Origin of the sequence: Natronomonas salinimetallica (assembly GCF_013839515.1) — an archaeon.
Lineage (GTDB): Archaea > Halobacteriota > Halobacteria > Halobacteriales > Haloarculaceae > Natronomonas.
In genome coordinates, this window is sequence record NZ_JACDNQ010000002.1 from 1 (window position 1) to 54,871 (window position 54,871).

General features: G+C 64.8%; 59 protein-coding genes (1 of these 59 cut by a window edge). 19 read left to right on the forward strand and 40 right to left on the reverse strand.

What is annotated here, in order from left to right; genetic code table 11:
• Window positions 1-261 precede the first annotated feature (261 nt).
• Complete coding sequence (locus HZR14_RS14705; RefSeq protein WP_489674971.1) at window positions 262-360, reverse strand: DUF7989 family protein; 99 nt, start codon at window positions 358-360, stop codon at window positions 262-264.
• Window positions 361-717: 357 nt separating this feature from the next.
• Here HZR14_RS14705 and HZR14_RS01230 point away from each other — a divergent pair, with 357 nt between their 5' ends.
• Window positions 718-2,172, forward strand: coding sequence for a DUF7289 family protein (locus HZR14_RS01230; protein ID WP_181691055.1), 1,455 nt, complete (start codon window positions 718-720; stop codon window positions 2,170-2,172).
• Between the two features lie 4 nt (window positions 2,173-2,176).
• Here HZR14_RS01230 and HZR14_RS01235 read toward each other — a convergent pair whose 3' ends face one another.
• The 9 genes from HZR14_RS01235 to HZR14_RS01275 form a co-directional block, all read right to left on the reverse strand.
• Window positions 2,177-2,944: a DUF7289 family protein gene (locus tag HZR14_RS01235; RefSeq protein ID WP_181691056.1), complete on the reverse strand. Its 768-nt coding sequence runs from the start codon at window positions 2,942-2,944 to the stop codon at window positions 2,177-2,179.
• Entirely contained in the window at window positions 2,941-3,405 is a 465-nt protein-coding gene (locus HZR14_RS01240) for a DUF7266 family protein (protein WP_181691057.1), read from the reverse strand. Before HZR14_RS01240 ends, HZR14_RS01235 begins: the two co-directional genes overlap by 4 nt.
• A complete protein-coding gene (locus HZR14_RS01245) occupies window positions 3,398-4,303 on the reverse strand; it encodes a DUF7261 family protein (RefSeq protein WP_181691058.1) in 906 nt (301 codons plus the stop codon). The genes HZR14_RS01240 and HZR14_RS01245 overlap by 8 nt, the downstream gene beginning before the upstream one ends.
• Complete coding sequence (locus tag HZR14_RS01250; RefSeq protein ID WP_181691059.1) at window positions 4,291-4,890, reverse strand: DUF7288 family protein; 600 nt, start codon at window positions 4,888-4,890, stop codon at window positions 4,291-4,293. The genes HZR14_RS01245 and HZR14_RS01250 overlap by 13 nt, the downstream gene beginning before the upstream one ends.
• Window position 4,891: 1 nt before the next feature.
• Entirely contained in the window at window positions 4,892-5,398 is a 507-nt protein-coding gene (locus tag HZR14_RS01255) for a DUF7287 family protein (protein WP_181691060.1), read from the reverse strand.
• Complete coding sequence (locus HZR14_RS01260) at window positions 5,395-7,413, reverse strand: type II secretion system F family protein (protein ID WP_181691061.1); 2,019 nt, start codon at window positions 7,411-7,413, stop codon at window positions 5,395-5,397. Before HZR14_RS01260 ends, HZR14_RS01255 begins: the two co-directional genes overlap by 4 nt.
• Window positions 7,410-9,800 carry a type II/IV secretion system ATPase subunit gene (locus tag HZR14_RS01265; RefSeq protein ID WP_181691062.1) on the reverse strand — a complete coding sequence of 797 codons (2,391 nt, stop codon included), beginning with the start codon at window positions 9,798-9,800 and terminating at the stop codon, window positions 7,410-7,412. Before HZR14_RS01265 ends, HZR14_RS01260 begins: the two co-directional genes overlap by 4 nt.
• A 197-nt stretch (window positions 9,801-9,997) precedes the next feature.
• Window positions 9,998-11,140: a pyridoxal phosphate-dependent aminotransferase gene (locus HZR14_RS01270; RefSeq protein ID WP_181691063.1), complete on the reverse strand. Its 1,143-nt coding sequence runs from the start codon at window positions 11,138-11,140 to the stop codon at window positions 9,998-10,000.
• A complete protein-coding gene (locus HZR14_RS01275) occupies window positions 11,137-11,625 on the reverse strand; it encodes an Lrp/AsnC family transcriptional regulator (RefSeq protein WP_181691064.1) in 489 nt (162 codons plus the stop codon). The genes HZR14_RS01270 and HZR14_RS01275 overlap by 4 nt, the downstream gene beginning before the upstream one ends.
• Window positions 11,626-11,797: 172 nt before the next feature.
• On the opposite strand from HZR14_RS01275, the gene HZR14_RS01280 reads away from it, so the two are divergent.
• The gene (locus HZR14_RS01280) at window positions 11,798-11,980 is read left to right on the forward strand and encodes a DUF7317 family protein (protein WP_181691065.1); all 183 of its coding nucleotides are present in this window, start codon (window positions 11,798-11,800) and stop codon (window positions 11,978-11,980) included.
• Between the two features lie 238 nt (window positions 11,981-12,218).
• Window positions 12,219-13,589 carry a geranylgeranyl reductase family protein gene (locus tag HZR14_RS01285; protein ID WP_181691066.1) on the forward strand — a complete coding sequence of 457 codons (1,371 nt, stop codon included), beginning with the start codon at window positions 12,219-12,221 and terminating at the stop codon, window positions 13,587-13,589.
• Window positions 13,590-13,727: 138 nt separating this feature from the next.
• Here HZR14_RS01285 and HZR14_RS01290 read toward each other — a convergent pair whose 3' ends face one another.
• From HZR14_RS01290 to HZR14_RS01335, 10 genes are all read right to left on the reverse strand, one after another.
• Entirely contained in the window at window positions 13,728-14,282 is a 555-nt protein-coding gene (locus HZR14_RS01290) for a high-potential iron-sulfur protein (protein ID WP_181691067.1), read from the reverse strand.
• Window positions 14,283-14,364: 82 nt separating this feature from the next.
• Entirely contained in the window at window positions 14,365-16,353 is a 1,989-nt protein-coding gene (locus HZR14_RS01295) for a SpoVR family protein (protein ID WP_181691068.1), read from the reverse strand.
• Window positions 16,350-17,672 carry a YeaH/YhbH family protein gene (locus tag HZR14_RS01300; protein WP_181691069.1) on the reverse strand — a complete coding sequence of 441 codons (1,323 nt, stop codon included), beginning with the start codon at window positions 17,670-17,672 and terminating at the stop codon, window positions 16,350-16,352. Before HZR14_RS01300 ends, HZR14_RS01295 begins: the two co-directional genes overlap by 4 nt.
• 33 nt (window positions 17,673-17,705) lie before the next feature.
• Complete coding sequence (locus tag HZR14_RS01305; protein WP_181691070.1) at window positions 17,706-19,982, reverse strand: PrkA family serine protein kinase; 2,277 nt, start codon at window positions 19,980-19,982, stop codon at window positions 17,706-17,708.
• Window positions 19,979-22,051, reverse strand: a complete 2,073-nt coding sequence (locus HZR14_RS01310) for a PrkA family serine protein kinase (protein ID WP_220132401.1) — start codon at window positions 22,049-22,051, stop codon at window positions 19,979-19,981. Before HZR14_RS01310 ends, HZR14_RS01305 begins: the two co-directional genes overlap by 4 nt.
• A gap of 401 nt (window positions 22,052-22,452) precedes the next feature.
• Window positions 22,453-23,271, reverse strand: coding sequence for a lipopolysaccharide kinase InaA family protein (locus tag HZR14_RS01315; RefSeq protein WP_181691072.1), 819 nt, complete (start codon window positions 23,269-23,271; stop codon window positions 22,453-22,455).
• 157 nt (window positions 23,272-23,428) lie between these two features.
• Window positions 23,429-24,901: an amidophosphoribosyltransferase gene (gene purF / locus HZR14_RS01320; protein ID WP_181691073.1), complete on the reverse strand. Its 1,473-nt coding sequence runs from the start codon at window positions 24,899-24,901 to the stop codon at window positions 23,429-23,431.
• Between the two features lie 216 nt (window positions 24,902-25,117).
• The gene (locus tag HZR14_RS01325; RefSeq protein ID WP_137274881.1) at window positions 25,118-25,291 is read right to left on the reverse strand and encodes a 50S ribosomal protein L37e; all 174 of its coding nucleotides are present in this window, start codon (window positions 25,289-25,291) and stop codon (window positions 25,118-25,120) included.
• Window positions 25,288-25,473, reverse strand: coding sequence for an LSM domain-containing protein (locus HZR14_RS01330; protein ID WP_181691074.1), 186 nt, complete (start codon window positions 25,471-25,473; stop codon window positions 25,288-25,290). The genes HZR14_RS01325 and HZR14_RS01330 overlap by 4 nt, the downstream gene beginning before the upstream one ends.
• 84 nt (window positions 25,474-25,557) lie before the next feature.
• Window positions 25,558-25,941 (reverse strand): hypothetical protein, encoded by a 384-nt coding sequence (locus HZR14_RS01335; RefSeq protein ID WP_181691075.1) that lies wholly within the window; start codon window positions 25,939-25,941, stop codon window positions 25,558-25,560.
• Window positions 25,942-26,280: 339 nt separating this feature from the next.
• On the opposite strand from HZR14_RS01335, the gene HZR14_RS01340 reads away from it, so the two are divergent.
• The 3 genes from HZR14_RS01340 to HZR14_RS01350 are packed head-to-tail and all read left to right on the forward strand — an operon-like array spanning window position 26,281 to window position 29,367.
• A complete protein-coding gene (locus HZR14_RS01340; RefSeq protein WP_181691076.1) occupies window positions 26,281-26,973 on the forward strand; it encodes an SOS response-associated peptidase in 693 nt (230 codons plus the stop codon).
• A gap of 60 nt (window positions 26,974-27,033) precedes the next feature.
• A complete protein-coding gene (locus HZR14_RS01345; protein ID WP_181691077.1) occupies window positions 27,034-28,602 on the forward strand; it encodes an MmgE/PrpD family protein in 1,569 nt (522 codons plus the stop codon).
• A gap of 60 nt (window positions 28,603-28,662) precedes the next feature.
• Entirely contained in the window at window positions 28,663-29,367 is a 705-nt protein-coding gene (locus HZR14_RS01350; RefSeq protein ID WP_181691078.1) for a fumarylacetoacetate hydrolase family protein, read from the forward strand.
• A gap of 12 nt (window positions 29,368-29,379) precedes the next feature.
• On the opposite strand, the gene HZR14_RS01355 is transcribed toward HZR14_RS01350, so the two are convergent.
• The gene (locus HZR14_RS01355) at window positions 29,380-29,811 is read right to left on the reverse strand and encodes a universal stress protein (RefSeq protein ID WP_181691079.1); all 432 of its coding nucleotides are present in this window, start codon (window positions 29,809-29,811) and stop codon (window positions 29,380-29,382) included.
• Between the two features lie 131 nt (window positions 29,812-29,942).
• Here HZR14_RS01355 and HZR14_RS01360 point away from each other — a divergent pair, with 131 nt between their 5' ends.
• On the forward strand, window positions 29,943-30,089 hold the full coding sequence (locus HZR14_RS01360) for a hypothetical protein (RefSeq protein ID WP_181691080.1): 147 nt from the start codon (window positions 29,943-29,945) through the stop codon (window positions 30,087-30,089).
• A 15-nt stretch (window positions 30,090-30,104) separates the two neighbouring features.
• A complete protein-coding gene (locus HZR14_RS01365) occupies window positions 30,105-30,437 on the forward strand; it encodes a DUF5658 family protein (protein WP_220132402.1) in 333 nt (110 codons plus the stop codon).
• A 296-nt stretch (window positions 30,438-30,733) separates the two neighbouring features.
• Here HZR14_RS01365 and hpt read toward each other — a convergent pair whose 3' ends face one another.
• The 3 genes from hpt to HZR14_RS01380 form a co-directional block, all read right to left on the reverse strand.
• Window positions 30,734-31,303 carry a hypoxanthine/guanine phosphoribosyltransferase gene (gene hpt / locus HZR14_RS01370; protein WP_181691082.1) on the reverse strand — a complete coding sequence of 190 codons (570 nt, stop codon included), beginning with the start codon at window positions 31,301-31,303 and terminating at the stop codon, window positions 30,734-30,736.
• A 114-nt stretch (window positions 31,304-31,417) separates the two neighbouring features.
• Window positions 31,418-32,494 (reverse strand): DHH family phosphoesterase, encoded by a 1,077-nt coding sequence (locus tag HZR14_RS01375; protein ID WP_181691083.1) that lies wholly within the window; start codon window positions 32,492-32,494, stop codon window positions 31,418-31,420.
• An 83-nt stretch (window positions 32,495-32,577) separates the two neighbouring features.
• Complete coding sequence (locus tag HZR14_RS01380) at window positions 32,578-33,015, reverse strand: universal stress protein (RefSeq protein ID WP_181691084.1); 438 nt, start codon at window positions 33,013-33,015, stop codon at window positions 32,578-32,580.
• Between the two features lie 87 nt (window positions 33,016-33,102).
• Between HZR14_RS01380 and HZR14_RS01385 the strand changes: the two genes are divergently transcribed.
• Window positions 33,103-33,537, forward strand: coding sequence for a universal stress protein (locus HZR14_RS01385; RefSeq protein WP_181691085.1), 435 nt, complete (start codon window positions 33,103-33,105; stop codon window positions 33,535-33,537).
• A gap of 257 nt (window positions 33,538-33,794) precedes the next feature.
• Here the strand turns inward: HZR14_RS01385 and HZR14_RS01390 are convergent, their stop codons facing one another.
• Together HZR14_RS01390 and HZR14_RS01395 are read right to left on the reverse strand one after the other, a co-directional pair.
• Window positions 33,795-34,328 (reverse strand): GNAT family N-acetyltransferase, encoded by a 534-nt coding sequence (locus HZR14_RS01390; RefSeq protein ID WP_181691086.1) that lies wholly within the window; start codon window positions 34,326-34,328, stop codon window positions 33,795-33,797.
• Window positions 34,325-34,693, reverse strand: coding sequence for a universal stress protein (locus HZR14_RS01395; RefSeq protein WP_181691087.1), 369 nt, complete (start codon window positions 34,691-34,693; stop codon window positions 34,325-34,327). The genes HZR14_RS01390 and HZR14_RS01395 overlap by 4 nt, the downstream gene beginning before the upstream one ends.
• A 119-nt stretch (window positions 34,694-34,812) precedes the next feature.
• Here HZR14_RS01395 and HZR14_RS01400 point away from each other — a divergent pair, with 119 nt between their 5' ends.
• Entirely contained in the window at window positions 34,813-35,547 is a 735-nt protein-coding gene (locus HZR14_RS01400; RefSeq protein ID WP_255479139.1) for a DUF5806 family protein, read from the forward strand.
• On the opposite strand, the gene HZR14_RS01405 is transcribed toward HZR14_RS01400, so the two are convergent.
• On the reverse strand, window positions 35,544-36,806 hold the full coding sequence (locus tag HZR14_RS01405; protein WP_181691088.1) for a dihydroorotase: 1,263 nt from the start codon (window positions 36,804-36,806) through the stop codon (window positions 35,544-35,546). The two genes, HZR14_RS01400 and HZR14_RS01405, sit on opposite strands and share 4 nt — an antisense overlap.
• 32 nt (window positions 36,807-36,838) lie before the next feature.
• Complete coding sequence (locus HZR14_RS01410) at window positions 36,839-37,546, reverse strand: lipoyl protein ligase domain-containing protein (RefSeq protein ID WP_220132403.1); 708 nt, start codon at window positions 37,544-37,546, stop codon at window positions 36,839-36,841.
• Between the two features lie 52 nt (window positions 37,547-37,598).
• Between HZR14_RS01410 and HZR14_RS01415 the strand changes: the two genes are divergently transcribed.
• Window positions 37,599-38,429 carry a DUF8155 domain-containing protein gene (locus tag HZR14_RS01415; RefSeq protein ID WP_181691089.1) on the forward strand — a complete coding sequence of 277 codons (831 nt, stop codon included), beginning with the start codon at window positions 37,599-37,601 and terminating at the stop codon, window positions 38,427-38,429.
• 206 nt (window positions 38,430-38,635) lie between these two features.
• Here HZR14_RS01415 and HZR14_RS01420 read toward each other — a convergent pair whose 3' ends face one another.
• A complete protein-coding gene (locus tag HZR14_RS01420; RefSeq protein WP_181691090.1) occupies window positions 38,636-39,139 on the reverse strand; it encodes a DUF367 family protein in 504 nt (167 codons plus the stop codon).
• 79 nt (window positions 39,140-39,218) lie between these two features.
• Here HZR14_RS01420 and HZR14_RS01425 point away from each other — a divergent pair, with 79 nt between their 5' ends.
• Window positions 39,219-39,560 carry a nuclear transport factor 2 family protein gene (locus HZR14_RS01425; RefSeq protein ID WP_181691091.1) on the forward strand — a complete coding sequence of 114 codons (342 nt, stop codon included), beginning with the start codon at window positions 39,219-39,221 and terminating at the stop codon, window positions 39,558-39,560.
• Between the two features lie 3 nt (window positions 39,561-39,563).
• Here HZR14_RS01425 and serS read toward each other — a convergent pair whose 3' ends face one another.
• Window positions 39,564-40,940: a serine--tRNA ligase gene (gene serS, locus HZR14_RS01430; protein ID WP_181691092.1), complete on the reverse strand. Its 1,377-nt coding sequence runs from the start codon at window positions 40,938-40,940 to the stop codon at window positions 39,564-39,566.
• A gap of 145 nt (window positions 40,941-41,085) precedes the next feature.
• On the opposite strand from serS, the gene HZR14_RS01435 reads away from it, so the two are divergent.
• Window positions 41,086-41,994 (forward strand): MBL fold metallo-hydrolase, encoded by a 909-nt coding sequence (locus HZR14_RS01435; RefSeq protein WP_181691093.1) that lies wholly within the window; start codon window positions 41,086-41,088, stop codon window positions 41,992-41,994.
• A gap of 124 nt (window positions 41,995-42,118) precedes the next feature.
• Here HZR14_RS01435 and HZR14_RS01440 read toward each other — a convergent pair whose 3' ends face one another.
• Entirely contained in the window at window positions 42,119-43,093 is a 975-nt protein-coding gene (locus tag HZR14_RS01440) for an ArsA family ATPase (RefSeq protein WP_181691291.1), read from the reverse strand.
• Between the two features lie 34 nt (window positions 43,094-43,127).
• Window positions 43,128-43,424 carry a DUF7990 family protein gene (locus HZR14_RS01445; RefSeq protein WP_181691094.1) on the reverse strand — a complete coding sequence of 99 codons (297 nt, stop codon included), beginning with the start codon at window positions 43,422-43,424 and terminating at the stop codon, window positions 43,128-43,130.
• Window positions 43,425-43,574: 150 nt separating this feature from the next.
• Here HZR14_RS01445 and HZR14_RS01450 point away from each other — a divergent pair, with 150 nt between their 5' ends.
• Window positions 43,575-44,759, forward strand: a complete 1,185-nt coding sequence (locus tag HZR14_RS01450; protein WP_181691095.1) for a CobW family GTP-binding protein — start codon at window positions 43,575-43,577, stop codon at window positions 44,757-44,759.
• A 100-nt stretch (window positions 44,760-44,859) separates the two neighbouring features.
• On the opposite strand, the gene HZR14_RS01455 is transcribed toward HZR14_RS01450, so the two are convergent.
• Both HZR14_RS01455 and HZR14_RS01460 read right to left on the reverse strand, forming a co-directional pair.
• Window positions 44,860-45,075: a cupin domain-containing protein gene (locus HZR14_RS01455; RefSeq protein WP_181691096.1), complete on the reverse strand. Its 216-nt coding sequence runs from the start codon at window positions 45,073-45,075 to the stop codon at window positions 44,860-44,862.
• 96 nt (window positions 45,076-45,171) lie between these two features.
• A complete protein-coding gene (locus tag HZR14_RS01460) occupies window positions 45,172-45,483 on the reverse strand; it encodes a hypothetical protein (RefSeq protein ID WP_181691097.1) in 312 nt (103 codons plus the stop codon).
• Window positions 45,484-45,535: 52 nt separating this feature from the next.
• Here HZR14_RS01460 and HZR14_RS01465 point away from each other — a divergent pair, with 52 nt between their 5' ends.
• Entirely contained in the window at window positions 45,536-45,754 is a 219-nt protein-coding gene (locus HZR14_RS01465; RefSeq protein WP_181691098.1) for a DUF8107 family protein, read from the forward strand.
• Between the two features lie 32 nt (window positions 45,755-45,786).
• On the opposite strand, the gene HZR14_RS01470 is transcribed toward HZR14_RS01465, so the two are convergent.
• Entirely contained in the window at window positions 45,787-45,996 is a 210-nt protein-coding gene (locus HZR14_RS01470; RefSeq protein ID WP_181691099.1) for a DUF8007 family protein, read from the reverse strand.
• A 286-nt stretch (window positions 45,997-46,282) separates the two neighbouring features.
• On the opposite strand from HZR14_RS01470, the gene HZR14_RS01475 reads away from it, so the two are divergent.
• A complete protein-coding gene (locus tag HZR14_RS01475) occupies window positions 46,283-46,969 on the forward strand; it encodes a DUF8052 family protein (protein WP_181691100.1) in 687 nt (228 codons plus the stop codon).
• Window positions 46,970-47,078: 109 nt separating this feature from the next.
• Here HZR14_RS01475 and HZR14_RS01480 read toward each other — a convergent pair whose 3' ends face one another.
• Window positions 47,079-48,920: a carbon starvation CstA family protein gene (locus HZR14_RS01480; RefSeq protein ID WP_181691101.1), complete on the reverse strand. Its 1,842-nt coding sequence runs from the start codon at window positions 48,918-48,920 to the stop codon at window positions 47,079-47,081.
• A 215-nt stretch (window positions 48,921-49,135) separates the two neighbouring features.
• Here HZR14_RS01480 and HZR14_RS01485 point away from each other — a divergent pair, with 215 nt between their 5' ends.
• The gene (locus tag HZR14_RS01485; RefSeq protein ID WP_181691102.1) at window positions 49,136-49,789 is read left to right on the forward strand and encodes a CRISPR-associated protein Cas4; all 654 of its coding nucleotides are present in this window, start codon (window positions 49,136-49,138) and stop codon (window positions 49,787-49,789) included.
• Window positions 49,790-49,841: 52 nt separating this feature from the next.
• On the opposite strand, the gene HZR14_RS01490 is transcribed toward HZR14_RS01485, so the two are convergent.
• The 3 genes from HZR14_RS01490 to HZR14_RS01500 are packed head-to-tail and all read right to left on the reverse strand — an operon-like array spanning window position 49,842 to window position 51,270.
• Window positions 49,842-50,441 carry an L-threonylcarbamoyladenylate synthase gene (locus HZR14_RS01490; RefSeq protein ID WP_181691103.1) on the reverse strand — a complete coding sequence of 200 codons (600 nt, stop codon included), beginning with the start codon at window positions 50,439-50,441 and terminating at the stop codon, window positions 49,842-49,844.
• Window positions 50,438-50,953, reverse strand: a complete 516-nt coding sequence (locus HZR14_RS01495) for a redoxin domain-containing protein (protein WP_181691104.1) — start codon at window positions 50,951-50,953, stop codon at window positions 50,438-50,440. The genes HZR14_RS01490 and HZR14_RS01495 overlap by 4 nt, the downstream gene beginning before the upstream one ends.
• On the reverse strand, window positions 50,950-51,270 hold the full coding sequence (locus HZR14_RS01500; RefSeq protein WP_181691105.1) for a glutaredoxin family protein: 321 nt from the start codon (window positions 51,268-51,270) through the stop codon (window positions 50,950-50,952). Before HZR14_RS01500 ends, HZR14_RS01495 begins: the two co-directional genes overlap by 4 nt.
• A 146-nt stretch (window positions 51,271-51,416) precedes the next feature.
• Here HZR14_RS01500 and HZR14_RS01505 point away from each other — a divergent pair, with 146 nt between their 5' ends.
• Window positions 51,417-52,811 (forward strand): hemolysin family protein, encoded by a 1,395-nt coding sequence (locus HZR14_RS01505; RefSeq protein ID WP_181691106.1) that lies wholly within the window; start codon window positions 51,417-51,419, stop codon window positions 52,809-52,811.
• Between the two features lie 249 nt (window positions 52,812-53,060).
• Here HZR14_RS01505 and HZR14_RS01510 read toward each other — a convergent pair whose 3' ends face one another.
• A complete protein-coding gene (locus tag HZR14_RS01510; RefSeq protein ID WP_181691107.1) occupies window positions 53,061-54,230 on the reverse strand; it encodes an inorganic phosphate transporter in 1,170 nt (389 codons plus the stop codon).
• Between the two features lie 107 nt (window positions 54,231-54,337).
• On the opposite strand from HZR14_RS01510, the gene HZR14_RS01515 reads away from it, so the two are divergent.
• A protein-coding gene (locus HZR14_RS01515) for an IMPACT family protein (protein ID WP_181691108.1) crosses the window boundary here: on the forward strand, window positions 54,338-54,871 show its 5' portion. 99 nt of this gene lie beyond the right edge of the window; the window shows 534 of its 633 coding nt (coding positions 1-534); its start codon is at window positions 54,338-54,340; its stop codon lies beyond the right edge, outside the window.

A 54,871-nucleotide genomic window follows, 5' to 3' on the forward strand; every position in this document is an offset into this window, starting at 1 on the left:
TTCATCCAGATGCCGGACAATCTCGATCCGACGATCTCCACTCATTACCTTCCAGTCTCATTCCATGCCCATAACTTCCGTCACTCATTACGCTCTCGTGAACGCCGAACACGCCACACCCCTCGCGGGGCCGACGTATCGCGCACGAACCCGGTATCGCCTCGCCGGACCCCGTTCGGCAGGCGAGAAGTTGCCAGCGGGGACACGGGACTGGCCCGCTGTCCCGCGCTGGAATCCTCGCGCTTCAGCGCGGGGAGGATGTCAATCGTCGCCTTCTGCCCCGCGATCCCAGACGTTCGAGACGGGGTCCCCGGCCGGCGGTGTGTGGTCGATCTCTCCGAGGGTACGTGTGTCCTTCATCGTATCTCGTTGGGAGAGCCTCTCAGTACCTAATTCTTTCGCCCGTCTGAGGTCCAGGGGATATCGCAGTAGACGTTCGACGGCGGCCGCCAACGACCGCTGTACCGTTTGGAACGGGACGGGCAGCGGGCGACGGTCGGAGCCGCCCGGCGGGTCGACGGGGCGAGTGTCTCGGGGCTTGCCCCCGAGGTATTTCACACTGATACTGACGGACAAAAGAATGTACACACGACGCACGAGGATCACGCCGTTCGACGGAGCGAACGGCGAATCACTCGTGAGTCGGTTTCATTTGATTTCGTCCACCAGTATGAATCGGCCGGGGGATTCATACCCGACCGAGGCCTATCGTCGGGAATGGCAGATCGCGCCGTCTCGAACACCGTCGGGATCGTACTCATCCTCGGGATGACGGTCCTCTCCGTCGGGGTGTTGCTCGCCGTCGGCGGTGCCGCGGTCGACGATACGCGCGCGGACGCCGAGCGCTCCCAGATGGAGAACTCGATGTCGGCGTTCTCCTCGAAGGCCAGCCTCGTCGGATTGGGCGAGTCCGGCGACCAGCGGTTCTCGTTGGGACGGGCCACCGAAGGACACGTTACCGTCCGTGAGGACGCCGGGAACGTCAAGATCTGGATCGAAAACGGCACCAGCGACGACGCCGACGAGGGCGGCGACGACGACGATGTCGAGCCCACGGAGGTCGCCAACACCTCAATAGGTGCCCTCGTCTACGAGAACGACGGGCGGGAAATTGCCTATCAGGGCGGCGGCGTCTGGGAGCGACAGGGCGATTTTAGCCGAATGATCTCCCCGCCGGAGTTCCACTACCGCGCAGAGACGCTGACGTTTCCCATTATACGCGTGACCGGGAGCGGATCGGCCTCGGGTGACGTCCGAGGAACAGTCGGTCGGGAAGGCGACTCGCGTGGATTGTATCCGAACGCCACGAGGGAGAACCCCCTCGAGAACCCCCTCGAGAACGGGACGGCGTACGTCGAAATCGAAAGCGAATACTGCCGTGGATGGCAGTCGTTCTTCGAGAGCAGGACGCAGGGTGAGGTCGACGAGGGATGCGACGATGGGGACGAGAACGTCCTTAGATTGAATCTGACCGTCTCGATCGATCCGACGTTCGGGTCCGCCGTAACGTCGAAAAGTGTCTACAGTCCGGGCAACGCGAACGTCTCGAACAACCGAAACGGGGTTTCGGCACCGTCGGCCAGTTCGATGATCGAGGACGCGATCGCGGACTGTGAGGACTGGGGTTCGCTCGGTTCGTCCGTGTCGTCAGGGACACACTGTACGGAAGATCCAGCCGACATCGGGGACCTGACGATCGATACCGGTGGCGGCGACGTGGACGTTGTAATAAACGACGTCGATGACAACGGCGTTACCGACGCGGACGTCACGGTGAACGGCGGCGGAAACGCGACCGTCTACCTGAAAAGCGAGGCGGGGATCGATATCGCCGGTGGTGACGGCCTGAACGTCGATGCTGACCCCGAACAGTTCCTCGTGTACGTCCACTCCGACGCCGACGAGATCGTCTTCTCGGGGAATGTCGAGTACAACGGTGGACTCTACGCGCCCAACGCCCGGCTGACCGGCTCCAGTGGGAAGTGCAAGGGCGGTGGTGGCGGTACGATCACGGTGACCGGCTCCGTCGTCGTCGACGAGTTCTGCTTCCAATCGAAGTCCACCGAGTTCATACACGACGAAAAGATGAACGACATCGATCCGGATCTGGGTGCCGATACGCTCAGTTATTTACACGTAAGCGAGAACACGGTCCGCGTCGAGATCGGCTGACGGCTCACCGCTCGAAACGTACCCCGATCGGCGCGAGAGGGGCCGAAACGCGGTTCGTATCGACCTGGAGGGTTTTTCCGTCATTCAATACCTCGCCGTTTTTCGTCGTCTCGAGGGCGGCCTGTCGCTCGAAGTACCGTCCCCAGGCGTCACTTCGGGGGGAATCAACAGTGATTTTCACCGTATCGGCCGAGGAGACGCCCGGGGACGGTATCGCCGTCGGACGCGCGGCCCGTGTAGTGATCCGTAGCGTACCATCGGTCGATATCCCGGCTCCTCTGTGTTCTCCCCGGGTCGAGATGAGCGGGACCACAACTTGCTCCGAGGTGGTTCGAAACGGCGGCTCTCGGAGCATCACGGCGCTGCCGCCGTCGGTTCGGAGTATCGCGCCGTTCATGTACACGATCTCGGTGTCCCCCTGTTCGTACACGATCGGATCAACGCGTGTCGAGACGTTCGTGTCCGGGGCGTCAGCGTCCTCGATGGTGACGTTCACCGGCTCCCCGTACCGCAACGTCTCCCCGGAGAGCCGCATCTCCGTCGCCCGGCTCGGCGCGCCGTCGCGGTAGACGTCCTTGACGTTGTCGGCGAGGATGTCGAAGGCCCGCTCGACGTTGTTGATCCGCTCGGCGTCCTGTCGGTCTTCGAGCGTCGCGAACCCGACCGTCGTCACGACGCCGACCGAGAGGGCGATGAGCGAGAAGATCAACACGTAGCCGACGACGTCGCTGACCGCACGGCCGTCGGATCCGAACCCGACACCGACCGTCATACCGATTCCACCACCAGTTCCCCGTCGCTCTCGTCGTATCCGATACCGACAGGGCCGCCGCTGACGGTCACCCCCTCCACGTTGGTTTCGCTCCGAAACGCGACCGATACGACTACCTCGGGGTCCGAGGTCCGGAGTTCTACCGTTCCGACACTTTCGGTGCTGTCGTGGCTGATATCGATCGTATACCCGCCCGCGGCGGTTCGATCCTGGAGGTCGGATCGGAGCCCCAGTTCCGATAGGTCTTCGGCCCCTCCGGCCCGGACCAGCCGATCCGCACCCGAGAGTTCCGCGGCGAGTTGCTGGCCGACCACGGAGAGTTCGTCGTGGGTGACGGCCCGCGTCTGGCTCCGGACCATCCCCGACCCGGCGATCAAGAGCGCCGAAAACAACATGGTGGCGATGGCGAGGTTCAACACGTAGCCGACCGCGATCGAGACACCTCGATCGTCGCTATTCATCGGGCTCCCCCGGCGCGATGCGTACCGTTCGTTCGTAACTCAATTTCGGTGTGTCCATTCGGATTCTGATCCCGTCGAGACTGTAGATGACGACGCTCGCATCGGTCCCCGAGAGACTCGAATCGCCTGGATCCGTACCCGATTGGACCACCAGATCGTACGTTCCGTAGGCGTTCGCGCCGTTCGTGAACGAGACCTCGGTGACGGTCACGTTCGGCCAGTCGATCGCGCAGGAGTCGCCGCCGAACCGCTCGCCGGTGACGTTAAAACGGATCGGACCGTCGCCAGCGTCGGCGGTACAGTCCGGGGAGCCGACGCTTTCAGCGACGACGAGATCGCTACTCGCGTTCTCGTCGATATATACGTACCGGCGCTCCCCGCCCAGATCGATCTCGAAGGGTTCATCCTCGGTCAGATTCAGCTCCGGCATGGACCCCGGCTCGAAAACGATCTCGAATGCCCTGACATTGTCCCCGTCGTCGACGGTCCAGTCGGCGAACTCGCCCGAGGCCGTTTCCTCGAGACGGAGGCCCCGCGTCGATCCCCCGGCGTGCTCCGTCGTTGTCGCCGCACCGCGTCTGAGGTGCATCTCGGCGTGGGCGTCGTCGATTTCCCCGATTCCGCTCTCGACTGCGGTTTCGATATCGCTGGCCGTCGAGTGATCCTCGTTAGCGTTCTCGGCCACGAGCAATCCGGTGACCGAATCCACCACCCCGTTCTGGTACTCCAAGGCCTCCCCCGTCGGATCCCCGCCGCGGGTCGCCACGTTGTCGGCGTAGATCGCGGCGTTGAGAAGCACCCCGAGCGTGACGAACATCACGGCGAGGACGATGCCCGTGACGAGGATCATCTGCCCGCGATCACTCACTTGCGCCAGACGGTCGCTCACTTGCGCCACGCGATCACCTCCACCTCGACGACGGCGTATAGCTGGCTGTCGGGGTCGGTGTCGGATACATAAAACGCGGCGGCGGAATCGGCTTCGACCTCGGCCAGCGTCGGGTCGTTATCGTCGACCGACAACTGCGAGCCGTCGTAGAGCCCGACCGTCCGGGTCGCCGAGACCGCGTTGTCGCTCGGCTCGCCCATCCGAACCATCGTCTCGGTGTCGGTGCCGCCACCGTCGGGATAGCGGACGACGACGTTGAACGCGATCTGTCGGCTCGACAGCGTCCCGTTCAGGTCCGCCCCGAAGCCGTTCGGGGGACCTTTGGCATATGTGCCTGAATCGGGCGTCCCGGCGAACGCGCCGTCGCCGTCGTCGGCGCTTTCGTTCCAATACAGCACCGCCCGCGTGAGGTTTCCGTTCTCGGTCGACGCCGCGAGAAGTCCCTCGATCGTCGCCTGATGTTGGTTCTCGACGTGCTGGTTCGAGGTGCTCGCCGACAGCGGCGTGACGGCGGCCGCCTGGGTGGCGAAGACCAGCCCGCTGACTAGCAACACGGCGGCGGCAAACGCCTCGACGGTGTGGGCCTGTCCGCGCACGCTACCACACCCTGACGGTCAGCCGGTATAGTTTTCCGTCGATCGAGACGGTTCGGGTCGCCACGGCCTCGGTACTCGGCTCCGGGCCGCCCATCGGCTGTTGTAAGTCCGCGGAGGCCCACTCGGGTCTCGCGGGGTCGGAGACCGGAGCGTCCAGTTCGTGGATCGTGACGTTGAGGTTTCGGTCCTCGAACGGCGGTGAGCCGTCGAACTCACTGAACCCGGCCGTCTTTTCACACTCCGTCCCTTCGACGACCTCCCCGAAGAACTCCGCAACACAACCGACCGATAGAATCCCCGGTTCGGCCGTCGAGGCGGCCAACACGTCGCCGGATAGCGTCGTCGCGGCCCGGTCTGCGGTCATGGACGCCGACCCCGTCCCGCCGGCGACGGGATCGAAGACGGTCGGCGCATACGCGACGACGAACACCAGCGTCAACAGGAACACCCCCATCCCGACGCCGAAATCGATCGTCGTCTGGCCGCGTACGGTCTCTGTCGTCCTCATACGAACAGGAACACCACCAACGCGAGTGTCGGCAACACGATGACGAATTTCAGGCTCGCCAGTACGCTGACCTCACGGATGTAGCCCGCGACGACGCCGGAGATGATCCCCTGGATGGTGACGGCGTGAAAGAACAACATCGTCAGTTCGTCGACGTCGATTCCGCCGCCGAACCCGCCGCCGGCACCGGGAGCGCCACCCCCCCCTCCTCCCCCCGCCTGGTCGACGAGCCCCGCCATCGTGTCGAGGAACTCGATCTTCAAAAGCACCATCACGCCGAGTAAGGTGACGTAGGTCATGATAATGATGACCGTCTGCATCCGCGTCCTCGCTTTTCGGTCACGCTCGATGTCGTCTTGGTTTTCGGACGCCTGTGCGGCCGTCGAGAGGACCTGCGTGATCTGACTCGACGCCTCCTGGGCCTTGGAAATGAGTTTGACGGTGCGGGCCAGTCGGGGGATGTGGTAGGTGTTGTTGAACTCCAGAAGCGCCGTCCGCAGGCTCGTTCCGTAGTTCACCTTCGCGTACATCGTCTGAAATTCGTTCGCGAGCCGTCCCGACGAAGTGTCCGAGACGACCTTCAGTGACTCGAGAAGCGTCATCCCGGTATCGTTCGCACTGGAGAGCTTCCGGAGAGTGTCCGAGAGGTTGTTGGTGATCGCCTTTCGCGAGCGGACGTTCCATTCATGAAAGACGGTGAGCGGGACGAGTGCGACGTACAGCGGCAAGTAGACCCAAAAGAAGGTGCCGCGTACGGGTGCCCCGATCATTCCATCGAGGGTCATCGGCGTCGCTCCCGATCGGATCGAGACGGCGAGGAGGACGGCCGACGCCGGGAGCGTGATCGCAAGCGTCGCGAGCGGGTACTCCCGAAAGAACAGGTGCGGTTTCTTTACGATCCCGATTGTGACGTGGGTCCCCTCACGGGACTTGATCCGACCGAAGATCCTGCCCCGGTCGCTATAGGACTCGACGAGGCCGAGACCGAACATACCACCGGCGTCGTGGGCCACCTCGCCGTCACTGGATCGGAGATAGCCGTCGCCGACCTCGTCGGAGACGACCGTCGAAACGAGGATCAAAAAGCCGACTCCGATAAGCGGGATCAAGCCGTAGACGGTCCCGTACAACAGCCTGTCCTGTGCGTCACCGAGCATCGACATGATGACCAAAATGATGATGAGAAGCAACGGGAAAAGCGAGAGCGTCATGTACATCTCGCCGAACAGTTCGAGGGTTTCGAGAACCGTCTCCTGTTCCTGTTTCGACGTCCGCATGTGCTTTTCTTTTTGATCTTCGAGAAAACGTTCCATGTCACCTCCGGAGTTGATGATCGAGAGCATATCGGTGAGAAACTGGCTCAGCTCATCGGAGGGCGTCTGCATCGACTGGTTTCGGATAGCGGTCCGGTAGTCGGTATCGAAATATTCGGTTTCGAGGACGATCGACTGGAACTCCTTTGCGACCTCGCCGTACGTGTCGTCCGCCCGGGCCATCGCCTGGAGGATCTCGAGTTGGTTGAGGCCGCCGACCGAGAGCGCGTACATGAACGAGACCGAATCCGAGAGCAGGACGTTGATTTCGCGTTTTCTCGCGTCGGCGTCGAGATACGGCTTTGCGACCATCCCGCCGAAGCCGGATCCGAACCCGATCGATCCGAAGACGAGTCCGGAGAACACGATCAAGAACGGGAGTTTCAGCTCGTTGATCGTCGAGAGGTACGGCTCCGAAACCGGGATGCCGAGCAGGATCGGCGGCTCCGTAATAAAAAACGAGACCAGCACCCATCCGAGTAGCGTCCCGGCAAGCCACATGACCACTCCAGCGAGAACGCCGATAGCGAGCGCCTTCGAGAGGTACAACTCGACCGTCTGTGACATCCGTGCCTCGGCCAGTTTCCGCTCGACGTCCCCGACGAAGTCGCTATCGTCGTCGAAGAGCCGCCGTGAAAGCGGATAGAAGGCGTCGGCGAGGACGTCTATCGTCCCCGCAGTCGGCGCTGATCCGACGCTCATGGTCCGCGTTCGTCGTCCTCGCCTGATCGGCGTTCGTCGCTTTCGGAGCCACTGTCGTCCGTGGTATCGGGGGCGTCGGCCGGTCCGGACTGGAACGTACCCCCGAGGTTGGAGGCCCCGCCCGTCCCGGCATCGGAGTCAGCCCCCTCGCCGCCGAACGATTCCGTGACCTCGACGTTCTCGGCGGCCTCGACGTCCAGGGCTTCGGTGATGTCGACCCCTGTGTCCGGTCCGCGGTACTCATCGAGCATCGGTTCGGCTTCCTCCAGGATCTCACGGCTCCGCTCGAGCATCGCCTCCCCGGCATCGGGACGGGGAACCATCGACTCCTTTTCGGGATCGATGTCGATTTTGACTGACTCCATCTCGCGGAGGTCCTCGAGGGACCGTTCGAGATCGCCCGTCGCGATGAGCGTCAGTATGGTCTCCTCGTCGTTGATGAACGCCTGTAGCGTCGCCGCAACCTGGGTGTAGGTGTTCAGCCCCTCGTGAATGAGGTAGGCGATGACGACTTCGCGGGCGAACAGCTCGCTTTCGAGTCGGTCGCGGCGCCACCCGCGGTCGAAGGCGATGCTGTCTAACGTGTTCGATTGGCCCATCCGAAGGAATCTGTCGGTTTCGGCCTGCCACTGGTAGACGTCCTGAACGTTGATCTCGTCGTTCTCCGGGTCATAGTGGTTGATCTCCGTGATCGATTTGGTCCGCCTGACCTTGGTGCCTTCGACCCGTGTCTGCGTCTGGATGGAGACGAGATCGAGCGCCGTAAACATCGTCTTCGAGACGTTGATCGGGTCCGTGGTGAATCGCTTTATGACTTCGCCGACCGAGTCGGCGTGAAAGGTCGTCAGCGTCGTGTGACCGGTCGACATGACCTGAAACAGCGTCCGGCCCTCCTCGCCGCGGATCTCGCCCATCACGATGTACTCGGGGCGCTGTCTGAGCGCCGCCTCGAGCAGGTCGAACTCGTCGACGTCACCCTTGTCACCCTCGCTGAAGGAGGGGCGGGTGACGCTTGCGATCCAGTTTCGCTGCGGCAACTCGACTTCGCGGGTGTCCTCGATGGAGACGATCTTCGATTTGCTCGGGATGAAAAGGGAGACGGCGTTCAACGAGGTGGTCTTTCCCGACGCCGTCCCGCCGGCGAAGACGACGGACTTTTCGTTTTCGATGCAGAGCCACAGGAACGCCATCTCGTCGAGCGAGAACGTACGCCAGTTGATCAGGTCGATCGGGGTGAACGGGACGTCCTTGAACTGCCGGATGGTGTAGTTCGTCCCGTGGTCGGAGACTTCCCGACCGAGCGTGAGCTGGGCCCGAGAGCCGTCCGGGAGCGTCGCGTCCACCTGCGGGCTCCGCTTCGAGATCCCCTTTCCGGATCGCTGTGCGAGTTTGACGACGAACTCGTCGAGTTCGGTCTCCCCGTGGTGGACGTTAGAGATGATCTGCTCGTGCTCGGAGTGATAGACGAACACCGGCGAGTTGTAGCCGTCACAGGAGATGTCCTCGACGCTTATGTCGTGTTTGATCCCGTCGATCCGCTCGTAGCCGACGAAGTCCCGCCTGAGAAAATATAGCAACTTCTCGATTTGGTGTTCGGTGAGCGTCTCCTCGTCGGCGTCCAACAGCGCGGGTTCGGGCCGAGCCGAGATCCCGCCGAGCTCGCTCACGTCCGCCTCCGAGCCCTCCGCCTCACCGCCGTCCCCGAGGCCGAGGAGGCCCCGAGCCAGATCCGCGAGACCGCCCGAATCGGGGCGGGCGTCCTCCGCATAGAGATCGTACCGTTCGAGAAGCGAGTGGGTCTCCTCCTCGATGACCGTCGCCCGGGCATCCGTATCGCCCTGGACGACGATCTCGTCGTCCGAGTATTTGATCGCGGTTTTGAGCTTTTTCACCAGAAAGTCACGGAGGTCCGATTCGATCCGCGTCAGGTACGGCTCCACGAGGTAGTATTTGTGTTCGTTCTCCTTTTCGGAGTGAAAGATGATCACGAACGCGTACGGCTTGTTCACCCAGTAGCGATCAACCTCCCGGAAGTGACCCTTCTTTTCCTGTGAGACGGCCTTCTCCATGTCGTAGCGGGTGACGACGGTCGTCGTTCCGTCCGCGTTCGAAAAGAACTCGTCCTCGTCGATGTCCGGATCGACGCGGACGGTCCGGTCCGCTTCGAGTTCCGCCAGACGCCTCCCGGCGAGGCCACCGAGTCCCGCCCGCCCGCCGTGGTCACGGGCCTCGCCATCGCCGTCGGCATCGTGCTCGGGGACGGAAGCGGTCGCTTCGGTTTCGCCCGGATCGGGCGACGTGTCGGCATCCGGTTCGAACGTGGGCGTGGGAGCGCTCCCCGGAGCGGGGCTTCCATCGGTCCCCTCATCCGAATCATCGGTCGCCATTGTCCCCTCTTTGGCCGTCTCCTTGAAAAAGGGTTCCGGCCGTATCGGGACACGACTCATACGGATCACCGGCCCCGAGGACACTGCCCGCAGTGTGTGATCGATACCCTCTGACACTGCCGGCCGTCCGTCTCGACCGCCTGTCGAACCCCGTGTCGCAACTCGCTCGACACGGGTACAGCCGGCAGTATGCGTCGTTAGCTGACGAACCGCTCGAGGCGGTCCATCGCCTCCCGGAGTTCGTCGAGCCCGGTCGCGTACGACGCCCGGAGGTGTCCGTCCGCACCGACCCCGAAGGCGTCCCCGGGGACCATCGCCACGGACTCGGCCTCGAGGAGGTCCTCGGCGAACTGCGCCGCGTCTTCGCCGGGACACTCCGGGAAGACGTAAAACGCGCCGGTCGCCTCGAAGCAGTCGATCCCCATCTCCTCGAACCGCGAGAGCACGAAGTTCCGGCGGCGGTCGTACTGCGATCGCATCTCCTCGACGTCCTCCCGGCAGTTCCGTATCGCCTCGATTCCGGCGTTTTGGGCCGTCGTCGGGGCTGACAACATCGTATACTGGTGGATCCGGTTCATCGCGGTGATGACCTCTTTGGGGCCCATCGCGTAGCCGAGACGGAGCCCCGTCATCGCATAGGCCTTCGAGAACCCGTTGAAGACGACGGTCCGCTCGCGCATCCCGTCGAGTTCGGCGATCGAGACGTGCTCGCCCTCGTAGGTGAGGTCGGCGTAGATCTCATCCGAGAGGACGGCGATGTCGTGTTCCCGACAGAACGCCGCGACCTCGGCCAGCTCCGCCCGGTCCATCGTCGCGCCCGTCGGGTTGTTCGGGTAACAGTAGACGAGCAGATCGGCCGCCTCCGCGCCCGCCGCACGGAGGACTTCGGGCGTGAGCGTAAATTCGTCCTCGACGCGTGTCGGTACGTCGAGTACCTCCCCGCCGGAGAACGTAACACCGGGCGTGTAGGAGACGTAACACGGCTGGGCGACGGCGACGGTGTCACCGGGGTCGACGAGCGCCCGGAAGGCGAGATCGATCGCCTCGCTCGCTCCGGCGGTAACGAGGACCTCGTCGTCGGGGTCGTACTCGAGGTTCCACCGGCGGGCGTCCGCGGCGATCTCCTCTCGGAGCTCCCGTTTACCGCGGTTTGCGGTATAGGACGTCTGGCCGCGCTCCAAGGCGGCGATCGCGGCCTCGCGGGCCGACCACGGGGCGGAGAAGTCGGGTTCGCCGACGCCGAGGGAGATGACGTCGTCCATCTCCTCGGCGAGTTCGAAAAACCGCCTGATTCCCGAGGGCGGAACGTGGGCGACACGCTCGGACGGTTCGAGGCTCATGGCGTGACCGAGAGACGATCGTCATCGTCCCCGTCGTCGAAACGGTGGCCGCTCTGTTTGTACGTCTCCATGATGTAGTGGGTGACCGTCTGGGTGATCTCCGGGAGGGGCGCGATCTTGTCGCTTATGAACCGTGATACCTCCCGCATGTTTTGGCCTTCGACCTCGAGGGCGAAGTCGTAATCGCCGGAGACGAGCCGAAGCCCCTGGACCTCCCGAAAGCCCGCGACCCGCTCTGCGACGTCCCGGTAGCTCGTCTCGCGGTCCAGCGTAACGTTGAGTTCGACGTGGGCCTGGATGCGGTCGTCGCTGACGGCGTCCCAGTCGACGACTGCGGTGTATCCCTGGATGATCCCCTCGGCTTCCAGTTCGGCGATCGTCTCCTCGACGGTCGCCTCCGGGAGGCCGCTGAGACGGGCGAGATCCGCCGTCGAGTACCGGGCGTTCTCACACAGGAGCTCCAACAGTTCGTCAGCGTGTTCCATACAGGATAGGACGGTAGCGCGAACTAAAACGTTGCGAGCCAGCGCGGGTGAGCCCCCCGACGTGCTCCGTCGCCTTAATATAATGATTCTTTATGGTGTTTGTAATATAAGGTCATGGGTTGGTATATTATCTCTCGATACTATTATTATGGTTCCTCCCATCGGGACGAACATGAAACAACACGCGTTGCGGACCGCCATGACGCTGTACGAGGGTGACACACTCGATCTGCGGACGGCCGCAAACCAGGCTGGCGTCTCCCCCGACCGGCTCCGCCGCGCCGTCCGGCGCTCCGGCGGATCGATCCCCTCGCCCGGTGCCGACGCCGGTCCGGTCACGGTCGGCGCGGACTGATACTTTCGGCCGTCCGTCGCGACCGCCTGTCGCACCCTGTGGCCACGACTCGCGTGCACTGGGGACGGCCAGCAGCGTGATCGCCCCCTCGTCTTCTCGTTCCCGCCCGTCGGCCGATAGAGCACACACCGCCGGCGGTCTCACGAGCTCCGAGAATCCGGACGAACGACCGCGGGGCGCATCGAACGGGCGGAGTTAACGGTAAAGAGTTTTGCGCCCCCGGGGCTGAAAGACGTGTATGACCACGTTTGAATACGACGTCGCCATCGTCGGAGCCGGGACGTCCGGCTGTTATGCTGCGGCCACCATCGCAGGGGCGGGCTACGACGTCGTCATCGTCGAGCGCAAAGACGAGGCCGAAGCGGGCCACATCGCCTGCGGGGACGCACTGAAGGGTGCCGACAAGTTCCCCGAATCGATCCCGAAATCACAGATCGAGGGCTCCTTTACCAACACCGAGGTCGACCACGGCCAATTCGAGATCCCACAGGAGAACGTGGTACTCGACATCCCGGTTCCGGGCGAACTCGCCGTCATCGACCGCTACGAGTACGGCCGCCGGCTCCTCGAAGGGGCCGAACGCGCCGGGACGACGTTCCACTACGACACCGTCGTTCAGGACGTCCGTCAGGACGGCGACGGCCGGGTACGGGGCTTCGATGCGACGAAGCAAGGCGAACACCGGCGCTACGAGGCCGACGTGGTTCTCGACGGTGCCGGCGCGCTCTCGCTTTTGCAGGACAAAGCCGACTTCGAGGGGACGACGTTCGATACGAACGTCCGGTACTCACAGTTCTCCTCGGCCTACCGGGAGGTCATCGAGGTCGACGAGCCGGTCGAGTGGTCCGACGCTCTCGTATTCAAGCCGACGAAGCGGTCGGCGGGCTATCTGTGGTATTTCCCGCGGACGCCGACGGAGATCAACGTCGGCTTGGGCTTCCAGATGAACGAGGAGCCGATGCGACTGGTCGCCGACCTCCGGGAGGACGTTCGCAACCGACCGGAGCTGAAAAACGCCACCGTCAAGGACAAACTCGGCGCGGCGCTGCCGACGCGGCGGCCCTACGACTCGGCGGTCGCGCCCGGCTACATGGCGATCGGCGACGCCGCGGCCCACGTCAACCCGATCAGCGGCGGCGGGATCGCCGGGGCCGCCTACGCCGGCCAGTACGCGGGCGAGCAGGCCATCGAGGCGCTCGAGGACGGCGACGTGAGCGAGCGAGCGCTGTGGCGCTACAACGAGCGCGTCATGGAGCACTACGGCGGCCGCTATGCGGCCCTCGATATCTACAACATCTTTTCGACGGCCTACGACCTCGACGATCTGATCGCGCTGTTGGCGTCGCTGCCCGCCGAGAAGCTCTCGGACGCGTTGTACTCCGGTTCCGCGAACGTCGGGCTCGGCCTCAAGATCCGGGTGCTCATCCGGAGCTTCGGCCACTGGGACACGCTAAAGAACCTCTACGAGACGAAGGGCCTCGCCGACCGCCTGCTCGATCACTACGAGACGTACCCCTCGTCGCCCGGGGGCTTCCCCGAGTGGCAGCGGAAACGCGACCGGATCATGGACGACATCTACGCGAAGACCGGTGCTGACGCGAAGTACTGATTCCGACACGAAGTACTGACAGCGACGGACACGGGAAACGATCGGGCGACTACCACGCGGACAAACCGAAGCCTTCCGGCTGGCGGTATGAAAGCGGTTCGAAACGGCCGAAGAGCCGGTAGTATACGCGCTCAGACGCTAGTTCGAGAACTTCTGTTCGTCGTCCGTGTCCGGCGCTTTCACCGGCCCCTCCTGATCTAGCGGGTTGGGGCTGGGGAACGATTCGAGGCGCTCTTGTTGTTGATACAGCGCACACCAGTCCTGCGAACGCACCCGACCTTCGACGATCGAGCACGCGCCCGCCCCGTCCTCGTCCTTTTCGTCGGCGTGTTTGCTCGGAATGAAGAATCGGCAGTTCGCACAGAGTTGGTACCCCTGTGGGTAACACTGGTAGGCCGCTTCCTCGCGACTGGACAGCGCGGTGGGATCGCGCTCTATTCCGTCGACGCTCTCCGCGGTCCGGTACTCCTCTGCGACCTCCACGTTGTTCTCCTCGATACACCAGTTGTCGGGCCGTCCGGCTTCGGTATCCGCCTCGGTGTCGGCCCCGGAGTCGCCACCGCCGCCGAACTGGAGACATCCCGCGAGCGCGGCGACTGACGCCCCACCCGCGGCCTGGAGGAACTGTCGCCGTCTCGAACTATCGGTGTCCGTCGATTTCGCTTCCTGCGGCCCGTCTTGATCATTCGACATCTCTAGTGGCACCTTTGGTTTACTGGATGGTAATGTTTAGGGTATCGCGCACCCGGGAGCGGATCGCGACCTCCCGGCCGAATCAAAGCCACTCGTCGGGCTTCGTATCGTAATCGACCTCGGTCGCGCGGATGTCCTCGACCGCCTCGTCGGGCAGGTCCTCCTCCTCGAAGGAGGTGCCGTCGAACCGAATCAATTTAGCGCGTTCGGTCGGTTCGGGCTCCTTGTCGCGTCGTCTCGCGACCTCGATGTCGTGTTCGTCGAACTCCTTTCGGATCGTTTTCAGCGCGACCGGCCGCCCCCACAGCTCGAAGACCCGTTCGAGCGTCTGTTTGGCCTCCCGACGGTCGAGTTGCACCCCGTTGTAGTGGTGAGCAAGGAGCAACTCGTTGCGGTTCCGGAAGTTGCCGTCGTGGACGGCGATCGTCGGCTTCCCGAAGTTCGTAAACTGCAACATCAGCTTCTTTTTGACGTCCTCGGCGGCCGTCGACGTAGCGCGGTAATCCCCCGTCGTGTGGGTGTACTCGTAGGTGAAATACTCGTTCTCGTCAACGAACTCCTCGGTGAGAAACTCATCGAGGAACGTCACGTCGTTGTGACTCTCGCGCACCTCGAACATCCGATCCCAGCCGGCCGTCCGGTCGACGGCGTCGATCGCCGCACCGACCGAGCCGTAGCGATCGGTCTCGAAGAGATACCGGGCCGTCCGCTCGAGTTCGCCCTGTGTGACCCGCTTGAGGAACCCCCGGTTCTCCCGTTTGACGAGCGAGTAGTGGCGCTCGGCCATCCCCTCGTACGTAAGCAGCTTCCAGGGGTAGCGTTCGATGTCGATGTCCGCGCCGTTTCGGACGCGGCCGAGCGTGTCGGCATCGATCCGCGGATCGTCCGGATCGAGCGCGTCCAGGTGACCGACGGGATCGTCGACGGCCGGATCCGGCTCCAGGCGCTTCAGGACCGACTCGAAGTCGACCGACTCGCCGACGTTCCGCCAGGTCACGCCCTCGACGCGGAGCAGGCGTTCTATCACCTCCCGTCGGTTCCGGCGGTTCTCGACGTACTGCCACAGTTCGAAGCCGAGTTTGTAGGGGTTCAGCCCGGGCGAGCCGAGCACCTGTGCCATGTGGTCGGCGTAGGAGACGAACTCGTCGGCGTCCGCGAAGTTTTCATCGGCCATCATCTTCGACTCCCAGTAGGAGGCGTGGCCCTCGTTCATCACCTTCGTCATCTTCTGTGGGGCGAAGTAGTACGACTCCTTGCGCAGCAACTCGAGGACCTCCCGCTGCCACTCCTCGTACTCCGTCGCCCGGCCGGTCTCCTCGTCGTAGGCCTTCCCGTGGGCCGCGAGAAACGCCAACAGATCCCGTTCGGGCGCGGCGGGAAACGTCGCCCCGTCGCCGTCGTCGGCCATCGTATCGAGGAACGCCTCGTCGAATACCTCGCGTCTGACCTCCTCGGAGAGGTCGAGGTCGTCCAGTTTCTCTTCGATATCCGCCGTGGCCACCGATCCCTCGTCGGCCTCGAGCGCCGTCGAGAACGGCCGGTGTTGGTCGACGTTGTCCTCCAGACAGAGGACGTGATCGATCCACGACTCGACGTCCTCCCGCGAGACGTCCGGGTCGTCCATGTACTCGCCGATCGTCTCGGCGTGTCGCTCTAGCATCGCCGCCGCGTCCGGCGACTCCGAGAACATCCGGAACCACTCGTTGTTTTTGAAGAAGTCGGCGTGGGCCTCGACGTGGGTGATGACCGCCTTCTGATCGGCGAGGTCGTTCGATTCCTGGAGGAACGCGTTCGAGGGGTCGTCGTTGTTGACGATCTCGAAGGCCTTCCCGCCCAGGAACTGCCGCTGTTTTCGCTGGCGGTCGTAGCTCATCCCCCACCGCCAGTGGGGGTAACGACGCTGGAAGCCGCCGTAGGCGATGAGTTCGTTCATTTCGTCGTAGTCGACGACCCAGTAGTTCACCTCGAAGGGATCGAGACCGAGCCGCCGCGCGAGCGCGTTCGCCTCGCGGGCCGGTTCGGCCAGCCCCTCTGCGATCCGCTGTTTGTGGAACCTATCGTCGGTTTTCATGTCTCTTCCTCCGTGCTGAGTATCGTATCGATCGCGTCGATCACGTCGTCGGGTCCTTGAACGTAGGCGACGGCGACGTTCGAGTCGTCTGCGAAGTGGCTCTCGACCTCGCCGGCGTGGGTCGCGTTGATCGCGTTCCCCGAGGGCTGGGTCTCGACGTAGGCGTGGAGGTTCGCCGGGATCTCCTCCATCGTCGGGATTACCCGCTCTTCGGTGTCGTTCGAGGAGTTCTCCGAGTCGCCCGCCGCGAACACGTAGCGGTTCCACTCGCTCCAGGGGTACTCCGATTCGAGGACCTCGGCGGCCAACTCGTAGGCGCTCGAGATCCGGGTCCCGCCGCCGGAGCGAATGCCGAAGAACTCCTCGCGGTCGACCTCCCAGGCGTCGGCGTCGTGGGCGATGTAGACGAACTCGGCGTTGTCGTATTTGCCGGTGAGATACCAATCCAGCGGCGTGAACGTCCGTTCGACGAGTTCGCGTTTGGCCTCCCGCATCGACCCGGAGACGTCGCGGATGTTCACGACGACGACGTTCTTTTCGCGCTCCTCTACGATCTCGGGGTAGCGGTAGCGTTCGTCCTCGCGTCTGAACGGGACCTCGTCGATGCCCTCGCGGCGAATCCGGGCCGCGGTCGACTCCCGCTCGACGTTCGCTTCCATCTCCTCGATCGACGCCCACCGCGAGCGCTCCTCGGCCGGGATGGACTCGTAGGCATCCTCGATCCAGGGCCGCGAGACCGGGACGTGCTCGCCGCGGGCCCACTCGAAGACCGTCGCGGGTCCCCAGCCATCGACTCTGAGCGCCTCCTCGACGTACGTCTCGTCGAAGTCCATCGCCAGTTTCCGCTTGATTCCCTCCTTGAACAGCCGCTCGAAATCGAGCGTGCTCGCCGGCCCCGTCCGAGTGATGTCGGTGAAATCGCCCTCCGTCTCCTCGATTACGTTCTTGCCTTTCGGATCCAGATCGAGACCCAGCTCCTCGTCGAGCTCCTCGGCGAACTCCTCGGGGTCCATCTCGTAGTACTCGTGGTCGCCGCCCTCCTCGCCCGGATCGCCGTCCTCGCCGTCGTCGTCGCCCGGCTGTGGCTGTGGCTCGCCGACCGGATCGCCGGGGGCCGGCGTCCCGCCCTGGCCCTGACCGACCCCGCCCATATCGCGTGGGTCGTAGACGAACTCGGGTAGATCGACGATCTTGATCGGTATCTCGAGTTCGTCCGGGCCGGACCGGCCCAGGTCGCCGTACTGGATGAACTCCGCGAGGTCCTGTCGTTTCGCTTCACCGACCTCGCGGTATCGGTCGAGGTCGTCTCTACGCCCCACGATCGATCACCCTCCGTCGTCGCTCGTCCGTGGTCAGTCCCATCTGTAGCTCACCTGTCCCATGACGTGTCTGCTCGTCAGCTCCGCGGAGGCCGCAGAGTACCCGAACATCTCCCGGAGGTTCTCGAGCGTCCGTGTCTTGACCGCCCCGGTCTGGGTCCCCGAGGGCGGATCGTCCCACTGATCGGGGTCGAGGTCCTCATAGACCCGGCGGACGTCGTCCCAGTCGTGGTTCCCGAGGACGGTCCGAATGACCGGGATCTCCCTCGGATCGACGTCCGAGATGCGGAAGTCCTCGTCGCGGTTGCGCCAGGCGTGGCGGTTCAGCGCCGTGATCACCTTCTCGGCGCGGAACGCCTCGACGCCCTCTGCCGGGTCGGTCCCCCGGTAGTCGTCCTCGTCGAAGCGACCGAGGTGTTCGATCTCGAAGACCTTCATCTTCAGCGGGTCCGGGTCGACCGCCTCGCCGCGGTCGTTCGTGATCCGCTCGTCCTCGACCCACGCGTAGACGTGCTCGATGTACTCCTCGACGGTCGCCTCGTCGACGTGCTTTTCGCGCATGATCGCGTCGATGACGTCGGCTTCCTGTCTCCCGAAGACGTGGTTTTTCACCGGGACGAGACGGGTTTCGTACTCGTTGCGTTCGTTCGGCGAAAACACGGGCGCGTCGTCGAGGCGATCCGCCATCGCGTTCAACACGTCCCGCGGCATGATGACGTCCTCGACGTCCAACTCCGGGTGGTGGCGGTCGGTCTCCTCGTAGAGCAGATCCGCGATCGTATCGCGCGTATAGGTGACCGGGATGCCGGTGGCGCCATCCGTCGGGTCGCCGAAGTCGAATTCCTCGCGGTACCGGCGTTCGTCGCCGTTCTGTAGGTAGCCGCGGTCGTAGACGAGCGCCTTGTCGACGAGGTCGAGTCCCGGCGGCAGCGCTTCGGTGTCCAGTCTGGTTCCGACGGCGTACAGCGCCGCCGCCTCGATCGCGTGAGGGGCGAGTTCGCGCTCTCGGACCGTCCCGTCGGTCCCGCGGACGGCGATCCCGACCGATTCGCGGTACGTCGATTCGAGGTCGTCGTAGCTTTCGGCCTCCCAGATCTCCGTCTCGTTCGTGAGTTCTCGACGGAGGAGTTCCGCCTCCAAAGAGAGGTTCGTCAGGTAGGTAAACTCGTGTCTGTCGAGGCGCCGTTTCAGCGCCTTCAGGGGGTCCGAACCCTGCCGTTCGGCGTGTTGGTTCAGTTGGGCCTCGAGGTCGGGATTCGAGATGATGATCATCTGGGTGTCGATGTCCATACCGATCCCCTTATCGAGCTTTACCGTCCCCTCGTCGGGGACGTTCAACAGCTTCTGGAGCAGGTCGGCGTGTTGGGCCGCGTCCTCGACGATCGTGAGCAGGCCGTTGCCCTGCGAGAGGACGCCGTCGTAGCTGAACGCCTGGGGGTTCTTCCGGCCGCGGGAATCGAGCCGCTGTACCATTCCCGCCATCCACGACCCGACGAGCCGTTCCTTTGGCGAGCCGTCGTCCTCGCTGTGGAGGACGCCGATCCCCTGTCCGACGTCGACGACGAAGTTCTTCACGCGCAGGTGGCGCTCGTCGGTGATCGCCGAGAACAGATCGTCGGTCCCCTCGCGGCGGTACTGCTCTTCGAGGTGGTCGTAGGCCTCGCGGCTGAACGGATCGAGCCGCGTCTCGAGGTGGACCGGGATGTGGTCGTCGAGTTCGTCGTTGAGATCGTCGAGGATCGCGTCCCGGACCGGCTCCGGAAACACCGACAGCGGATGCGATTGGACGGGCGAGACGTACCAGTCGTCCTCGCTGGGCGAGGACACGTCGCCGTAGGTCATCCCCGGCGAACCGCCAGCCCCGGCGACGTTCCACTCGACGGTGTAGCGGCGTCCCGAATCGGTCTTCGAGTACTCACGGAGCCCGTTGATCAGACAGCGTTTGAGTTCCGATTTCCCCGTCGCGGTCGGGCCGTCGAGCCAGAGGATCTTCTCCTCTTTGCCCCGGCGGGCCGCGATCGATCTGAGGTCGTCGACGAAGGCGTTCAACACCTCGGTGTTGCCGAGAATGGCGTGTTCGCCGTCGTTGTGCGGATCGTCGAAGAAGCGATAGCGGTCCTTGCGTTCGCCCTCCTCGACGACGGATCGAGTCCCGGCGGCCTCGATGGCCGCGAGCAGGTACTTCGAGGCGTGGGCCGCCGATTCCGGGCGTTCGAGTATCCGATCGACGTACTCCGGGAGCGATGCCGGCGGTTCGTAGGTCTCCGCTAACGCCTCGTCGGCACGGTCGACGTAGGACTCGCCGGTCATTCGTCTTCCATCTCCGCCTTGGCGACTTCAGCGCCGGCGAACTCGAGCACCTCCTTGGCCCCGTCCGTACTGTAGCCTTGCCCCTCCAGGGCCCCGATCCACGCGTTCCGTTCGTCGTCGTCGAGGTCGCCGCTGGAGACCAGCGCCGAGAAGTTGATGTTGTGTTTTTTGTCCTCCCAGAGCTTCCGTTCGAGCGCCCGGCGGAGCCGGTCGTTGTCCTGCGGTTCGAACGTTTCCCCCTCGCGTGCGCGGCGGCTGACCCAGTTTGCGACCTCCTGGCGGAAGTCGTCCTTGCGGTCAGCGGGGACGTCGAGTTTCTCCTCGACGGCCCGCAGAAACGTCTCGTCCGGGTCCTGCTCGCGTCCCGTGATCGAGTCCTCGACGGTATCGTCGTCGATGTAGGCCATCACGTGGTCCATGTACTTTTCGCCCTGTCGTTGGATCTCGTCGAGGTCGTAGGCCAGGGCGTGTCGGACGTCCTCGATGGCCCGCTCTTTGTACTCCTCGCGGACCAACTCCAGGTAGCGGTAGTAGGTCTCGAAGTTCTCCTCGGGGATCGAGCCGTGGTTTTCGAGGTTGCCCTCCAGGTGGTTGAACGCCGTCAGCGGCGAGAGGAACATCCGCTCTCTGTGCATCGAGTCCATGATCGCCTCGGCGATCTCGTCGCCGATGAACCGCGGCGAGACGCCGTCCATGCCCTCGCCGATGTCGGCGGTCGCCTCGGCCTCGTCGCGGAGTTTCTTGACGTCGACGTCCTCGCCCTCGTCGATCTCGCCGTTGTAGGCTTTCGCCTTCTGAACGACGGAGACGGTTCCGCCGTCGGGCTCTTCGATGCGGGTCAACACGCCGAAGAGGCCGGCCATCTCCAGGGTGTGTGGCTCGACGTGGATGTCGGGCACGTCGGCGTTCTGTAGCATCTTTCGGTAGATCTCGGCCTCCTCTTCGTACTGGAGAACGTACGGGAAGTCGATCCGCTTGGTCCGGTCGTTGAACGCCTCCATCTTCTCGTCGCCCTTCTTGTCGCGGTACTCGGGCATGTTCGTCCGGCCGACGATCACCTGATCGATGTCGATTCGGGGGTTGTTCTTCGGCTTGATCGTCTGCTCTTGGCTGGCGTGGAGGAAGTCATAGAGGAACTCCCGCTGGAGTTTCAAGAACTCCTCGCCCGAAAAGATCCCGCGGTTCGCGTTACAGAACGCCCCCGAGTAGTCGAAGGCGCGCGGATCGCTCTCGCCGTAGACCGCGATCTTCGAGTAGTTGACGTCACCGGTCAGTTCGGTCTCGTCTTGGTTCTTTTTGTCCTTCGGCTCGAACGTCTCGATGGCTTGCCGTTTGTTCTCGTCGGCGAGTAGACGGATGACCTCGACGTGGTTTTCGAGCACGGCCTGCAGGTCGTCGTCGTAGTGCTCGAGCAGCGCATCCAGATAGAACTCGCTGGCGGGATCGAGCGCCTGCTCGTTGCGGATGGTGTAGGGGGCCTCGAGTTCCCCGTTGAGGTCCTCGATGACCCGCTTTCGCCCCTCGAACGGCAGGAGGACGATCGGATCCTGGTTCATCGGCGAACGAACGACGTCGTCGGCGGGATCCTGGTCGGGGAGGACGTCACAGAGCCCGCTCCACCGGAAGGTGTACATCCGGCCCGCCTCGCGGGCGGTGTAGTCCTCGAAGTAGCGTCTGACCTGCCTGTCGAAGTCCGATTTCCCCGATCCGACGGGGCCGAGCAGGAGTTTGATCCGCTTTTCGGGCCCGAGACCGCGGGCACCGGATTTGACTTTGTTGGTGAACTCGTGGATCGCCTCGTGGATGATTCGGCCGTAGAACGTGTTCTCGCCGTCCCCGAGAGGGTCCTCGGAGGCGAGTTCGTACTCGACGATCCCCGCCTCCTCGTCGTAGGACGTCCCGTAGTAGTCGAACATGTCGGCCAGCCGCTGGTGGGCGTTGCGGGCGATCTTCGGGTCCTCGTAGAGTTCCTCGAGATACCACCCGAACGACCGGGTCCGGCGGAGATCCGACGGGATCGTGCTTCTGTACTCCTCGCTGAGTTCTTCGAGAGTTTCCATATCACTCATTCTATCACGGGGACGCAACGCGTCCCGCCCGGGGTTCGGGCTGGTCGGTACGCCGACGTCCGAACGGGTCCGGTCGGCCCACCGGCCGGACCGGCCACTCCGGAACGACGTAACGACACGGGATTCGACGGACGGTGTGAGACACCGACACTACCTTGTGTAAGAGTACCACAGATATATAAGGGTTGCTACGACATACCACGAGCGGGTGGGTTAGCCGATACCGGAAACCGGCAAGCGCCGTCCGGTTCCGCAGAAAACGTCGCATCGAGGGTCGACGACCGTCGACGGGGCTTTATATACCGTCGGCCGGACGGTCGCACCGGCGTCCCTCGGGACGCTAGCGTCCCAACCGGCTCGATGCCGCGGACACGAAACGCAGTCGGGCGGGAACACAGCGCTCACGACGCCAGCTTGTCGATTTCACCCTTGAGCGACGCGGTATCGAAGTCGTGGTCCGGTCGGAGCCCGACGAAATCGAGGAACTCACGGGCATCCAGGAGGTCCTCGATCGGGTAGGCATCGAGCGCCGCCTCGACCGCCTCGTTCGGTCCGACGTAGGGGGAAATCGAGGCGAGGCCGCAGGCGACGTCGTACCCCTTCGCGTCGTCGATGGCGCCCTCGCTAACGCGGGTCGCATCGATGAAATACAGCGTCTCGACGCCGTCGGCGTCCGGTGCCACCAACACGTTCTCCGCTCGGAGGTCGCCGTGTGCGAGCCCCGCCTCGTGCATCGACGCGAGGTTCGAAAACAGCGTCGGGGCGAACGACCTCGCCCGGTCGGCCGGGAGCTCATCGAACGTCCGAAACGACGGAAGATACTCCAGTACCAACACGCCGAGGCCCTCGTGCTCGAACGCCTCGATCGGCTCGGGTGCGGCGATTCCGAGCTCGCGGATGCGGTTCGTGGCCGACAGTTCGTGCTCGGCCATCTCCAGTGGAGTCGAAAAACGCTCGAAAAAGCCCTCGGTCCCCGAGGTGAAAGCCCCGATGTTCCGGCCGGTCGTCAACAGCGTATGGACGAACGTGTGCTGTTCGGCGATCACCTTCACGAACCACTGATCGTTGACGACACAGGGGACCGAAAGCCAGTTGTCGGCATCGAGGCGCTCGAACTCGGCATCGGCCGACGGCTCCCCGAAGCGGCGCACAACCTCGGCCGCGATAGCCGACAGCTGTGACTCCGGGACGCTCTCTCTGAGGAACCGACGGAAAGCCATACACCTCACGTAGTGGTCGCCAACTAATAAGCGGTGTCCTGACAGGGGCCGCTGGACCGACGTAGCGGTCACGGCCCGCCCCGTTCCGGCGGTGACCGCTCGCAGACGACGACAGCCCGTATGATGCGTCGCCGGTGACGAGTTCGAACAGCCCGTATCAGTCGTCCGCCACGCCGGCGTGCGGGTCCTCGATATCCGGACGAACGATGTCCCGATCCGTCGACTCGCCCTCGATATCGTAGGGATACTCCCCGGTGACACAGCCGAGACAGAGGTCAGCACGCGACTCGTCGAGAGCGTCGGCGACGGCGTCGACCGAGAGGTACGCGAGTGAGTCGGCGTCGACGTCCTCGCGGATCGCTTCGGTCTCGCGCCCGGCGGCGATCAGCTCATCGCGGGACGCCATGTCGATCCCCATATAACAGGGCGCGACGATCGGTGGCGCGCCGATCCGCATGTGGACCGCCTCCGCGCCCACGTCTTTCAGCAGCTTTACGAGCTGTGTCGAGGTCGTTCCGCGGACGATCGAGTCGTCGATGACGGTGACCGTCCGTCCCTCGACGACGTCCCGGATCGGGTTGAGTTTGAGACGGACGGCCCGCTCGCGGGCGTCCTGTGTCGGCATAATGAACGTACGCCCGACGTAGCGGTTCTTCATCAGTCCCTCCGCGAACTCCACGTCGGCGCCGTCGTTTTGGGCTGCCTCGGCGTAGCCGGAGGCGAACGCCCGGCCGGAGTCGGGGACCGGCAACACGACGTCGCTTTCGACGCCGGACTCTTCCCAGATTTTTCGCCCGAGTTCGCGCCGGACGTCGTAGACGAGGCTGCCGTCGATCCGTGAGTCGGGGCGGGCGAAGTAGACGTGTTCGAAGAAACAGTGTGCGGTGTTTTCCTGCTCGACGAGCTGGTAGGAATCGAAGCCGGCGCCGTCCTCCTCCAGGACGACGAGTTCGCCGGGGCGGACGTCGCGGACCAACTCGCCGTCGAGGACGTCGATCGCGGCCGACTCGGAGGCGAGGATGTAGCCGTCGTCGAGTTCGCCGATACAGAGGGGTCGGTTGCCCTGGGGATCCCGAACGCCGAGGACCGTATCGTCGTGGGCGATCGTGAGCGAGTAGGAGCCGTGGATCCGGTCCATGGTGCGCTTGACGGCCCGGATGAGGTCGGCTTCGAGCAGGTTGCGCGCGAGGTCGTGGGCGATGACTTCCGTGTCGCCGTCGCTCGTAAACGCGTGGCCGCTCGCGGCGAGTTCGTCGCGCAGTTCCGCGGTGTTGACGAGGTTGCCGTTGTGGCTCAACCCGAGCGATCCCGATTTGAACGACACCGAAAACGGCTGTGCACAACAGGAATTGACGCTGCCCGCCGTCGGGTAGCGGACGTGTCCGACGCCCGTTGGCCCCTTCAGCGAGTCGAGGTCGCCCTCGTCGAAAGCGTCTCCGACCAGCCCCATATCGACGTGGCTGTGCTGTTGAAAGCCATCGTGGGTGACGATGCCCGCGGACTCTTGCCCGCGGTGTTGCAGCGCGTAGAGCGCGTAGTACAGCGGTCGCGCCGCGTCTCGTCCGTCCAACGAGACGCCGACGACACCGCATTTCTCCGTCGGCCCATCCGAGTGCCGCCCGTCTGGCATATCTATCGATCCGGGTCCCAACGACAAAAACCCACTCCATCGTGTGTCATGAGGCGCTTATAACGCGAAAGGGTATCCACGATCGTGGATACGTGCGTGGCCGTGCCCCCGACGCGACTGGGGGATCCGATAACGGTACGCGGAACGGCCGAGTGACGATACCACGGCACAGTGGCTGTCGGTCGCAACTACCCGAAAACGAAGCGGTGGTCGTCGTTACTCGCCCTGCTTGGACTGCCAGGCGTACCCGCGGCGTTTGGCGGTCTTGCCGAATCCGCAGGACGCACAGACCTTCTTTCTGGAGTGGTAGGACTTCTCGCCGCAGCGTCGACACTTGACGTGCGTCGTCTTGTTCTTCTTCCCTTGGCTCGGGGTCCCGGCGCCAGTCATGGTTGTATCGAGACGACGTTATCGCCGCGGATAATGGTTACGTTGTCGCCTTCGCCCAGGACGAGGTTCATGTGCTGGTCGTACCCCGAGAGGACGCCCTCGTGGGTTTCGCTCCCTTTGAGCGTCACACGCACGTCGGTTCCCAGCGTCTCTTCGAGCACGTCGAGTGGACGGTCAGTCATACCGGTACAGGAACGTGCGAGCGGTATAAACGCACCGACCCGCGGCGGGAACCGCTCCCGTCCACTGCGGTCTCGGGGGCCGGATCAGCCGGTTCGACACGTCACCGTCCAGGGGGCGGCCTCGGAGTTCGCCGTCAGTCGGTCATAGAACGCACGGAGCCCCGCTCGCCCGGTCTCCGGAAGCACGTGCAGTTGGACGGCCCCATCGCGAACCGCCACACGGAAGGTGTCCCCTGTCTCGTCATCGTGGACGAGATACAGCGGCATCGGGAGATCGGACCAATCGCCGTACCGGTACGGCCGCCGCTCGAGGATCGACTCGACGGACTCGGTGAGGGATCGGTCGTCGACCTCGCGGGCGGAACGCAGCGAAAAGACGGTCTCGCCCTCGTATTCGATGCCGCCACGTCGCCGATACCGCCGGGTCGGCCGCTGCGGGATCGAGAATGTCGGTTCGTCGTCGGCCACACGCCAGATACGCCGTGATGCGATTTAAATCATGGGCCGCAGACCCGCGCCAGCGGTTGGATCGCGACTCCCACGAGCGAACCGTCCCGGACTTCCGGATACCGTTCGGCGACGAGGGCCACACCCACGGGGGAGACGACCCCGAAAAAAAAGCGGTGCCCGGCAGTCCTACCGCGAGGGTTTATATACCAACGCGAGGCCAGACACCCCGTGACGTAACGACAAGCCGGCGGACGGTTCGGCGGGTGTGTGGAGCGCCGTCGTCGGATGCCGAACGCGGAACGAGCCATGCTCCACCTGTTCGCCAAGTATATCGAATCCGGACACGTAGTCCCGTCCATGTGTGGCCGGTATACCCTCTTCAGTTCCCGAGCGGACCTCGAAGCGCGGTTCGACGTATCCTTCGGGTTCGCGTTCGAGCCGCGGTACAACGCGACACCCGGACAGCGACTTCCGGTGATCACCGACGAGGAGCCGAACGGCGTCCGTCGTCTCGAATGGGGGCTCGTCCCCCGCTGGGCCGACAGCGCGGCGGAGAGCTACATCAATGCCCGTTCGGAGACCGTAGATCGAAAGCCCGCCTTCGCGGAGGCATACGAGAAGCGTCGCTGTCTCGTGCCGGCCGACGGCTTCTACGAGTGGGCCGACGTCGGGGACGGGAAACAGCCGTACCGCGTCGCCTTCGAGGACGACCGGCCCTTTGCGATGGCCGGACTCTACGAGCGTTGGACACCGGACACGAGACAGTCGGGACTCGGTGATTTCTCCGAGGGGGGTATCAACACCGAGGACGAAGACGACGAGCCACTGGAGACGTTCACCGTGTTGACAACGGCTCCGAACGACGTCGTCGAAGGGCTCCACCACCGTATGGCGGTCGTCCTCGATCCCGACGCGGAGTCAACGTGGCTGGACGGGGAGGACGTGTCGTTCGACCCCGTCTCCGCCGACGAGTTCCGTGCGTATCCCGTCTCGACAGCGGTCAACGATCCGTCGAACGACCGTCCCGAACTCGTCCGTCCCGCTGAATAGGCCGTGGGAGCGATGCGGCCGGCCGAACACCTAAATCGGCGGCAGCCGTCGGGCCGAACGATGAACGTACCCGAGTGGCTCCCGTTCGTCCGAAAGACGCCCCCGCCGTCGAAGCCGTTCTCCGAACGTGCGGCACGCTGGGCGGACGGGTTGTCCTACCGTGACGTCCCCCGCTCGATACGGCGCACCGCGCGAGCGCAGTTGACGAGTAGCATCGGTGCCGCACTCCGGACCCGAACGCACCCGATCGGAGACCGAATCGGGGACACACTCGCTTCCTCGGGCGACAGCGCGACGGTCCTCGGTGGTGGTCGGGCCGACCCCGCGACGGCCGCCTGTGGCAACGCGGCGCTCGTTTCGGCGCTCGATTTCGACGGCTCCGTCCTCGGGGGACAGACCGGTCCGAGTTGCGTGTTCGTCCCGCTGGCGTACGCCGAAGCCGCCGAAGCCGACGGCGAGGAGCTGCTCGTCGCACAGATCGCGGCAAACGAGATCGTCGGGCGTCTCGGCGCAGCCGTGCCGACCGGGCCGTTTTCGCGGGAGGGTGCCGTCTGGATCCACGCCGCCGGTGCAGCGGTCGGACGCGCCGTGATAGAGGGTGATGATCCCGATACGCTCGCCGACGCGCTCGTGACGGCGCTTTCGACCCCGACAGCCCCGATCGAGCGCTCCGCGGTCGGATCCGACGCCGGCATCCGGGGAGCGAGCGCTCCGGTTCGGGCGGGACTCGCCGCCGTCGAGAGTGCCCGAGCGGGGATCGGTGGCAGACGCGACCTGATCGAATCGGAGGGTGGTCTCCTGTCGGGCCTCACCCGGCGGCCGGTACGGGAGTTCCTCTTCGGGCTAGGTGAGCGCTGGCACACGGACGCGCTGAGTGTCAAATCCACCCCGGGTAGCGTCTACGTGGCGGCCGCAACCGAGGCCGCATTCGAAGCCCGGGGGCGTTTCGACCACGGACGGACAGCCATCCGAGGTGTCGACGTGTACGGTCCTCACGCACTGTGTTCGCAGGAGTCGACCGCGAGGCCATATCTCGAGGAGGATCGCGTGCCGATCCCCGCCGCACTGCGAGCTGTTCCACGAGCGACGGCCGAAGCGCTCGTCGAGGGTACGATCACGCCACAGCGGATCGGAACACGGACCGAAGAGGGAGCGATCCGTCGGGTTGCCGACCGCGTCGATCTCAAACACGATCCCGAGCTGACGGTCGCGGCGCTTCGATCGTCGGTTCCGGCGGGCGTCGAGTTCGACGGAGGACGCCGAACGATCGCCCCGCACGTCGCCCGTGCCGTCGGACTGCGTACGACGCTCGGCCACCTTCCGACGGTACTCGGGACCGCTCGACGGCTATCGGACGTGCTCGATCCCTCGGAGATCGAACGTCGGATCGGTGCCCGTGTCGTCGTCCGAACCGCCGACGGACGGGCGTTCGAAGCGAGCGTCGAACGTCCGCCCGGTGTCGTAGGCGCACCGCTCGCCGAGGTTCGGGCTGTCGCCAGAAGAAAGTGCCGGGAGGCGCTCGAAGCACTCGGGGTTTCGGAGCCGGAGGCGCGGAGCCGAACCGATCGGCTGTTGTCCATCGACGAAGTGACGCGACTTCGGATCGATCGTCTGACCGACGGAGCGTGAGACGGATCCCCCGACTCCCGGATGACAACACGTAAGAAACCGGCGGTCCCCGACTCCCGTATGAAGTACGCGCGTATCCGGACGTCGACAGGTGTTCTCGAGGGCGAATACGACGACGGAACCGTCCGAACGGACGACGGGACGTACGAACCGGCGGAGTACGAACTACTCGCCCCCTGTGAGCCATCCGTGTTCTACTGCGTCGGCCGGAACTTCGGTGAGAAAGTTGAGCAGATGGATTACGAGATCCCGGAGGTGCCGGATTTCTTCATCAAGCCACCCATCTCACTGCACGATCCGGAAACACCGATCCCGTACCCGAGTTTCACCTCGGAGCTGACGTACGCCGGGGAACTCGCCGCCGTCATCGGAACGGAATGTAAAAACGTCGCCGAGGACGAGGTCGACGACGTGGTGCGGGGATATACGATCCTCAACGACCTCGACTGTCTCGATCAGGAGCGCCGGACGGCCCGAAAGGCCTTCGATTCCTCCGGACCGCTCGGGCCTGTTATCGCCGATATCGACCCCGTCGGACTGGGGATGACCACGCACATAAACGGCGAACCCCGTCAGGCGGACAACACCGAAAACATGTTCAACAAACCCCGCGAGACCGTCTCGTTTCTCTCGGAGCGGTTCACGTTCAAACCCGGTGACGTGATCAGCTTCGGCAGCCCGGCGAACCCCGGGCTCCTCGAGCGCGGCGATGAGATCGAAATCCACTACGAGGGAATCGGGACGCTCCGAAACACCGTCGAATAACATCCCGTGACGTCAGCTGATATCGACGACGAGTACCGGGCGGTCGGCGGCCTTGACGACCCGTTCGGTCGTACTCCCGAGGTTGAGCCGCTTCTCGCGACCGGTCCGGCCGTGCGTACCGAGTGTGAGCAGATCGATATCCGACGTCTCCCCGTACGAGAGAATCTCCCGATAGGGGACGCCTTCCGGTGTCGCGGTGGTGACCGACACCCCGGCGTCGTCGGCCCGGCCAGCCAGCTCCTCGACGGCGTCGTTTGCCTCCTCGGCCAACTCCGAACGGACCTCGGATTTGTTCTCGACGCTCGCGGCGAGAACGACCCGCTGATCGACGACGGAGATGACGTGTAATTCCGCGCCATAGGCGTCCACGGCGCCGAGGGCGTGCTCCAGCGCGGCAGCCGCGCGTTCGCTACCGTCCGTCGGTAGGAGGATCGAATCGTACATACGACGTGGTCGGAGGGCCACCTACTTGAAACGAACCGTCTCGGTTCGGCCGGCCTCGACGGCGGCGGGTATTCCGACTCACCGCTCGAAACGGGTTTCGCATTGAAGACCGATCGGCAGGTAGGGCCAACATGGCCACCGATAGTGCGAACGCGGCCGAAGCACCGACCACCGAGGCGGACGCGGGTGCATACGTTACCCCGACCGCCGACTTCGCGATCCTGCTGACGGTCGCGTGTCTTATCGCGTTCGCTGGCGCTGCAATGATACTTCCGTGAGTCTATCGTCCGGTGGTGAAAGAAACCCAGGCCGTTCCCGTGATCGGCGGTAGAGACCGTTCGGTCTGGATCGCCGCGATCGTACTGTACGGGATCGGTGACACGGTCACAACGTTTTGGGGGCTCTCGACGGGCGGCATCGCGGAGGCCGGGCCGATAGCCAAGCCACTCGTCGACATGTACGGGCCGTACGCCCTGATAGGTATCAAGGCCGTCGTCCTCCCGTCGTTTTATGTCATCTGGCGGGTGCTCCGAACGCCGGGGCGTATCGCCGTCCCGTTCGCGCTTGCGTTCGTCGGCGCCGTCGTTACCGGGTGGAACCTGTTCGTCGTCGCGAGCGTTCTGTGAACGGCCATCGCTCGCGGGCCAGCGCCGTCCGAGCGACGGTCGGGGACTCATACTGGTGGACGAAATCAAATGAAACCGACTCACGAGTGATCCGCCGTTCGCTCCGTCGAGCGGCGTGATCCTCGTGCGTCGTGTGTACATTCTTTTGTCCGTCAGTATCATACTGCCGGCGATCCGTGTTTGCTCGCCGTGACCGCCTCGATCGGACCGGTATTCGTGGGCGTTCGGCAAGCACGGCCACGTCCGGCGGTTCCCGCTGTCGTCGACTCGGACGCTACTGATCGATCCGTTCTCGGCTAGTCGTCCCCGGTCGGATCGACGATCACGACCTCGCCGTCCTCGACGGTGACATTTATCAGCGTCTTCGCACTGTACGCCGACTCGTCGAGTTTGTTCGAACCCTCTACTTTCTTGATGACGGCAACCACGTCGACGATGGATGCGCCGATGTCCTCGAGGGCGGCACAGATCGCGGAGAGCGTACCACCCGTCGAGAGCACGTCATCGAGGACGAGGACGCTGTCGCCCTCGTCGACGTCGTTTATGTACATCTGGCTCTCGGAGTAGCCGGTCTGTTGGAACAGCGGCGTCTCGCCCTCGAGGCCGTACTCCCGCTTCCGGATGACCACCAGCGGGATGTCGGTCATGAGCGAGACCGCCGTCGAGATATGGATCCCCATCGCGGCGGGCGTAACGATCTTATCGACGTTCTCGAGGCGGGCCTTCCGGATGATCTTGATGACGATCTCCCGAAGCAGGCTCGGTTCGAGCATCGGGACGCCGTCGCTGATCGGATGGACGAAGTAGTGGTAGTCGTCCTTCTCGACGATCGGCGAGTCGAGTAACGACCGCTGAAGCTGATCCATGTGCCGCGTACCGGGAGATGCGGGTAAAGCCTGACGGTCGCCGTCGGCGGTGAACGCGGAGCTGTCGGCTAATCCGGCTGATTTGGTGGGTGTTGATACCGTCGACTCGTGAGACTACTGGGTCGGTTCGTCCGCCCGATCGAGCGTCCGGAACGCCTCGAGGATCACGCGTTTCGTGACCGCACCCTGGGTGCTCCAGTGGTGGGCGTAATCGAGCATATCGTCGTAGATGTCGGGTTTGCACCCGGCCGCCTTCGGGTGACCGCCGCCGTTGACCTGTCGGGCGACCTCGTGACAGCGCTCGAAGTCGTCCGTACCGCGGATCGAGGCCGACCCCGCAGGTTTGACGATCACGGACGCGTCGGCCCCTCGCTCGCGCATTGCCTCGGCGACCTCGTTTTGCGAACATCGGCCGTAGGTAACGCCGACGGTCCACGCGCCCACCTCACGGAGCTCCGCCCGATCCGTGGCCTTCTCGATGAGCGCGTCCTTCTCGACGCGTTTTTTTTCCAGAAACGCTCCGACCGTTTCGGGGAGGTCCGCGCCGTGTTCGACCACCGTTTCGACGTATTCGCCGGGGTCGGCCCAGTAGGCGTAGTCGGCGAGGTCGTCGCTTCGGGGATCCTCACGCAGCCACAGGTCGTGATCGCGGGTGACGGCCGCAAGTTCGGCGTAGCGCTCGTCGAACTCGAACTCGATCTCTTCGAGCGCCACGTCGGTGGTACACACCGCGTCGGAGTCGCCAACGACCAATTCGGCGTACTCGGAGACCGTCTCGGAGAGGGCCTCGTCCCACTGATGGTGATCGAACCACCGGACGGTGTCGGCTGATTCGGCGACCGAGGGGAGGGCCTCGACATCGCTCGCCGAGTCCGGACAGAGATCACAGAGGTACAACTCGATTCCGGGGTCGCCGTACGCTTCGACGTACGAGAGCGCGTCGTCGATCTCGTGTGGCCCGGCCGAGAGTAGCCCCGCGGTGCCGAACGCGACCCGGAGCAAGGCGACACAGCCGAGGCCGTCGGCATCCGGATCGGCGATAACGACCCGCTCGGCCCCCTCGAGGGTCGATTTCGCTTCGCGCTCGGCGACGGTATCATCGAAGGAGTCGGGGGTAAAAAACCCCTCCCCCGGAAGCAGCGAACGACGGTGAAGCGGTATCGATCCGTCGTCTATGAGTCGATCGTCCATACCGTCCGAGTGTGCGGTAGCTCAATAAGCCTCCCGTTCACGGTCGGACGGCCTCGGCGACGCAAGCGGCAAAATGATACCCGCTACTCCAGTTGTCGAACCGTCAGGACGGGCACCGGACACGAGCGGACGACCCGTTCTGCGACGCTGCCAAGGAGAAACGAGTGTTCACCGCTCCGCCCGCGCGTGCCCATCGCGACGCCGTCGGCGTCGATGTCCCGAACGTACCCGACGATCTGTTTCGCCGGTCGACCGACCCTCACGGCGGTCTCCAACTCGATGGGGTTCTCGAGCGTTTCGTTCATTTCGACGATCGCGTCGATCGCCTCGGAACTCTGTTCGTCGAGCGCGTTCCGCACGTCGTCGCGGAGTTGCTCGGGAAGCGGATCGACGTGGCTCTCGTCTACGACGTAGAGCGCGTGTACGGTGGCGTCGAACCGCCGAGCGAGATCGAGCGTACATTCGACCGCCCGCGAGACGCTTTCGGAGCCATCGGTCGCCACGACCACCGTCTCGAACATATCCGATGTGAATGCCGGAATATGATAAACCCACTCGTTGTCCGTCGACCGGGTGTGTTTTAAGTCGCTCTCCGTCGACAATGACATATGCAGATCGATACGGTACTCGTTCCGATCGACGGCACACAGGCAGCCATGGACGCCGTCGAGTACGGGATCGCTATCGCGGACAAATACGACGCGTGTGTTCACGCGCTGTACCTTCTCGGCGAGAACGCGGCGACTGCGATCGGCAACGGGAGTGTCGAAGCCAACGCTATCGCCGAGCGCGGAGAACAGATCATGGCCGGGGTTCGTGCGGTAGCCGGCGACGTCCCGATCGATCACTCCTCGGCCTGTGGGTTCTCGGTCTCCAGGCTGAGTCAGCATCCGGGAAGCGTGATCCTCGAGGTCGCCGAGATGCTGGATGTCGGCTTTATCGTCATTCCGCGGGAACCGGTTACCGGTGACTCCGAGGCGGTGATCGAACGGGCGGCAGAATACGTGCTCGCACACGCCTCACAGCCCGTCCTATCCGTTTGAGTGGCTGTCATGGGTCCGGACGGGACGGCCGGATCCGTCCCGTCCCGATCACCTTTGACAGCGAGAGCGTCCCGCCCTTTCCGCGACGCTGCCGGGTGTGGCTCTTGTTCGGTATCCACGCGCCGGTGCCGTGACATGGTCACGAACGTCTCGCCGGCAGTCCGAGACTATCACGGGCGAAAAACCCAGTGTCGTCGTCGGGCGACGCCCGACTGCCCGAGGGACGTAGCCGCTCCTCGTTCACGACGCGGCGGACGTCATTCCGTATCCGGGCTCAACCGCGCGGCCATCTCGAGTTCGAAGCTCCCGTCGTCGGTCGGCACGAACCCGACCTTCCGGTAGAGGGCGGTGGCCGGTTTGTTCCAGCGTTCGACGGTCAACCAGACGTGTTCGATCCCCTCCTCACGTCCCGCACCGAGGAGCCCCTCGATCAGGCCCGTTCCGATCCCGGCGTTCTGATATTCACGGAGCACGAAAATCGCCAACTCGAAGGAGCCCTGACGGTCCGGAACCAAGAGGGCGTGTCCGATCGGCTTATCACCGTGCCATGCGACCACGTTGAGGCAGTCATCGGTCATCAGCTTCTCCAACCAGTTTCTGATCTGATCCTCGTCGGTCGGCGGGATCCCCTGTGCGCGGTCCTCCGGATCGAATTTGCGATACATCTCCAACAGCGGCTCGATATCACCGTCGTAGCGGCGAACCGCTATCTGTCGGCTCTCACGGTCCTCGAACACACACGGCGGGGCCTCGTACGGGCCAGCCACCTCGTCCGGATATTCGCGGGTCATCGGATAAGCGTCACCGTCGTTCGGGCGTTCAACAGGACAAACTCGGCGATAGAGCCGAGCTGTACTTTTCCGAGGGGGCTCGTTTCGCCGCCCCCGAGGACGATCCGATCGTAGGAGCCACGCTCTGCGAGTTCGAGCAGTTGGCTCCCCGGATGGCCGGAAAGCGTCTCGATTTCGGCGTCGAAATCGGCCTCGTCGAGCACCTCGCCGGCACGGGATTCGACCTCCGCTTGGGACAACGACGCGTCCGGGTTCTCGACGATGGCGATCGTTAGCTCGTCACCGGCTTCCTTGGCCCGCTCGACCGCTTTTTTGAGGGCATGAAGCGAATCTTCGCTCCCGCCAATACCCAACAGCGCTTTCATACCTGCATCTTACCCCCCGAAAGCAAAAGCCTCCCGCCTGTATCCGGGAACCGAAGATCGTCCGCCGCGTGTCGGACGCCGTCGGTACGCTTTTTCGGCGGCGTCTCGCTACGTACGCTATGGCCGAAGATGGGCGGACGACCGTCGACGAGAACGGATCGGGGTCGAGGGACGACCACTCGGGAGACGACCACTCGGGAGATGACCACTCGGGAGATGACCACTCGGGAGACGACCACTCCGGGGACGACCACTCCGGGGACGACAACTCCGGGGACGACCACTCCGGGGACGACGATCCGACCGATGGCTCCGTCCCGAAGGACGTCCGGGAGTACGCCCGCTTTTCGAAGATCGACGGCGCGACATACGACCGTGCCAACGAGTTTCTCCGTGAACGGACGTACGTCACTGCCCGCGAGTGGGCGATCGCCCGACTCTGTGCGGATTTCAGGACCGAGACCGGTGTCGAGATGACGAAGATCGGCGAGAACCTGCCCGAACTCGTCCCGTTCATGACGGACACGTACAGCCCTCAGGCAGTGAATCAAGCCCGCTCGTCCTTTGACGATAAAGTCCGGAAGGCGGGGGCGACTTTCCTCTACGGTGCGATGTGTGATTTCTATACCGCCGAGGAACTGGACGAGTTGATGTACGAAATCACGGAAGTCGCAAAGTTCCTGCTGGAAGTCGAGGGCGTCGAGTTGACCGTCGACGAGGAACTCGATACCGAGGAGCGGATTTCGAGCGTGATGCGCGAGGTTCGGGAATCGTCGGCGGCACTCCGACACGACGAGTTCCGCTGTCCGAACTGTGGCCACGAGGTCCGAACGGAAGCCGAGGAGGGAGGTTAACGCCGGACGTTCCGTCCGTCCGCCTCGACGAACTGTCCGTCGCGGAATACGACGGTCCCACGGACCATCGTCATTTCCGGGAACACGCCGTTTCGGCCCTCGAACGGCGTCCACGAACACTTCGAGTGAAGGTCTTCGCCCCGGATCGGCGTCGGATCGTCGGGATCGACCAACACCAAGTCGGCGTGGTTTCCCGGCTCGATCCGGCCTTTCGGCTCCAGACCGAAGACGTCTGCGACGTTCGCCGCAGTCACGTCCCGGACGCGCTCGTATCCGATCCTTCCGGTCCGCGCCGCCTCCAGTAGGAGCGGGAGGGCAGTTTCGACACCCGGGACCCCGCTCGGCGCGTCCCAGATTCCCGCGTTCTTCTCCTCGCGGGTATGTGGCGCGTGGTCCGTCGCGACGACGTCGATCGTCCCGCCGTCGAGCAGCCGAAACATCGACTCGCGTCGATCCTCACTCCGGAGCGGCGGGTTCATGCGTCCGAACGTCCCGAGCTCCTCGAGGTCGTCCCGCGAGAGGAACAGGTGATGTGGCGTGACTTCGCAGGTCATCCCCGCGTCCGAGACGGCTTCGACGCCCTCCGGTGTCGAGGTGTGGGCGATGTGAACCGTCGCGTCGAGGTCCTCGGCCACGCTACAGGCGTGTTCGATCGCTTCGATCTCGGCGTTCGCGGTTCGATACGCGCTCCAGGCGTCGGGATCTGTCCGACCTTCGACCGACTCGTCGAACAGCGTCGCGTCCTCGGCGTGGACCGTGATCGGGACGCCGGCGTCGTGGGCCCGCTTGACCGCCTCCTCGTAGCGGGCAGTATCGATCCCCATCTCCCCGGTGGAGTCGGCGAGGAACACCTCGCCGAGCGCGCCGATGGGCTTTTCGAGGAGCTCGTCAGGCTTCCACGTGGCCGTGACACCGCCGTTGATCGCGTAATCGACGATCGACGCCGCTGCGAGGCCTGCCTTCCGCTCGTAACTCGCGGCGTCGACCGTCGGCGGTTCGGTGTTCGGCTGATCGAACACGGTCGTGACGCCGCCGGCGGCGGCGCTTTTCGATCCCGTCCGCCAGGTCTCTTTGTGGGAGAAGCCGGGCTCTCGAAAGTGGACGTGGGCGTCGATCATCCCGGGCAACAGGAGCTTGCCGCCGGCGTCGATGGAATCACCGTCGGGAGCCAGTCCCGTTCCGATTTCGGCGATCGACTCCCCTTCGATCCGAACGTCGCGCACCCGCCCGTCGGCCAGCGTCGCGTCGTGAAGTAGCATGACTACACGTCTCCGACCGACGGCCCTAAGGCTCACGGAACGTCCGGATCGGATAGCTCCGCGGCGGCGACACTCGACGACGTCCGGTCCGCGCCGAACGCCGCCTCGATGGCGGCCACGACGGGGGCCGGGTCCTCCGGGCCGCCGGCCGCCGCGACCGACCCGACCGAACCGGAATCGAACGGCAGGTCGAGTGCCGAATAGACCGGGTCGAGTATCTCGGCGATCGTCGTACTGTCGGCGGACCCGACGATCACGCAGCCGCCGACGAGAGCGCTGTCGCGTCCGATGCGCTGTGCGATCCCCGCGACCTTTCCGCTCCCCCGGACGGAATGCTCTCCGGGGCAGAACGCCTGATCCGGTTCGCCATGTGTGACAGCCGCGCCGGTTTCCCGGAGCGCCCGCAGTATCGACGCCACCGCCTCGCGATACCGGCCGTCGATCCCCTCACGGCTGTCGTCGACCGGGGTCGCGTACGCGAACGCGACGGTTCGGCCGGTGTAAGCGACCGCGCTCCCGCCGACGCGCCGCTCGACCGGTTCGTACCCGTGACGGGTGGCGATCCGCCGAGCGCGGTCGTACCCGTCGGCGGCCGTATCACGCCGACCGAACGCGAGCTGTCTCGGCGGTGTCCACACACGGAGTACCGACTCGGCGGCATCGGCGGAGAGATCCATGAGCGAGGCCGTAACCGCCCGGTCTCGGCCGACGCTGCTGAGCGACCCGTGGACGAGACGCATAGCCGTCAATACGGCCCGACGGTAATAAAACGACACGGGGTGAACCACTGGTATGGTCGTGGTTCCGGCGTCGGCACTCTGTCGATACGAGCGGTTTTCCCTCTATAACTCGCCGTACCCGGCACACGGTTCGGGACATGCGATCGATCTCTATCCCGGCACGAACGGGGCGATTTCCCCCGTCAGGGGAACCGTCCGGTCGATCCAAACGGTCCGATGTCCGGACCGAACATACGCGACCTCCGAGGACCACGTACTCCTCATCGACTGTGAGTCCCACGTCGCGAGGATACTCCACGTCGATCCTGCGGTCGAAGTCGGCGAGACGATCGAGATCGGCGACCGTCTCGGAACTCTCATCAGATCCGGCTTCTTCGGCCGGTGGGTGGACAACCACGTCCACCTCGGCTTCCGTCAGCCGGGGCAGAACCCCTATCGAGCGGGCGGGTCGTTGCGGATCGAAGTCGACGTCCCCGTCACCGGTCTTGCCTGGGACGGGACCGGGACGGTCCTCGAAGCCGGACCAACGCACGTCCTACTCGACTCGCCTTCGGACAGGGAGCACTCAGGGTTCACCGCCCTCGCGGACGACGATGGCGTACCGCTCGACGGCGGGCTCGTCCACTACGAGGGCGGAGGGACGTTCTCGCCCGCCGACGGGAAGCGTTCGTTGCTCGGGACGTCGATCGGGCTCGCGGACGGTCGCGATCTCCGCTGGGCCGACGTGGCGGTGTTCGCGGACGAAAAGCGAGCGACCGGGATCTCGCTTTTCGCATCGAGGGTACCCTTCGGCGTGAAGTTGGTCTTTCGCGATGGTCACGGCTTTGGACCGGGCGAGGAGGTCACCGTCTCGATCGAGTCGACGGCTGACGCGATCCGATAAGGCTGACAGCCGGCACTGTGTCGGCCCCGTGGCGGTGTGCCGGGCTCCCGCCGTGTTCGCCACGGGGCGATACTCAGATCACACGGGGGCTGGCCCCGTGATCGTATATAAATAGGCGGGTGCCGTTCGCTGGCGGAAGGGGTGGTCCACTCGGAAAGACGTCGGGCGGCGAAGACGAGTTCGATCGTCGGGCGGCGAGGGGGACTTCAGGCGTCGAGATACTCCGATTGCACATCGATGACGTCCGAGGAGTCCTCGCAGTCTGCGTAGCGCCGAAGCGGCTCCTCGTTCAGCTCCAAGAACGTGTGGCCCCACCGAAACTTTCCGAGGATCTCCTCGGCGCGGTCGCGGTGGCCCAGGATTCGAAGCGCGCCGGCGAACGCCTCGACGGTGTTGAGCCTGAACGGCGTGCCGTAGTTGACGGGGTTGGCCGCGACGAGGAACGGAAGCGAGCGGTGCGGGCCGTCGAGGCGGAACGCCTCCTCTTCGGCGGTCTCCCACGAACAGTCGAGGGCGACGATCCGGCCACCGGATCCGTTTTCGTCGGCATCGGCCGGGGAAAGCGCGCGGTCGGCGTACGGATCGAGGACGATTCCCGGGGGCGTGGTTCGAGTCGAACGGTGAAGCGTCGCGAGGTCGAACCGGGCGAGCTTTCGGGCCGAGCACTTCTCGGGATCGTCGTCGCCCTCGTACCGGACGTGTAGTTCCACATCCGAGGTTACCGTCGGGCAAAGAAAAGTCGATCGGCCGGCGCCGGATATATCCCTGCGGCCCGAGACGACGCTAGGTATGGATGGCGTGTCGCTGGCTCGTGAGTACTACCGATCGATCGACGACGATGACTACGACGCGCTCGCGGAGGTCCTCTCGGGGGATTTTCGACACTGTCGTCCCGACCGAACGGTCGAGGGCCGTGATTCGTTCGTACGGTTCATGCGATCGGGACGCCCGGAACGGGAGACGACACACGTTATCGACTCCGTCTACACCGACGGGATGGAGCGCGTCGCCGTCGAGGGGGAACTGCTCTATCCTGACGGCGAAACGTGGTTTCGGTTCCTCGACGTCTTCGAAATCGAGGGGAACGAGGTCGAACGCGTTCGGACCTACAGCGCCGTCGATTCCGAGTAGCGTTCACTCGCCTGCACCGAGCGCCGATTCGCCGACGGGGTCGTGGCCGTCGATCCGCTCGACCCCGCCCATGTACGGCTGTAACGGCTCGGGGACGTCGACGGTACCGTCCTCGTTTTGGTAGTATTCGAGGATCGCGACGACGACGCGTGGGACCGCGACTCCCGACCCGTTGAGGGTGTGAACGTATTCCGCCGATTCGTGTCGCTCGGGTCGGTATTGAATACTCGCCCGCCGGGCTTGAAACCCCTCGAAGTTCGAGACCGAGGACACCTCGAGCCACCGTCCTCCGGCCTCTGGGCCGTCCTCCATGTCGTCGCCGGGGGCCCACACCTCGACGTCGTACTTTTTCGCCTGCGTAAAGCCCATATCGCCGGTACACATCTCCAGGACACGGTACGGGAGCCCGAGCCGTTCGAGTACGGCTTTCGCCTCCCCGAGGAGCCCCTCGAGGCGGTCGTAGCTGTTCTCCGGCCGGACGAAGTTCACCATCTCGACTTTGTTGAACTGGTGAACCCGGACGATACCGCGGGTCTCGGTCCCGTGTTCGCCGGCCTCCCGCCGGAAGTTCGGCGTGTACGCCTGATGTTTGATCGGGAGGTCGCTGTCGAGGAGGATCTCGTCGCGGTACATGTTGGTCACCGGGACCTCGGCGGTCGGGAGCAACCAGAGGTCGTCGTCATCGTAGGGGGCGTCGTTGGCGTCGCCGAGGCGGTAGGCGTCGTCGACGAACTTGGGGAACTGGCCCGTCCCCCGCATCGAGGCGGAGTTGACCGGAATCGGTGGGAACACGTCCGTGTAGCCGTGTTCCTCGCGGTGGAGGGCGAGCATGAACTGGATCAGCGCGTGTTCCAGTCGTGCGCCCTCACCCGTCGCAACGTAGAACCCGCCGCCCGATACTTTGGCCCCCCGGTCGAAATCGAGGATTCCCAGTTCTTCGCCCAGGTCGTAGTGAGGAACGACCGGGTCGGGGAGCGCCCGACGGTCCTCGAACCCCCACCGTTCGACCTCGACGTTGTCGGATTCGTCCGCTCCGACCGGCGCGTCGGGATGTGGGGGGTTCGGGAGTTCGAGTAGGGCGGCCTCCAGTTCGGCCTCCAGTTCGTCGGCTCGGGCTTCGAGCGCTTCGAGCTCGGCCTTCAGTTCGCTGGATCGCTCGATCGCTTCCTCGGCCGCCTCCTCGTTTCCCTCGCGTTTGAGTTCGCCGATCTCGCTCGATACCTCGTTTCGCTGCCGTCTGAGGTCGTCACCCGTTGCTTTGAGTTCACGCCACTCCCCGTCGATTTCGAGGATCCGATCGAGGTCGACGTCGACCCCTTTGGCTTCGAGCGCGCGGCGGACCTCGTCTGGATTCTCCCGGACGAACTGCCTCGGTAGCATTTGATCGCGGTTCGCCGCGCCGGCGGAAAATCGTATCGATCACACCGACCCGTTCGGGACCGCGACCGACGGCCCGGAACGGCAGCGGGCGGAACGCGAGGGGCCAGAACGAGGGGCTTTACTATCGGACGACGAAACGTACCGTATGGGAATCGGTGACGTGTACTCTGTGGAGGCCGTTCCGGACTGTTATTACGTCGACATGGGGCTGTACGGCCGGGACGCGTACGGCTCCGTCTACGTCTACGACACGGAGCGGCCGGCGGTGATCGACACCGGCCTCGGAACCAACTACGAACACATCCTGGACGCCCTCGAGACGGTCGGGATCGGACGCGACGAACTGGCGTACGTCGTCCCGACGCACGTCCACCTCGATCACGCCGGCGGGGCCGGCACGCTCGCCGAGGAGACGGGTGCGCGCGTGCTCGTCCACGAGGCCGGCGTCGAACACCTCGTCGATCCGACCCGCCTGTGGGCGGGGACGAAGGCGGCCGTCGGTGACCGGATCCGATTTTATACGGAGCCCGAGCCGATCCCCGAGGACCGGATCGAAGCGATCGAGGGCGGCGAGACGATCGACCTCGGGGACCGGTCTCTCGACGTCTATCACGCCCCCGGCCACGCCTTCCACCAGACGGTATTTCACGATGCGGACGCGAGGGCGGTCTTCGCCGCCGACGCGGCCGGGATCTACGTGCCCGAGTTGGACCGCGTCGTCGAGACGTCGCCGCCGCCGGGGTTCGACCTCGAGGAAGTCGTCGCGGACGCGCGGATGATCGAGGCGTTGAATCCCGAGACGATCTGTTATGGACACTTCGGCCCGGTTCCGGCCGAGGGTCGGATCGAGGAGTACGTCGAGGTGACGCGACGTTGGGTCGAGGCGGTCGAGAAAGCGAGGGCCGAACTGGACGACGAGGACGCGATCGTCGAACGGTTTAGCGAGCGATCCGAAACGACCGAGGTGTGGGGCGAGCGGAGCGCGGCCGGGGAGATACGAATGAACGTTCGGGGCGTGCTGCGGTATCTCGACGCGCGCGGCGAGAACGGATAACGGCGCTCTCTCGTGTCCCGTTCCGTCGCGTTCAGGACCTTTTGAGGCCTCGATAGAACACCGCTCTATCGGTGGCCCCTCCCGCAACGAGTGGGGTCGCACGACCGAGCGAAGTAGGGAGAAGTCACGTGACGTGGTCCCCTGCGACCGCCGTCCCGACGTCGAGCGCCTCGGCGACCTCGACGAGGAGATCACCTTTTATCTCCGAGGTCTTCGTCTCGATTTCGGCGACGAGCGGTGTCTCGAACTCCTCGCGGACGCGGCGGAGACGCTCGTTTTCGGTGGCCACGCGCTCTCTGAGATACCGCGCCCCCCGCCCGTTCTCGTCGTCGTCCGGCGACGGCGTCAGCCGGTTCGCGACCAGCCCACGAACCGAGAGTCCCGACTCGTGCATCGACTCGATCGCGCGTTCGGTCTCGTTCAACGACAGTTCGTCCGGATTCAACACGAGAAAGAAGGCCGCCTCCTCGCGGAGTGTCGATCCGGCGAACTCGAAGAACTCCTTGCGCTCCTGTAGGCGAGCGAGGACCGGATCACCGTCCATCACCCGCCTCGGTTCGTTGTTGCCGATCGCGGCCTTCTCGAAGAGATCGATGCTCGTCCGGCGTTTGTACATCAGCCGGTCGATCCACCCCTCGAGCAGGTCGGGGAGTCCGAGCAGCCGGAGCGTGCTCCCGGTCGGAGAGGTATCGAAGACGACCCGATCGTACGGGTCGGCCGATCGCATCACCTCGATGAACCGATCGAAGAGCGCGGACTCGTAGGCTCCGGGCGTGTCGTGAGCCATCTCGAGTTGTCGGTTGACCTCGTTGACCATCGCCGCCGACACCTGCTCTGAGAGGTCCTGTCTGATTTCGTCGAGATGTCTCGTGACCTCCTCGTCGGGGTCGATCTGCATCGCTTCGAGATTTTCGACTCCCTCGACCGGGGTCGCGTCGTCGTCGAAGCGCTGATCGAAGACGTCCGTCACCGAGTGGGCCGGGTCCGTCGAGACGACGAGCGTCCGATGACCGTCGCGTGCCGACTGGACCGCGTACGCACAGGAGACGGTCGTCTTTCCGACGCCGCCCTTTCCGCCGAAGAAGACGAACGGTTCCACGGTCATCGCCCCCGCCGACAGTCTGTCTGGACCATCAGAAGTGATACTGCTGGCCCTTGCGTTCGACGTAGGAGTCTCGATCCCACAGCCGACGTTCCCACGCCTCGAACTCGTCTTCGAGGTACGGGAGCAACTCGGCGGTGTAATACGAGACGGGCGATGGGATCCCGAAGGCATCGGGGAAGCACGCGAGTATGAACGCGTCCTCCTCGTCCTCGGCCTCCTTTTCGATCTTCTCGTAGGCCGGGTGCGTTATCATCCCGTGATACAGCCCCCGGAGCCACTCCTCGAGCGTGAGACGGAACGATTCGATCCGGTCTGCGAGCGTCATTCGTCACAACGCAGTCCCGCCGGAGTCAAATACCTGTCGCGGGCGTGGGGGGCCGGCGGACGGCGGACGGCGGCGGCAGGCGGTCTGCGGTCGTGCGGCCGTACCGTCGTCGGACCGCGGCTTCAAGGGTCCTGACCGCGTCCCATCAGTATGGAGACGGGCAGCGATACCATCCCAGTAACGATCCTCTCGGGCAGCCTCGGCGCCGGCAAGACGACGCTTTTGAACCACTTGCTGGCCGAGGCCGACAGACGCATCGCCGTGCTCGTCAACGACATGGGTGCCGTCAACGTCGACGCGGAACGCATCGCGGAGGGCTCGGAACTGGACGTCGACGACGGCGTCGCCGAGCTTTCGAACGGCTGTATCTGCTGTGAGTTGCAGGACGACCTGGAGACGGCGGTCGTCAGACTCGCGAGGGATCGATCCTTCGATCACCTCGTCGTGGAGGCCTCCGGCATCTCCGAACCCGCACCCATCGCCCGGCTGTTCACGACCGAATCGCGCGTCGCGGCCCGCTACGACGTCGAGTGTCTCGTCTGCGTGCTCGATACGCCGTACTTTCTGGAGACATTCTCCGGCGGCGACGTCGAACGCCGCGGCGAGGCCGGCGACAGACCGCTTTCGGATCTCCTCATCGAGCAGGTCGAGACCGCGAACGTCGTCTTGCTCAACAAGGCCGACCGCTGTAGCGAGGCCGAACTCGGCCGCGCGGCGGAACTCGTTTCCGGGCTCCAGCCCGACGCCGAGACGGTTCCCACGACGTTCTCGGCAGTCGACTCGTCCCGGGTGCTCGAGACCGGGGCTTTCGATCGCGACCGGATGCGCTCGCTACCAACCTGGAGGCGTCTGCTGGAGGGTGAAGACGACGACACACACGGGCACGGCCACGCTCACCCGGACGAGGTCTACGGCGTCAGTTCCTTTCTCTACCGGCGACAGCGGCCGTTTCACCCGAAGGGAGTCGCCGCGGCCCTCCGGGCGTTGCCGCCGTCGATCGTCCGGGCGAAAGGAACGGTCTGGGTTGCGGGTAGCGATCTGCGGCTCTCGGTGAGCGTCGCCGGGCCGTCGGTTCGTGCGACCGCGCAGGGACCGTGGATCGACTCGCTCCCCGACGTCGAACGGGACATGTACCGCTCGAACCGTCCGGAACTCCCGTGGCACGACGACCACGGCGATCGGCGCGTCGAGGTGGTGTTCATCGGCACCGACTACGCGCGAGAGGAGATCGAGACGGCCCTCGACGACGCTTTGGTCGCCCCCGACGCCGACGTCGACGGCACGGAGGGGCCGTTTCCCGACGAGGTGGGTGCCGAGACGGTGCTTCGGGAGTGAACGTCGTGTGTCGGAGGTGAGCCTCGTGCGTCGGGAGTGAACGTCGTGTGTCCGGAGCGGGTATCGGCCGACGACGTCGGACGGGCTGCAGCCGTCCGTATCAGCAGGCACAACTCCGCCCCGAGGATCGCTCGAAGCGCATCTCCTCGCCACAGTCCGGGCAGGTAACCGCCTCGTCCGAGTCGGAATCGACCTCGACGTCCCGGAGGCGGACGTCGCAGTCGTCACACCAGTACGCTCCCGCGGAGCCGTCGTCCGGACGATTTTTCGGTGACGGCGATGAGAGTACGTCCTTGACGCTCTCGATGAGTCCCATACACAGCGGTTCGTGGCCGCCCGGACAACGGCTTCGTGAGTGTGTGTGGACGGTACACACCAGCGTGACTGTCCGACGTAGGTATCGCCGGCGGTGTCAGGTGACGAGCGGGAGGGTCACAGCGACGAGGACAACGGCGAACGCGAGCGCGCCGTGAAACAGCTGTTCTGCACGCATCCGCACGGGCGTCTCCCGTCTGGGGTGGGCATCCCACACCTGCCGGTAGAACGCACCGACGGCGACGACGGCGTAGAGCACCGTCGAGACGGCGAGTGACACCGGAAGCGACAGCCCGTAGGCGAGCCCATAGAGCGGTCCGACGGAGAGCAACAACATGAACGCTAGCCCGCCAACGACGGCGAACGGGACCGGGTCGATCGGGGTGCCGTCCCGATTCGAGAGCGGCATACGGGATACGGCGGGCGACAGAGCAATAAAGACTCCGCCGCAGGTGGGACGTATGGACGACGGCGATGCCGAGGGGTTCGGCGAGGGAGTCTCGGGAACGCGCGGGGACCCCCGCATCTTGTTCCTGTTGAACGTGGTGTTGTCCGCATCCTTCGGCGCGACGATCGTCTGGGGGCTGTCGGTGCTCGGTGCGGCCGAGCTATCGCTTATAAATGTCGCAACCGCGACGGTCGTTCTCTTCGCGCTGACGTACCTCGTATCGAAGAGCTGACCCGGAGCGGACGGACGGGAGCGCGTGGCACGCTATCGCTCGTAGGTGAGCTTCCGGACAGCGGCGTCGAGGCGGTGCCCGAGTCCGGCGAGCCAGGCGGCCGGCGAGACGCGACGGAACTCCGCTTCGTCGACTTCGATCCGTTTTTCGCCGAATGGATTTCGCTCCTCGCTGTCGACAGCGGCGTCGACGACCGTCGTCATCGAACACCGTCCACAGGCTTCGGTCTTCTCGTCTCCCATACCGCCGGATACGGCGGCCACCTAATTAAATCCCCTCACGGTCCTGTATCGCCCCCACACGCCCGTCGAACAGCGGCGACGGCTATTTGCGGGCCGCCGCCCTATCGCGGCGTATGACAGACCGAACCGTCGATCCGGCGACGATCGGGTACCGACCTATCGAGCCGACGGCTATCGGGCGGTCGCCAGGTCGCCCGGATACCCGCCAGCCGGGGGCGGACGAGGCCGGAAACGAACGCCGACGTCGAGTCCGCGGGACGGCATCCGTCCGCCGCGGACGGACCCGATGAGCGACGCCGGCGAGAACGGCACCGCCGAGGGTACCGCGACCGATGGATCGCCCGACGAGGCGTACGATCCCGAGCGCTCGGCCGCCGAGGCCGCAGCGGAACTCCCCGAGGAGATCACGGAGGCCGTTCCCGACTGGGACGACGAGTACCTGAATCGGGTCAGCGACCGCCTGATGTACAACTACGACCTCGAACGCGACCGGCGGATCAACGGCGAACGGTGGGCGATGTACGGCGAGATGCGCGTTCTCAATCAAAAGCAGTTCTTCCATCCGGCATTGAATTACGCCGGCCACGAGGCCGAGGAGTATCTGTTCGTCCGTCAGGAGCCGCGGCCGACCGTCTCGGAACTGCGCCGGCTGGTCGGGGTCGGCCACGAGGTCGCCGACGAGCGGATCGTCGCCGACGAGGAACACTTCGGGACGGACGTCACGTTCGTCCTCGTCTCCGAGGAGCTCTCGGACGAGGTCGCCGCGCTCGTCTCCGGGTTCCGGGAGCGGGAGCTGTTGAAATTCGGCTATTACGGCCACTACGACGTGAACCTCGTCGTCGTCGACCCAGACGGCGAACGGATCGTCGCGAGCGAGGCCGCCGACGTCGCTGCGGCGTTTACCCTCTGGGAGGACGTTACGGAGCCAGATGAGGGGTTGTTGTCCCGGATCGCGAGACGATTTTGGCGGTGAGCGTACGAAAATCGCCCCACGAGCGACGCCGGGGCCTCATACGGATTGGTTCACCGGCGAGAACTGGATCGGGTCGGCGCCCGCCGGGTCCCGGCGACAACGGCCCGTGTCAGTCGTCGCCCGGTTCGGCCGCGGGCGTCTCGGGGCCGCCGCGCGCTTCGGTGATGCTTCGATAGCCGAGCCGGACCAACGCGAGCGCCAGGACGATCAACACGATCGCGAGTGCCGCCTGGACGGCGGAGGAAATCGCCGCGCCGGTCGTTTCGGCCTGTCCCTGGATCAGATTCAAGAAGATGTTCTCATAGAAGGCCAGCCACGACAGCCCGAGGACGGTGATCACCACCATGATCGCCATCGGGACACCGGTGGAGACGAGCTGTTTCGTCTCGTCCCAGTTGGCCAGCCAGACCGTCGCGGTGAGGAGCGCAAGCGCTGCGAGCAGCTGGTTCGCGCCGCCGAAGAGTCCCCACAGGACGACCCACTGCCCGGAAATGACGAGCAGGTACGCCGGGACGATCTGGACGAGGGGGTTGGTGTATCGGCCGCGGGCGATCGACCCGATATCGGCGTTCAGCCCGGTGTCGGTTCGGCCGGGCGTGGTGCCGACGATCTCCTCCATCATGTACCGCCCGAGGCGGACGGCCGTATCGGTCGACGTGAGCAGGAAGCTCACGAGCACGAGCGCCATGAACACCGAGCCGACGGCCTCGGGAACGCCCAGACTCGTCAAGATGGCACCGCCGCCCGAGGCGAAGTTCGGGAGCGCTCGCCCGATACCGCCGCCGCTCGTCAACCCGGCGACTGCGAGCGTCGACAGCGCGACCGCGGCGAGAAGCCCCTCGCCGAGCATGCCGCCGTAGCCGATCAGGCGGGCGTCGGTCTCCTGGTTGAGTTGCTTTGCGGTCGTCCCCGAGGAAACGAGCGAGTGGAACCCGCTTATCGTCCCGCAGGCGATGGTGATGAAAAGCAGCGGGAACAGCGGCAGGAAGACGCCCTCGACGCCCCAAAAGCCCTGAAACGCGCCGATGGAGGAGTCGATGACGAGCGGCTCTGCGGACGTCCCGAGAAGCGTCCCGACGATGATTGCGATCGCCGCACCCCCGACGCCCGTGTACAGGAGGAACGACGAGAGGTAATCGCGCGGCTGGAGCAACACCCACACCGGGAGCGCGCTCGCGATCGCGCCGTAGATCATGACGACCGGGATCCACGCCGCGGTGTTGCCGCCGAGGGCGGCGGCACCGGGGACCCAGCTACCGGTGCCGCTCAACAGCACGATCGTCCCTTCGGGGTGGCTCCCTTCGGCGAGTTCGAAAAGCGCCAGTGGGTACTGAAGTCCGACCCAGACCGCCGCGAAGATCCCGGCGACGAAGACGACCGTTCCGGGGAGGAAGGGTCCGTTGAGCTGATACAGATACGCCCCGAAGACGAGCGCGAGGAGGATATAAATAAACGACGCGGTCACGACCTGCGGGAACGCGTTGAACACGATCCCGACGACCAGGGCGAACACCGCGACGACGAGGATGATCGTCAGGAACGCGAACCAAAGCAGCATGTCCTTGCCGCCCTCCCCGACGTACTCGCCGATGATGTACCCGATCGATTTGCCCTCGTGTCGGAGCGACCCGGACAGCGAGACGAAATCGTGGACCGCGCCCATCAGGGGGTTTCCGATCGCGATCCAAAGCAGCGCGGGAACCCATCCCCAGACGGCACCGGCCGTGATCGGTCCGACGATCGGTGCCCCGCCGGCGATGCTCGAAAAGTGGTGCCCGAGCAGAACCGGCTTTTTCGAGGGGACGTACTCCTGCCCATCCTCGTATTTATGTGCCGGGGTCTCCCGACTCTCGTCGAGGTCGACGAACTGTGCGAGGTATCGCGAGTACCCGACGTACCCGACGGTGAACGTCACCAATACCGCAGCCACGATCCAGATCACCTGTGTCATGCGTGAATCTACCCAAAGACATGTGTATTATAGGTTTAAAGCTATGTGAATTGCTATGATTAATACCGGGGGCGTTCGTCCTCGCGGGCGAGGGACGGCTGGAAGACGGGAACCGAACGCGAAATCGCCGGGGCGGATCCCATCCGTCACGGAGCGCGGAAGCCTCGCCCCGAAACGGCTGAAGGTTTATATACCGGTACGGGGCCAGACCCCCCGTGCAAGCGTTTACCGACCTCGCAACCGCGGCGTACTGCCCGCGGAAACTCTATTACAAGCGGACGCACGACGACTACGACTCGCCCGAATCCGTCGGGGCGATCAGAAACCTCGCGTTCCGCTATGCGGATCTCCTCGATCCGGGGACGGACCTCGCCGACGAACCGATCGCCACCACGTCGACTGCGTACCGCTCGGCGCTCGGCTCAACGGCCGAACGCCTCGGCCGCTGGGGGGAACTCGTCGATCCGCCGGAGGCGCGGACGTTCCTGTGCGGCAAGGACGTCCACGGCATCGCTCACAAACTGCTTTCGAATCCCGCGACCCCGGTCATCGTCTCCCCTGGCGAACCGCCCGAGCAGGGCGTTTGGGAGCCCCACAGCGTGTGGGCGACCGCCGCGGCGAAGGCGCTGTCGTGGGAGCGCGAGACGTCCGTCGACCGGGCCTACGTCGAATACCCGGCCCACGGCGTCGTCCGGAGACTCCGGATGACGACGCGACGGAAGGCGGGCTATCGGAAGGCGCTCCGGACCGCTAGAGCGATCGACGGGCCGCCGCCGCGACTGCGAAACGACGCCCGATGTGGAGGCTGTGCGTACCGCGAGGAGTGCGGGACGCGGACCCGGTCGCTCCGGTCGCGTCTATCGCTTTGAGACGGACTGTCGTACCGATGTACCGGACACCGCCTGCACCACCGCTCCCGGACTACGACCGTCCGTCCGAGTCGGCAGCCAGCCACGCCTCGATCCCCCCCGCGAGGGCTCCCCGCCGGACGATCCGACCCGCCGAGACGTCGACAACGGTGCTTTCGGTTCCGGGAGTCTCGCCGCCGTCGACGACCGTCGCCCGGTCGCGGATCTCGGGATCGACCTCGGCGACATGGCGGGCGCTGGCCTCCCCGGAGCGGTTCGCGCTGGTCGCGGTGATCGGCCCGGTTCGGCGGGCAAGCGAGCGCGCGATGTCGTGATCCGGGACCCGGATCCCGACGCGCTCCCGGCCGGCAACGAGCCCGTCGGGAACCCGGTCGGTCCGATCGAGTAACACTGTCACCGGGCCGGGGAGAAACCGCTCACAGAAGCGCCGCTCCCGGTCGGTCATCCGGGTGTAGTCGGCGGCGGCGGCCACCTCCGGTAGCGCCATTGAGAGGGGCTTCTCGAAGGGCCGGCCTTTCGCCTCGAAGACCCGTTCGATCGCCTCCGAGTCCAGCGCGTCGGCCCCGAGTCCGTAGACCGTTTCGGTCGGATAGACGACGAGATCGCCACGGCGGAGCGCCGCCACGGCGTCGGTGAGGTCCGGATCGCTCACAGCTCCTCGATCGCGGCTTCGATCTCGTCGTACGGCGGGAACTCGGGCCACTCGGTGGCCACCCACCCCGTCTCGATCGTCCGACTCTCGCCGATGACGAAGACGGCCGGCCGTGGCTCTTCGATCCCGGCCATTCCGTCGAGGTCATGGCTGATGCCGTATCGATCTCCGACGTCGTTGCCGGGGTCGGAGAACAGCCGAAACGCCTCCAGGCCCCACTCCTCCAGGAACCGGGAGTGCTCGTACGGCGAGGAGATCGAGAGTCCGACCACTTCGGCGTCGTACTCGTCCCAGCCCCGATCGCGGATCTCCTGCCAGATGTACGTCGTCGGGAAGTCGCCGTCCATCGGATGAAAGACGAGGACGACCGGGGCCTCCGCGGTGAGTTCCGACAGCGACGTGTCCTCCCAGTACTCGTCGTTGACGAGCGGGCGCGTGAAGTCGGGCGCTTGTTCGCCGATCTCGGGGTGATCGGCACGGCCGAGGTCGACCACATCGAACGTCAGGTTCATTCGGAATCACCGCCCGCCGGGGCGCTCGCGGAGGCGGGCTTCGGTTCCGACCCGTCGCCGTAGGTGGTTTCGAGATAGCGGACGATGTTCGCGCTCTCGCTCATCGTCACGCCGGTTCGGTCGTCGACGATCGCGGGGACCGTCCGCGCACCGGTAAGCCGCCTGACGGCATCGCGTCGCGAGTGACGTGCTTCGACGAACCGCGAACGGTACGGGAGGTCGAGGCCGTTCAGCGTGCGGACGACGCGCTCACAGAACGGACACGCCTGGAGCCGATACAGCGTGATCTCCTCGGGATCGGAGTCGGTCTCGGTCATGGGTAACCGTTCGGTCGGAACTCGTCTAAGTGTGTCGCTGCTCGGTGGGGTCTGCGACCGATCGTATTCGACCCCGATGAGGACCGATCGTATTCGACCCCCATGAGAAGTCTTAATCACGCGCCGGATCAAACCCGTACGTCTATATGGGCACTCCCGCATGGAACGTCGCCGCTGTCGTGGCGCAGGTCGGTCCTGACGCCGGTGAACTCCCTTTCAGCGACGCAACGATCGCGGTTCTCGGCAGCACCGTCATCCTGTTGTTGTTGGGGCTTTCGGCCTTCTTTTCGTCCTCGGAGATCGCGATGTTCTCGTTGCCACCACACCGGATCGACTCGATGATCGCCGACAACCTGCCGAACGCGGAGTTACTCAAGCGCCTCACCGACGATCCCCACAGGCTTCTCGTCACCATCCTCGTGGGCAACAACATCGTCAACATCGCGATGTCGTCGATCGCGACGGGACTGCTCTCGTATTATTTCTCGCAGTCGGTCGCCGTCCTCGCCGCGACGTTCGGCATCACCGCGCTGGTGTTGCTCTTCGGCGAGAGCGCGCCGAAATCCTACGCCGTCGAGAACACCGAATCGTGGGCGCTTCGCGTCTCGAAGCCGCTGAAGCTCTCGGAGTACCTCCTGCTCCCGCTCATCGTCACGTTCGACTATCTGACCCGACAGGTCAACCGGATCACCGGCGGGCGTGCGGAGATCGAGTCCACCTACGTTACCCGCGAGGAGATCCGCGATATCATCGAGACGGGGGAACGGGCGGGCGTTTTGGAGGAGGACGAACGCGAGATGCTCCAGCGGATCTTCCGGTTTACGAACACCATCGCCAAGGAGGTGATGACCCCACGACTCGATATGGACGCCGTCTCGAAGGACGCCACCGTCGACGAGGCGATCCAACAGTGCGTTCAGTCGGGACACACCCGGCTGCCGGTATACGACGGGAGCCTCGACAACGTCCTCGGCGTCGTCCACATCTCGGATCTGGTCCGGGATTTCACCTACGGCGAACGCGATGACCTCGATCTCGAGGACCTGATCGAGGAGACGTTACACGTCCCCGAATCGAAGAACGTCGACGAGCTGCTCGCGGAAATGCGCGAACAGCGGATGCACATGGTCGTCGTCATCGACGAGTTCGGGACCACGGAGGGGCTCGTCACGATGGAGGACGTGACCGAGGAGATCGTCGGGGAGATCCTTCAGGCCGGCGAGGAGGAGCCGATCGAGTTCGTCGGTGACGGCGAGGCGATCGTCAAAGGCGAACTCAACATCGACGAGGTGAACGAGGCGCTCGATATCGACCTCCCGGAGGGGGAGGAGTTCGAGACGATCGCGGGGTTCATTTTCAACCGGGCGGGACGGCTCGTCGAGGAAGGCGAACGAATCGAGTACGACGGGATCGAGATCCGCGTCGAGCGCGTCGAAAACACCCGGATACTGAAAGCGCGGGTGATCCGAACGGAAGGGTACGACAGCGAGGAGCCGACAGAGGACTCGGAGGACGAAGCCGAAGACGAGGCGGTCCAGTAGACGGGGACGGAACAAAAACAGAACGGATGCGGAGATCGGAGGTGGTCGGACGGGGACGGGGACGGGACCGGGACGGGGACGGGGACGGGGACGGGGACGGGACCGGGACGGGACCGGGACGGGACGGGGACGGGGACGGGACCGGGACGGGGACGGGACGGGGACGGGAACAGGACCGAGACGGAACCGGGACCGAAACGGGACCGGGACGGGGACCGAGACGGAACCGAGACGTGAGGGCGAAATCGCCTACAGGACGCCGCCCAATCCGGTGTAGAGCCCGAAGCTGAGGACGCCGGCCCCGAGCAGCGATCCGATCCACGCGAGGACGGTGTAGCCCATCTTGGAGCCGCTGACGCCGCCGGTGCCGGCGGCAGCCCCGGCACCGATGACCGCCGAGACGATGATCTCGTTGAACGAGATCGGCACACCGAGCAGGATCGCGGTCTGGGCGATGGCGAAAGAGGGGATGAGCGCCGCAATCGAGCGCCGTGGGCCGAGCGAGGAGTAATCCTGTGCGATCGCCTTGATCATCCGCGGGGCCGCCGTCCAGGACCCGGCCAACAGCCCGAGACCGCCGCCGAACAGCAACGCGACGAGCGGCACTGAGACGTCGGCGGTATCGAAAAGCGGCAACAGGGGTCCGAGCGCGAGGCCGACCTGGCTGCCGCCGGCCGAGAATGCGACCAGCCCGCCGAGCACCAACAGGAAATGTCGCTGGCCGGTCGCTACGTCGCTGCGCATGTCCAGCGCCATGACCCCGGCGACGACGGCCGCGAGAAGTAGGGTGATCGCGAGCCGCCCCGGCGTGCCGGATGCAACCGTTCCAGCGACGCTTTCGGCGACGTCGGGGGGGCCGAGCAACACGAACTCGACGTTCGCGAGAATCGCACCGACGAGCCCGGCAAGCACCGGGGTCGCGACGGCTTCGGGAACGGACTCGCGACGGAGGAGTTTCGCCGTACCGTAGGCGACGCCGCCCCCGACGAACGGGGTCAGCGTCCAGACCGCCAGTATCTCGTAGTACTTCTCCCACGCCGGCGCACCGCCCATCGCCAGCCCCGCACCGACGACGGCCCCGGTGACCGTGAAGGCGGTCGCGATGGGGTAGCCGGTGAACACGCCGAAGGCGACGAGTCCCGCCGCGATCGAGAGCGCAACGATCGCGGCGACCGGCGACAACGTCGTCCCGACGACGAGATCGCGGCCGACGGCTTCGGTAACGTTTGCGCCCTGTAGGGTCGCGCCGAGCAATCCCAGGATGCCGACGAAGAAGCCGGCCCGCATGACCGAGATCGCGTTCGCGCCGACCGCGGGGGCAAACGGCGTCGATCCGGACGACCCCGCTCCGATCGCCCAGGCCATGAATAGACTCGCTCCACCGGCAGCCAAAAACGTCGCGGCCGTCGCTGCGTCCATTGACGCCCGGTATTTTTGCCGGGTATATAAATACCCGTCGGACGCGGATCGCCCGTTCGGCCGGCGGCGACGAAAGGAGTATAGTCCGTCCGCTCTCAACGACGCCCGTGTCGAATACGGACGCCGACGTGGACGTCGGCGAAAGCGCGTACGCGACGATCGCCGGGCGGGCCACGGTACAGTTCCGGATACAGGGCTCGGAGTTCATCGGCCATGCGTCCCCTGTCGAGACCGTCGAGGACGCCGACGGGTTCATCGGGGACGTCCGCGCGGAGTACTCGGACGCGACGCACAACGTCCCGGCCTATCGTGTCCGGGCCGATCCGTTCAGGGAGTACACCTCGGACGACGGGGAGCCGTCGGGCAGCGCTGGCAAGCCGATGCTGTCCGTGCTTCGGGGTAGGGACCTCGAGAACGTCTGCGTCGTCGTCACGCGGTATTTCGGCGGGACGGAACTCGGCATCGGCGGCCTCGTCCGGGCATATTCGGCGGCGACGAAAGACGCCCTAGACGCCGCCGAGACGGTCCAGCGCCGGCCCCAAAGACGGTTCCAAGCGGTGGTTGATTACGACGACTCGGGGACGGTTCGGGGGATCCTCGAGAGCGAGGCCGTCGACTTCGAGGCCGAGTACGGCGAACGC

Coding starts and splice junctions, on each gene's coding strand:
- HZR14_RS14705 (WP_489674971.1), bottom strand. CDS start 360: ATGAAGGACACACGTACCCTCGGAGAGATCGACCACACACCGCCGGCC.
- HZR14_RS01230 (WP_181691055.1), top strand. CDS start 718: ATGGCAGATCGCGCCGTCTCGAACACCGTCGGGATCGTACTCATCCTC.
- HZR14_RS01235 (WP_181691056.1), bottom strand. CDS start 2,944: ATGACGGTCGGTGTCGGGTTCGGATCCGACGGCCGTGCGGTCAGCGAC.
- HZR14_RS01240 (WP_181691057.1), bottom strand. CDS start 3,405: ATGAATAGCGACGATCGAGGTGTCTCGATCGCGGTCGGCTACGTGTTG.
- HZR14_RS01255 (WP_181691060.1), bottom strand. CDS start 5,398: ATGAGGACGACAGAGACCGTACGCGGCCAGACGACGATCGATTTCGGC.
- HZR14_RS01260 (WP_181691061.1), bottom strand. CDS start 7,413: ATGAGCGTCGGATCAGCGCCGACTGCGGGGACGATAGACGTCCTCGCC.
- HZR14_RS01265 (WP_181691062.1), bottom strand. CDS start 9,800: ATGGCGACCGATGATTCGGATGAGGGGACCGATGGAAGCCCCGCTCCG.
- HZR14_RS01270 (WP_181691063.1), bottom strand. CDS start 11,140: ATGAGCCTCGAACCGTCCGAGCGTGTCGCCCACGTTCCGCCCTCGGGA.
- HZR14_RS01275 (WP_181691064.1), bottom strand. CDS start 11,625: ATGGAACACGCTGACGAACTGTTGGAGCTCCTGTGTGAGAACGCCCGG.
- HZR14_RS01280 (WP_181691065.1), top strand. CDS start 11,798: ATGAAACAACACGCGTTGCGGACCGCCATGACGCTGTACGAGGGTGAC.
- HZR14_RS01285 (WP_181691066.1), top strand. CDS start 12,219: ATGACCACGTTTGAATACGACGTCGCCATCGTCGGAGCCGGGACGTCC.
- HZR14_RS01290 (WP_181691067.1), bottom strand. CDS start 14,282: ATGTCGAATGATCAAGACGGGCCGCAGGAAGCGAAATCGACGGACACC.
- HZR14_RS01295 (WP_181691068.1), bottom strand. CDS start 16,353: ATGAAAACCGACGATAGGTTCCACAAACAGCGGATCGCAGAGGGGCTG.
- HZR14_RS01305 (WP_181691070.1), bottom strand. CDS start 19,982: ATGACCGGCGAGTCCTACGTCGACCGTGCCGACGAGGCGTTAGCGGAG.
- HZR14_RS01310 (WP_220132401.1), bottom strand. CDS start 22,051: ATGAGTGATATGGAAACTCTCGAAGAACTCAGCGAGGAGTACAGAAGC.
- HZR14_RS01315 (WP_181691072.1), bottom strand. CDS start 23,271: ATGGCTTTCCGTCGGTTCCTCAGAGAGAGCGTCCCGGAGTCACAGCTG.
- purF (WP_181691073.1), bottom strand. CDS start 24,901: ATGCCAGACGGGCGGCACTCGGATGGGCCGACGGAGAAATGCGGTGTC.
- HZR14_RS01325 (WP_137274881.1), bottom strand. CDS start 25,291: ATGACTGGCGCCGGGACCCCGAGCCAAGGGAAGAAGAACAAGACGACG.
- HZR14_RS01330 (WP_181691074.1), bottom strand. CDS start 25,473: ATGACTGACCGTCCACTCGACGTGCTCGAAGAGACGCTGGGAACCGAC.
- HZR14_RS01340 (WP_181691076.1), top strand. CDS start 26,281: ATGTGTGGCCGGTATACCCTCTTCAGTTCCCGAGCGGACCTCGAAGCG.
- HZR14_RS01345 (WP_181691077.1), top strand. CDS start 27,034: ATGAACGTACCCGAGTGGCTCCCGTTCGTCCGAAAGACGCCCCCGCCG.
- HZR14_RS01350 (WP_181691078.1), top strand. CDS start 28,663: ATGAAGTACGCGCGTATCCGGACGTCGACAGGTGTTCTCGAGGGCGAA.
- HZR14_RS01355 (WP_181691079.1), bottom strand. CDS start 29,811: ATGTACGATTCGATCCTCCTACCGACGGACGGTAGCGAACGCGCGGCT.
- HZR14_RS01360 (WP_181691080.1), top strand. CDS start 29,943: ATGGCCACCGATAGTGCGAACGCGGCCGAAGCACCGACCACCGAGGCG.
- hpt (WP_181691082.1), bottom strand. CDS start 31,303: ATGGATCAGCTTCAGCGGTCGTTACTCGACTCGCCGATCGTCGAGAAG.
- HZR14_RS01375 (WP_181691083.1), bottom strand. CDS start 32,494: ATGGACGATCGACTCATAGACGACGGATCGATACCGCTTCACCGTCGT.
- HZR14_RS01380 (WP_181691084.1), bottom strand. CDS start 33,015: ATGTTCGAGACGGTGGTCGTGGCGACCGATGGCTCCGAAAGCGTCTCG.
- HZR14_RS01385 (WP_181691085.1), top strand. CDS start 33,103: ATGCAGATCGATACGGTACTCGTTCCGATCGACGGCACACAGGCAGCC.
- HZR14_RS01390 (WP_181691086.1), bottom strand. CDS start 34,328: ATGACCCGCGAATATCCGGACGAGGTGGCTGGCCCGTACGAGGCCCCG.
- HZR14_RS01395 (WP_181691087.1), bottom strand. CDS start 34,693: ATGAAAGCGCTGTTGGGTATTGGCGGGAGCGAAGATTCGCTTCATGCC.
- HZR14_RS01400 (WP_255479139.1), top strand. CDS start 34,813: ATGGCCGAAGATGGGCGGACGACCGTCGACGAGAACGGATCGGGGTCG.
- HZR14_RS01405 (WP_181691088.1), bottom strand. CDS start 36,806: ATGCTACTTCACGACGCGACGCTGGCCGACGGGCGGGTGCGCGACGTT.
- HZR14_RS01410 (WP_220132403.1), bottom strand. CDS start 37,546: ATGCGTCTCGTCCACGGGTCGCTCAGCAGCGTCGGCCGAGACCGGGCG.
- HZR14_RS01415 (WP_181691089.1), top strand. CDS start 37,599: ATGGTCGTGGTTCCGGCGTCGGCACTCTGTCGATACGAGCGGTTTTCC.
- HZR14_RS01425 (WP_181691091.1), top strand. CDS start 39,219: ATGGATGGCGTGTCGCTGGCTCGTGAGTACTACCGATCGATCGACGAC.
- serS (WP_181691092.1), bottom strand. CDS start 40,940: ATGCTACCGAGGCAGTTCGTCCGGGAGAATCCAGACGAGGTCCGCCGC.
- HZR14_RS01435 (WP_181691093.1), top strand. CDS start 41,086: ATGGGAATCGGTGACGTGTACTCTGTGGAGGCCGTTCCGGACTGTTAT.
- HZR14_RS01445 (WP_181691094.1), bottom strand. CDS start 43,424: ATGACGCTCGCAGACCGGATCGAATCGTTCCGTCTCACGCTCGAGGAG.
- HZR14_RS01450 (WP_181691095.1), top strand. CDS start 43,575: ATGGAGACGGGCAGCGATACCATCCCAGTAACGATCCTCTCGGGCAGC.
- HZR14_RS01455 (WP_181691096.1), bottom strand. CDS start 45,075: ATGGGACTCATCGAGAGCGTCAAGGACGTACTCTCATCGCCGTCACCG.
- HZR14_RS01460 (WP_181691097.1), bottom strand. CDS start 45,483: ATGCCGCTCTCGAATCGGGACGGCACCCCGATCGACCCGGTCCCGTTC.
- HZR14_RS01465 (WP_181691098.1), top strand. CDS start 45,536: ATGGACGACGGCGATGCCGAGGGGTTCGGCGAGGGAGTCTCGGGAACG.
- HZR14_RS01470 (WP_181691099.1), bottom strand. CDS start 45,996: ATGGGAGACGAGAAGACCGAAGCCTGTGGACGGTGTTCGATGACGACG.
- HZR14_RS01475 (WP_181691100.1), top strand. CDS start 46,283: ATGAGCGACGCCGGCGAGAACGGCACCGCCGAGGGTACCGCGACCGAT.
- HZR14_RS01480 (WP_181691101.1), bottom strand. CDS start 48,920: ATGACACAGGTGATCTGGATCGTGGCTGCGGTATTGGTGACGTTCACC.
- HZR14_RS01495 (WP_181691104.1), bottom strand. CDS start 50,953: ATGAACCTGACGTTCGATGTGGTCGACCTCGGCCGTGCCGATCACCCC.
- HZR14_RS01500 (WP_181691105.1), bottom strand. CDS start 51,270: ATGACCGAGACCGACTCCGATCCCGAGGAGATCACGCTGTATCGGCTC.
- HZR14_RS01505 (WP_181691106.1), top strand. CDS start 51,417: ATGGGCACTCCCGCATGGAACGTCGCCGCTGTCGTGGCGCAGGTCGGT.
- HZR14_RS01510 (WP_181691107.1), bottom strand. CDS start 54,230: ATGGACGCAGCGACGGCCGCGACGTTTTTGGCTGCCGGTGGAGCGAGT.